Genomic DNA, 55,380 nt, shown 5'->3' with positions numbered 1-55,380 from the left:
TCGGGAACTCGTGTTCAACACGCCGACCGGGAAGGCCGGCTTCTCCGCGGCCCCGCTGCCCGACGTCATCCCGGCCCCCGGAACCATCTCGCTGGGAACCATGCGCTCGCACGACCAGTGGAACACCACCATCTATTCGGACAACGACCGCTACCGCGGCATCAAGAACCTGCGCACCCTGGTGTTCATGAACAATCAGGACATGGCGGACCGGGGCATCAAGGAGCTCGACCCGGTGGACATCGTCAGCACGGCCCGGGATGGGTCAACGCGCTCGCTGCACGGATACCTCGCGATCCCGTACGACATTCCCCGCAGCTGCGCCGCCGGGTACATGCCGGAGATGAACGTCCTGTGCGCCATCGGCGACTACAGCACGCAAAGCGACCAGCCGATCATGAAGAACCTGAAAGTCACCATCGCGCGCAGCGCCGGTTGACGCTTGGGGCCCGACGGCGGCACCCTGCCTTCCCGTGAAAGTGCGGTGCCGCCGTCGGCTGCTTTTCCCGGGCTGTTTTCCGCGTCGTTAGCCCGGGCCGCTAAGCCGCGGGCCGGCTGACGAGCTGGATGAGGTTTCCGCAGGTGTCGTCGAGGACGGCCGTGACGACGGGACCCATGGGGGTGGGCGGCTGGGTGAAGGCGACGCCGGCGGCTTCGAGCTCCTGGTGGGCGGCCTCGACGTCGTCCACCGCGAAGGACGCCGCCGGGATGCCGTCCGCCACGAGCGCCTGCTTGTAGGCCCTGGCTGCGGGGTGCTGGTCCGGCTCGAGCAGGAGCTGGACGCCGTCGGGTTCGCCCGCGCCGACTACAGTGAGCCAGCGGTAGTCCCCGACGGGCACGTCTTCCTTAGGAACGAATCCCAGTTTTCCGGTATAGAACTCCAGGGCCTTGGCCTGGTCGTCGACAAACACGCTGGTCACGTGGATCCTGGCCTGCATGGGCATCTCCTTGCTGGGTTTGCTTGGTTCCGGCTGTGTGTGCCGATCCTACCGGGAGGGTGCGACGGGGAACTTACGGTGCCGCGAGCACCCGCTCCAGCATGGCGACGCCGAAATCCCGGAAGGCGTAATCGCCGATCCCGTGCGCCCACACCACGGTCCCGATGGCCTGGTTCAGGTTCTCGAGCCGCCAGATACTGTTTTCGGCGGGGCCGACGCGCCGCCCGAGGCCCTCATGAAAGGCATCCGCCAGGTCTGGGCTGCCAACAAACTGCTTATGGGACAAGCGGACAAGATCGTGTACCCAGGCGCGGGCATCCGCGCGACCGAAGTCGATGACCTTGATGCGGCCCTCCTCCTGCAGCCAGTTCCTTGGCTGGTAGTCGCCGTGGGTGGTTACCAGCTGGACAGGAACGGCGGGGAGGGCCGCCAGTTCCTTGGCCGCCCGGGCAAGGGTTCCGGCCTCGAGCAGTCCACGGCCCTTCTTCAGCAGCAATTCAGTGGTGTAGCTGAGCTTCTTCGCGTATTCCGTGGAGCTCCCGACGGGCAGGTGCAAGGCGGCAAGCAGCGCCCCGGCCTGGCGGTACGTCTCCGGGGCATGCTCGGCGGACGTTCCCTCGACCGGCACCCCGGGTAGGAACTCCGTGACCAGGATTCCGGCATCGGCCGATGCGTGCCGGAGCACGGGAAAGCTGCCCGCCGGCCCGGGCATCCCGTGGCTGTAGGCCGCGATCTCGCGCCGGATGTGGTGGCTGGTGGTGCCGGCCTTGACGATGAACTGCCCGCCGGCCGAGGCAACCCGGAGCACAGTGGTGTCCTGCAGCGGCCACGAGTGGTCCTTGAGGACGGAGTAGGGCCCGAGCCATTCGCGCAGCAGTGCGCGCTGCTTCTCCGTGATCCCCTGCGGCATGCTCCCAGCATGCCAGAGGCGCCCGCGCCCGGGGCAATGGATCAAAAAGCCCGACGCCGGCCTCCACCGAAAGGCGGGGACCGGCGTCGGGCGTTAGAACAGTAAGCGAAAAACCTACGCCGTCACCGCGAGGGCGTCGATCTCGACGAGCATGACCTCGTGCGGCAGGTCGACGAACACAGTGGTGCGGCTGGGGAGCTGGCCGCTGGGGACGTTCTCGTTGATGAACTCGCCGTAGACCTCGTTCATGGCGGCGAAGTCGTCGCGGGTGGTGAGGTAGACGCGGAACATGATGACGTCCTCCACCGAGGAGCCGCCGGCCTCGAGGATGGCCTTGACGTTCTCCAGGGTGCGGCGGGTCTGGACGCGGACGTCGCCGTCGTCGATGTACTGGTTGGTGGCCGGGTCCATGGGGCCCTGGCCGGACACCTGGAAGATGCCGCCCTTCTTCACGCCCTGGGAGAAGGTGTGGGCCGGGGCGGGGGCGTTGTCGGTGCGGACGATGGTCTTGGCGCTCATACTGCGTTCCTTTCGGTGGGGGTCCAGCCCAGATCTTGTGAAATGGCTGCGGTGGTTTCTGTCAGTTCGGGGAGCAAGCCCATGAGGCCTTCGTAGTCGAGCATGACGATCGGCACGGAGCAGGACGCCGCGGCCACGACGGCGCCGCTCGCGTCACGGATGGGGGCCGCGATGCAGTGCACGAACGCCTCATGCTCGGCGTTGTCGTGGGCCCAGCCCTGCTTCCTGACCACGTCCAGCTCGGCCAGCAGGGCCTCGGGGGAGGTCAGGGTGTTCTCGGTGACCTTGACGTAGTCCAGTCCGGCGGCGATTTTCTCCTGCCGGGCACGCGGCATGTCCGCCAGCAGGACCTTCGCGACGGCGGCCGAGTGCAGCGACGCCGTGAGGCCGATCCGCGAGTACATCCGCACGGGGTGGTGGGATTCGAACTTGTCGATGTACACCACGTCCTTGCCCTCGAAGGCCGCCAGGTGCACGGTGTGCCCGGTGCGGGCATTCAGTTCGGCCAGGTGCGGGCGCGCCACCTCGCGGATGTCGCGCTGCTCCAGGGCAAGGGAGGACAGCTCGAACAGTTTCGAGCCGAGGCGGAAGCGCTGCTCGTCGTCGCGCACCACCATCCGCTTCTCCTCCATGGCGTGCAGCAGGCGCATCACGGTGGTCTTGTGCACGGAGGAACTGCGGGCGAGCTCGTCCAGGGTGGCCGGCTTCGCGGCCAGCTCGTTCAGCAGGTCGATCGCGCGCATCAGGCTCTGGCTCACGGGGCCACGCTCCCTTCGGCCGGGGTTGCTTCCGGCACCTCGAAATGCCCGGGGCTGACCCGGATTCCGGCCCACTGCTCGTCGCTGCATTCCAGGATCGCGGCCAGTGCGGCGGCTTCGGGGAGCGGTCCGCGGTCCCCGTGCACGGTCAGCGTGCAGGCCGCGGCGGCGTGCCCGCGGCGCAGGCTGGCTTTCTGGCTCAGCCCGAACAGCACGCCGCTGAGGTACCCGGCGGCGAAGGAATCGCCCGCGCCCACCGGTTCCACGATCTCCACGGAAAGCGCCGGCACTTCGTCGCGGGTGCCGTCGCGGTGCAGGGCAATGGCGCTGATCGCTTCGTTCTTGATGACGACGACGGCGGGATCCGGCATGAGCGCGCGGAGCTCGCTTTCGTCTGTGGTGCCGAAGGCGTGTTCGGCTTCGTCCTTGCCCACCAGCACGATGTCCGCGAGGTTGGCCAGCTGTCGCAGCACCGACTTGTCCTGCCCGGCCCAGAGGGCGGGGCGCCAGTTGACGTCGAAGGTGATGAGCCGGCCGTCGCGCGGGGCCTTGAGGAGGAGCTCGAGGAGGGCCCGGCAGTCGGCGGACAGGGCGGCGGTGATGCCGCTGAGGTGGATGAGTCCGGCCTTGCCGAGCAGCTCCGCCACCGCCGGATTCGCCAGGGTGGCCGGGGCCATGGCGGAAGCGGCGGAACCCTGCCGGTAGTACAGAACCGAGCTGCCGGCGTCGGGATCTGAATACTGGGCGGGAACCTTCACGTACAGGCCGGTGGGCAGGCTGGCATCCACTTCGACGCCGGTGACGCCCACGCCGTGGTCCTTGAGGTCTTCGATGATCCGGGTGCCGAAGCCGTCGTGGCCCACGCGGCCCACCCAGTGCGCTTCGAGGCCCATCGCTGCCAGGCCCATGGCGACGTTCGACTCGGCTCCGCCGATGCTGCAGTGCAGTTCCTCGGCCCGGTGCAGGGGGAGCCCGTTCACGGGGGTGAGCATGGCCATGGTCTCGCCGATGCAGACAGCTGTTGGCATAAAGCTCCCCTTCTTTAGGTATACCGGGGCCTTGACGCCCAATCCGGGACCATGTTAGACATATCTGCAACAGCTTTGCAACCAGCGTTGCAAAATACGCAACGCAGATCCTTGGTGTGCCGGACAACGATCGTCCGGCCCCGTGAAGGGAAAACATGTCCACCTCCGAAGCCGGATCAACAGCCCCCGCCATCGCCGCCGACGCCGTCGCGCGGCTTTCTTCGGTTCCGCTGAGCTGGCGGCACAAGGCCGTGCCCGCCGCCGCGAACGGAACCACGGCCGGCGACTTCATCCAGGAGCGCCACACGCTGGCGGACCTGCAGACGCCGCTGCTGACGCTTGACGGCCGCGCGCTGGAGGCCAACGCCGACCGGATGGCCGCCTGGTGTGCCGAAAAGGGCGTCCGCCTCGCGCCGCATGGCAAGACCACCATGGCCCCGCAGCTCTGGGCCGAACAGCTCGAGCGCGGCGCCTGGGGCATCACCCTGGCCAATTTCGCCCAGCTTCGGGTGGCCCGTGAGTTCGGCGTCCGCCGCCTGCAACTGGCCAACAGCCTCACCGATCCGCACGCCATTGAGTGGGTGGCCTCGGTGGTGGGACCCGAACAGACCATCCTGTCCTGGGTGGACTCCGTGGCCACCGTGGAACTGATCGGCCGCACCCTGGACGCGGCCGGCAGCAGCGCCGTGCTGGACGTCCTGGTGGAACTCGGCGCCCACGGAGGGCGCACCGGCGCCCGCGGCATCGACGCCGCGCTCGAGGTGGCCCGCGCCGCCGCGGCCTCCCCGCACGTGCGCCTGGTGGGCGTCAGCGGTTACGAAGGCTCACTGGCCCACACCGCGGACGCCGACGCCCTCGGCGCCGTCCGCGGCTACCTCGGCCAGCTGCTTGAACTGCACCGACAGCTGCTGGCGGACGGCCTGTACGGCTCCGACGAGCTGATCGTCACCGCGGGCGGCAGCGCCTACTTTGACGACGTCGTCGACGTCCTCTCGCCGGCCATCAGCACCGGCGACGGCGGCAAGACGGTCGAGCTGCTGATCCGCAGCGGCGCCTACATCATCCACGACGACGGCTTCTACCGCGTGATCTCGCCGTTCTCCCGGCACGGCGGGCAGCCCTTCAGCTCCGCGATGCACGGCTGGGCCCGCGTGGTATCCCAGCCGGAGCCCGGCCTCGCCCTGCTCGACGCCGGCAAGCGGGACCTTCCGGTGGACGAGGGCCTGCCGGTCCCGCAGCTGATCGGCCCCGCGCTCGGCGGCCCCATGAGCCCGCTGGAAGGGGCCGAGATCACCGCCGTTAACGACCAGCACTCCTTCCTGAGCTTCGACCCCGCCACCACCACTGTCAGTCCCGGCGACGTGGTGCGGCTGGGCCTCTCCCACCCGTGCACGGCCTTCGACAAGTGGACGCTGATCCCGGTGCTGGCTGACACGGACGGTGACCAGACCGTCGTCGACCTCATCCACACTTTCTTCTAGGAGCACCGGATGAAGACCCTCATCAGCAACGCCGTCCTCATCGACGGCACGGGCGACGCCCGGCGGAGCGCGGACGTCCTGCTGGACGGCACCGACATCGCACGGATCGCCGACGCCGGCAGCCTCACCGCCGCCGGAACCGGCGCCGGGCGCACCATCGACGCCACGGGACTGGTCCTCAGCCCCGGGTTCATCGACATGCATGCCCACTCGGACCTGCAGCTGCTGGTCACCCCGGAGCACTACGCCAAGCTCAGCCAGGGCGTCACCACCGAGCTCCTCGGCCAGGACGGCCTGTCCTACGCACCGGTGGATGACGCCACCCTGGCCGGGATCCGCCAGAAGATCGCCGGCTGGAACGACAACCCGGAGGACTTCGACTGGGACTGGCGGACCGTGGGGGAGTACCTCGACCGCCTGGATACCGGGAACGACGGCGGCCGGATCGCCACGAACGCGGCCTACCTCGTGCCGCAGGGCACCGTGCGGGCGCTCGTCATGGGCTTCGACGAAGGCGAAGCCAGCCCGGAGCAACTGGAGCAGATGCGCGAGGTGGTCCGGACCGCGATGGCGGAGGGCGCCGTCGGGATGTCCTCCGGGCTGACCTACACGCCCGGCATGTACGCCACCACCGAGGAACTCGGGGCGCTGTGCAGCACGGTGGGCGAACTGGACGGCTTCTACGCCCCGCACCACCGCTCCTACGGCAAGGGCGCCCTGGGCGCCTACGCCGAGATGATCGGCCTGAGCCGGGACACCGGCTGCGCCCTGCACTTGTCCCACGCCACCATGAACTTCGCCGAGAACAAGGGCCGCGCCGGCGAACTGCTGGGCCTGATCGACGAAGCCCTCGACGCCGGCGTGGACATCACCCTGGACACCTACCCGTACCTGCCCGGCGCCACCACCCTCTCGGCGATCCTGCCCAGCTGGGCCTCCGCCGGCGGCACGGACGCCACCCTGGACCGCCTCCGGGACCCGGACACGAAGGCCCGGATCCGCGAAGCCGTGGAAATCTACGGTTCGGACGGCTGCCACGGGGTCGTTGCCGAATGGGACACCCTGGAAATCAGCGGCGTCCAGAACCAGTCGCTCGCCGGCTATGTGGGCCGCACCATTGAGCAGATCGCGCAGGACGAGGGCCGCGAACCATTCGAGGTCTTCACGGGCATCCTGCTCGATGACCGCCTCGGCACCGGCATCCTGCAGCACGTGGGCCACGAGGAAAACGTCCGCGCCATCATGGTGCACCGCACCCACACCGGCGGCAGCGACGGACTGCTGGTGGGTGGCAAGCCGCATCCCCGGGCCTGGGGCACCTTCCCGCGCTACCTCGGCCACTACAGCCGGGAGCTGGGCCTGATGAGCCTGGAGGAAACCGTCCACCACCTCAGCGGCCGGCCCGCCGCGCGGCTCAAGCTGGACCGCCGCGGCCTGGTCCGCGAAGGCTACGCCGCGGACCTGGTCCTCTTCGACCCGGAGACCGTCCGCGACAACGCCACCTTTGAAAACCCCCGCCAGGCAGCAGCCGGCATCCACTACGTGTTCGTCAACGGCACGGCTGCGATCGACGGCGGCCGGCCCACCGGCGCGCGTGCCGGCCGTGCCCTGCGCCGCAGCCCCGACGGCCGCACCCGAGCAACCCGAGAAGAAGGTACCCACGCATGACCCCCGAAGAATTCATTCTGCAGCTCGAGGCGGACCGCACCCTCGCAGTCGTCCGCGCTCCCGGCATCCCCGACGCCGCCGAGCTCTGCCACGCCCTGGCCGCCGGCGGCATCCGCTCGGTGGAGCTGACCTTCACGACGCCGGACGCCCTCGCCCATGTGCGCCGCGCCGCGGACACCGCCGCTGAGCACGGCGCCGCGGTCGGCATCGGCACCGTCCTCACCGCGGACCAGGCCAAGGCCGCGATCGACGCCGGCGCGAAGTTCCTCGTCACCCCGGGCCTGCGTCCCGAGGTGGCCGAAGTGGCCGTCAAGGCAGGGATCCCGTTCAGCCTCGGCGCCATGACCCCCACCGAGGTGGCCCAGGCCGTGGACCTCGGCTCCGCCGCGGTGAAGATCTTCCCCGCCCGCCAGCTCGGACCTGTGTACCTGAAGGATCTGCAGGGCCCCTACCCGGGCATCAAGCTCCTGCCCTCCGGCGGCATCGACGCCTCCAACGCCAAGGGCTACCTCGACGCCGGAGCCGCCGCGGTCTGCTGCGGAACCAGCGTGGTGCCCCCCGCCGCCGTCGCCGCTGGCGACTGGACCGACATTTCAGCCCGGGCCGCCGCCTTCACCGGCGCCCTCAAGTAGGAACCCCGGAAAGGAACATTCAATGACTGAATTCCTCGACTGGCTGCGGCACGACACCGCAGGCCTGCTCCTCCTCGCAGGCGCGGGCATCGCGCTCCTGCTCTTCCTGATCATCAAGGTCAAGGTCGAACCGTTCATCGCCCTCGTGGCCACCAGCGTCCTCGTCGCCCTGGTGGGCGGCGTGACCATTGAAGCCCTCGTGGGCACCCCGGTCAAGAGCGGCGACGCCCTCATTGAAAAAGGCTTCGCCGGCATCCTCGGCCACATCACCCTGATCATCGGCCTCGGCACCGTGCTGGGCGCCATCCTCGAACGGTCCGGCGGCGCGGAAGTGCTGCTGGGCAAACTAGTGAAGGTCTTCGGCGAAAAGGGCACCCCGCTCGCCATGGGCGTCACCGGCTTTGTGCTCGGCATCCCGGTCTTCTTCGACATCGGCATCTTCGTGCTGGCCCCGCTGGTCTACGTCGCGGCCGTGCGCGGCGGCCGGTCGCTGGCCCTCTACGCCCTGCCGCTGCTGGCAGGCCTCTCCGTCACCCACGCCTTCCTGCCCCCGCACCCCGGCCCCGTGGCCGCGGCCGGCCTGTTCCACGTGGAACTCGGCTGGATCATCCTCATGGGCCTGGCCTGCGGCATCCCGGCCTGGTTCGCCTCCGGTATCCTCTGGGGCACGTGGATCGGCAAGCGCGTCAACATCGCCGTCCCCGAAGACCGCGTGATCCCTGAGGCCGAGGAAGCCAAGGGGCACGAGCCGTCCATCGGCCTGGTGGCCCTCGCCATCGGCCTGCCCATGGTGCTGATCCTGGGCGCCACCTTCGGCAACGTGTTCCTGCCCGAGGGCACCCTGCGCGACGTCCTGGTCTTCTTCGGCAACCCTGCCATCGCCCTGACGGTGGCCGTGGCGCTGTCCATGTGGCTGCTCGGCATCCGCCGCGGCATGACCGCCCAGGACCTTTCCGAACTCAGCTCCGCCTCCCTGAAGCCGGTGGGCATGATCCTGCTGGTGGTCGGCGCCGGCGCCTTCTTCGGTGCCGTGCTGTCGGCCACGGGCGTGGGCAAGGCCGTTGCCGATACGCTCTCCGCGGCGGGCCTGCCGATCATCCTCGCCGCCTACGTGATCGCTTGCGGCATGCGCATTGCGCAGGGCTCCGCCACCGTGGCCATCGTGACCACCGGCGGCATCCTGGCCCCCGAGCTGACCTCCGGCGACTACTCCCAGCCCGAGCTCGCGCTGATCGCCATCGCCATTTCCTCCGGCTCGATCATCGCCAGCCACGTCAACGACGGCGGCTTCTGGATCATCTCCAAGTACTTCAACATGTCCGTCAAGGACACCCTGAAGACCTGGACGGTGCTGGAGACCGTGCTCTCCGTGGTCGGTTTCGGCATGGCGGTGCTGCTGTACCAGTTCGTCTAGCTTTCCAGCCCCCGACGGCGGGTGGCTGCCCCGGCGCGATTGCCGCCCGGGCTGCCGCCCGCCGTCGTGCGTTAACGGCGGCGAAGGCTGGCCGCAAGATCGTCGATTGCCCGCAGATGTTCCGGCGTTGTTGCCGCCAAAACGGGGCTTAAAGCAAAGAGCTCCGGAGTGCGTTATTGGGGGATACGCACTCCGGAGCGGCCTTTGGACAGGTTCCTTACGGTTCCTGCTGACAATCAGCTTACGTGCCGATTTACCGCGCCGCCACCACCTCGAATAAGTACTTTTGCTTTAGTTTCAACCGACCTGTTTTGGCTTCCAGGCGGCACTCCCGGCCCGCTCCGGACGCGTCACGACGCGGCGGAACCGTCCGCGCCGTCCTCGTCCATCTCGTCCCCGGCCCGGTGCGCATGGCGGGCCTGGACCGCCTTGGCCAGCGGCACGATCAGCACCGGGCGGCTCTGGTGGTGGCTCAGCCAGGAGGCCACCGAACCGTTCAACGCCTCGGAAATCCGGTGCCCGATCCCGGGCTCAGGGCTGCCAACCACGATCATGGAGGCGTCGATTTCCGCGGCGAGCCGGCCGATCGCCCGCGCCGGATCCCCGGCCAGGAGCCGCAGCGTCCACTCGACTCCGCTGCCCTGCGCGAGCTCGGTGATGCGCCCCTTCAGTCCCTGGCGCACGGCGGCGATATCGGCGTCGTCCTTTTCCGGGTGCAGGGACAAGCGGTGGGTGTCCCTGGCGGGGTCCCATTCGACGAGGTAGCTGGCCTCGTCCACGTACGCGCACACCAACGGCGCGTCGAGGCGCTGGGCGAAGGCGGCCGCCGTCTGGAACACCTCGGGATGCTGCTCCGGCAGGATGCCGAGAAGCAATGGGGACCGTCCACTGAAGCCGTCAGACATACTCAAATTGTCGCGCGATGCCAGGGCAATGAACAGGCTTCCAGCCAGCGGAGGTGGGCCTTCGGAGTCAGCTCTCCAGGCCCTTCGTCCACTTCATGGTGACGTTGAAGTTGGATTTGGCGCTCGCGGCCGCGATGAACGCGCCGGCCTCGGCGTGGAGGTCGATTCCGAATTCCACGCTCACCTCGTCCGGCCGGTGATCAATGCGCAGCAACTCGTCGATCACGCCTTGGACAGCTGGGCGGACGTTGCTCAGGGCGCGCTCGAAGGTCTGCTGTGCCCGCGCAAAGACGCCGGGGTCGTTGGCCGAATGGTTGCCGCCCCGGGTCAGCACGCCGGAGCCGGACACTTCGATCAGGACGGTTCCGTCGCCGTCGGTGGTGTACTGGATCAGCTGGGTCATGGCGTTCTCCTTACTTCGGGGTGCCCCGGCGGGCGGCAACCCGTCCGGCAAGGACGAGGAACAATATTCCCGCCACCAGGACCGCCAGGCTGTGCGCCAGGAGGAACGGGGGGCTGGGAATCCAGACGAGAACCACCGTGCAGGCAGCGAGCATGAGTGCCCAGGCCCCCAGGGACGGGACGGAAGGGTTCCGCAATGCCCGGCTCCCAGCCCACACGCCTGCGCCTGCCTGCACGAGGCTGGCCGCGACTGTGGCGGCGGCCACCTTGTCATCGAAACCGAACCATGCGAACGCGGCGTTCCCCACGGCGATCAACGCCATGGCCTGGCGTCCCCTGCGGGTTGTGTCGGGCAGGCCGGCGGCAAGGAGCAGGAGGAGTCCTGCCGGGCCCACCAGGCCCATGGCCAGCCTCACCTGGTTGATCGAAGAGCCGGACCAGTACCACCAATTCGCGTCGTCGGTCACCAGGAAATAGACCAGGAAAGCGAGGCCAAGCGGGCCGGCAGCGAGCAGCAGGATGCCGGCCCACCGGAGCATGGCGGGATTCAGCGGCGCGGACGGGGTTTCCGGCTGGGCTTGTGCTGGCCTCACTGGCGCCGGACGTTCGTGTCCCGGCGGGTTCTGTGCAGGCCGGGCCTGCCACGGCTGCGATGCCCAGGCCGCCGTCACCCCGGCAATTGTCACGGGAATGAAGTAGCTGAGCTGGAAGGCCAGGGGATTGCTCCGGTTCCACACGAGGACCACCGCGGCCAACGAGAGGCCCAGGATCCATCCGGCAAGCCTGCGCGCCATCGGCTCGCGCAGGCACACGAGTACCAGCAAAACGGCGCAAACGCACTGTGCCCCGGTCAGGAAAACGGCCGTGGCCTCCGGGAGTCTCGCCAGGCCGCCCCAGCCCAGGAGCGCCGAGAACACAGCAGCCGCGGACATCAGGATCCGGCCGGGAACAGCCCGGGTGGGAACCCCGGCTGCTGCCATTGCCACCAGCGCCGCGGGAATCAGCAGTCCCAGCGCCAGGGCAAGGGGGATCGCGCCGGAATCCATCTTGTAGACGTACCAGTAGTACTCGGTCACCGCCGACGCACCCGTGATCCCCGCCATCGCGAGCAGGAGCCCGCCTGCGAAGCCGAGCCAGGCCTCCCACGGCCGAGCCGACGGCCCTGCCGCCGGAACTCGCGGCACTGTCGGAGCGGGTTCCGGCGCCGGGGGCTCCTGAACAGGAGGCCTCTGGACTGCAGGCTTCTGGACTGCAGGCTTCTGAATCGTGGGCGGCGCTTCGGGCACCGGCCTTTCCCGCGCCTCTGCGCGCTCCTTGGCGGCGCGCTCGTCCCGGGCGGCGCGTTCCTTTTGCAGTTCGGCGAGTTTTCGCAGCTCGGAGCGGGCCGCCGTCGTGAGTCCCTGAGGGTCCGCGGCCTGATGATCCAGCGCTTCAAGCTCGACGGCGACATCCACCACCGCCTGCCAGCTCCCGCCGTGGAAGTGGTACCGGAGTTCGCTCTGCAGGTCCGCGACGCGCTGCCGGTGCTCGCACTCGCGCCGCCGGGCACCGGCGTCGGGATAATCCTCTTCGCCGTCCAGCAGCGCGAAGGCTTCGGCGGCGGCTCCCCACTCCTGGGCGTCCTCCGCCTCACGGGCCAGCCTGTACTGTTCGGCGAGCTGTTGGCGGTGCACCGCGGAGTCCCGCAGGGATTCGGCGTCCCGGTATCCCGGTTCCAGGGTCAGGAGATCCTCGAACAGTTCCGCGGCCACACCGAAGTTCTTGACCCGGAGTTCGGCCCCTGCCTGGACGTAGAGGGCACGCAGCTGTGCCTGGCGCGTCCGTTCGTTCTGCAGCGCGGCTTCGGGCGGCGGTGGCGGGGCCGGCGTCGGAGCTGGTGCGGGGCCGGGCGGGGCGTGTTTCGCGAGGGGCGCCAGCGTGAACAGCTGGGTGGAGCCGCCCCGAACGTAGAGGGCCGGAGTCACCCACTCCAGGGTGCCGTCCGGGCTGGCCATGACCGAGATCCGGCCTACGCGGGCGGCTTCGTCGACGGCCCGCCCGTTGGCAACTGCCGCGTAGAAGCCGTGCGCGAAGGCAATCGCGGCCGAATCACTGATAGCGAACTGCATGGCCGCCACGGCGTTGATGCCGCTCCGGACCAACGACGCTGCCGTACCCGAAAAGAGATCCGCCCGGCTCATTTCGCCGGAAGCGCAGGAATTGAGGACCACCAGGCGCGGGCGCGGTGCCGCGACGCTCAGCAGGGCCATGAATCGGACGGCCCGGACCATCGCCGAACGTCCGTCCGGATCCTCCATTGCGATCCGGCCCTCGTCGCTGCGGTAGTCGTAGTCGCCATGGCCGATGAAATGCACGGCATGCCACGGTCCCGCCAGCAGCGAGGACTGCACGGCGTCCCATGTTCCGGAGGGGGCCCACACCAGCTCCACCCGGCCTTCGGCGACAGGACCGGCCAGGGCGTTCGCAAGGTTCCTCTTCTCGGCCTCCGCATCCAGGGCAGGGAGGTCTCGAGGGGCCGCCGCGATGCCGAGGATCCGCAGGGGAGGGGTGATGTCCAAAGGGTTGGGGTGATAGTCGGCGGCAGGTATGTGGCGAAGCAGGGGCTCCGTCTGGCACAGGTAGCTTTCAGTCTCGGGGTCGAACAGCATTTCCCAAGGCAGCGCCGCGAGTTCCGGGGCCGCGAGCCGGAGGACCAGGCGCACCTGCTGACCTGCGTGCTGGGCTGCTCCTAGGCTCGCCCGGTAAGTGCCGTACACCTCGCGGGTGAAGAGGGACTGGAAGAGTTCCTGCCCCGCGGCCCGCACCGGCAGTTCCATGATCGGCGTGGTACGCCTCGCCGCAACGCTGGAGGCCAGTATGGTCGCCTCCAGTTCGGCCCGCCGGGCGAGGATGGCGCCGACGTCGAGCATGAACGAGCCCGACCCGTGGCCGCCGGCGGGAGCCCGCACCACGTGCACTGTGTATTCGCCCTGCGCTGAGCCGGGGCCGATTTCCAGCTCGATGTCACAGTCCAACCCGGGTCCCCTTAGCCGCGGACCATGTCCCGCCATGATCTATAGCAAAAGGTTGTCGCAACAGGGTTCGCCGCACAAGGGCCTATTGAAGAGCACTGCCGGCACGCTTAGCGTTAAGGCACAGAAAGGGGTGGTCCGCGTGGAGATCTTCATGTGGTGGCTGGATCTGGACCTGGAACACAAGGAATGGCTGCGGGAAAACCTGCGTGCCGCGGAGTTGCCGTTGACGGTGCTCCAGGGGATCGCCGAAGCGGGCGGACCGCATCCGGACGATCCCGCCGGCGGCCTGAGCGCGGCCGACTGGGACTTCATCGAAACCCAGTCGGAGTTCGTGGACTAGGCGTTCCCGACTCAGGCGTTCCCGCTTTCGGCGTACGGGTCGGCGATGCCGATGTACTGCGTCGTCGTGTACTCCGCGATGCCCTCGGCGCCACCCTCCCGCCCCAGGCCTGACTGCTTCACGCCCCCGAACGGTGCCGCGGCATTGGAGATGACGCCCGCGTTGAAGCCGACCATGCTCCGGAGGTCGGAACCGAATTTTCTCAGGCCAACTAATGGGGACCAGTTCAACCAGAGTGTCCGGGCGGGCCGCCGTCGTTGTTTGCGGGCGCCGCTCCGGCGGGTCTGCTGGACCGCGCGGGCTGAAGCCAGGGCCGGGGGACGCCCTGGTGGTGGCCTGAGCGCAGGGCGGGTCGACTGGATGCGGGGCTTCTGAAACCTCACGGACGGCTTGCAGGAGGAACCGTTGTCGGTTGCACTGCGCTCAATTTCGGGACCCCGTTGCAGTCGGGCCCGTAGTCCTCGACTTACCTTCCATAGAGTCGCGCTGCGGCGAGGCCGGCGTCGAGGTCCCGCATGAGCGCATCCCATGCTTCCGGGGTGTTCGCCCGGACCTGCGCCAGCGCCGGCCACTGGGGGAGTGCTGCCTGGAGGCGTATACCCCCGAGCGGCAATGGGGCAGTGAAAGGCTCGGGGCTGCGGCGTTTCATCGTAGTTCGCCACCATTGAAAGCCAGGGCGTCCACACGTTGGCGCGGGGTCGTGCTGGATGCATGCCCAACCCTCGGCTCCCGGGCGTGGAACCCATCGCTTGGGCCGAGTCCTTCGCGGGCCAGGTCGTAGAGCAACTGGTGGTAGCTCGACAGGGCCAGGGGAGGTACCTGATGGAGGGAAGGGATGGTCGCATAGGGGTGGTCAACCCGGAACAGGGCGAGGAGTGCCCTGTCCTCTTGCGCGTCGTTCAGTGCGCGGTAGGCGCCGACCGGACAGGTCGCTGTGAGTGCCTGCGCATAGAGGCTGAGGCGGTCGACGGGTGTGGTGTTTCCTGCTTGACGCCATATGTGGACGACATCCGTGCTGTCCAGCATGACCGTGACTCCTTGCTGATGATCGAGGTGATACGGGCCCCCGCCCCCGCCTTCTGATACACTTAACCTTAGACCTCTAATGTTAGATGTCAATAGACATCCAAGGTTAGATGTCAAAGGTTTAAAGCGCCGACTGCATTGATTCAAGAGGGGTGGCCATGTCCAGTTGGAGAGAGCGACTCGCGTTCGCGCCGTTGGAGACCGCCGAGCGTGGTGAGGAGATTGCGCTTCGGCTCCGTCATTCGATCGAACTGGGCGTACTCGAAGACGGCGCCCAGCTTCCCAGCGAAAGCGAACTCGCCGCAAGGATGCGGGTCTCCACTATGACCCTGCGAACCGCCCTTGCCGAACTCCGCCACTTGGGACTTGTGGAAACGCGGCGCGGCAAGGGCGGCGGAAGCTTCGTGCGGGCGAACACCGGAGACATCGCCAAAGCCCAGCGGGACACTCTCGCTGCATACTCCCTCGAGGATCTACGCGACATCCGCGAATACCGGGCCGTCCTTGCAGGCTCTGCCGCGGCGGTGGCGGCCGGTCGATCCCAGCAGGTTCCTATCGGGCGGCTAGCTTCAATGGCGGCGATGATCGAAACGGCGCAGACGCCCGCTGAAATGATGCGGGCGGACAGCCAGTTCCACGTAGAGCTTGCGGCCACATCAGGATCGGTCCTGTTCACCCGTCAGGAGATGACGATGCAGGCCGAGGTCGGGGCGCTGGTATGGTCCGGGGCTTCTGACCGCCGACGCGCTGCGGCCAAAGAGCATGCGATGATCGTGGACGCCATACGAGCCGCGGACGCCGCGCGCGCCCGGCTCCTCGCCGAGGAGCATGTTCGCCGGGACATGAACCGCCTCATCGACCTGCGGTTGTCCCTGGACTCTCCGCCGCCAGGCTCGCTGGCTGCCAATGAAGGCATCGACAACGCCATTTCCGCCGTGGAATCGTACGCGTTGCGGCTCGAAGAGGCAGCTGCTGCATCGATCACGAGCGTCGAAGGCGCTGCCCAGGAGGGCCTCGACCACGCAAAGAAGGGCAGGCTGGATGAGCTGGAGAACGTCTACGACGTAGCCCGCGAGAATCTGAAAACCATGCCGGCGCTGTACGGGACTGGATTCATAGCCGATCAGTCCTACTTCGGCGAACCGGGCTCCATCTGGTGCTACCTTCCGTCGGGCCCGGAGTCACCGCAGCGGTTCGAAATGGATCCGGAGTTCTACGACTACTCGACTGCGCCGTGGTGGCCGGCGTCCGACGCTGATGACACCGTCCACGCCAGCTACGCCTACATCGACGCCCTCGGAACCAACCAGCACGTCATCACCTTCACCAAACGTGTCACGAGGGCGGGCAAGATGGCAGGCGTCGCGGCCGTAGACGTCCTCGTCAGCCGCCTCCAGACCGAGTTCGACCCACTCCTTCGGCCTCTGCCACCAAACACGTGCATCGTCGAGCAAAACGGGGTAGTTATCGCCACCAACACCGCCAGCCTTGTTGGTGGAATTCTCTCCTCCTACCATCAGGCTGAACGGAGGATCGCTCTCCCCTCGGTTCCCTGGAGCCTGTGCCTTGGCGTAATCGCCGGCGAGAATGCGGCTGCTTCGGCCCTTTGAACCACCAGCGGTTTCTTCGTGGGGCCTGTTCGTCGGCCCTCCAGGCTCCAGGCCCCCCGGCCTCCGCCGACCGCCACGGGCCAAGCCACCTGCCAAAGAATAACCGTTGCCACCCGCAGGAGCGGGTGGTTGCATGGGGACCATGGCTAACGCAGAGAGCTACATCTTGGCGATCGGGACCAAAAAGGGCTTGTGGCTGGCTCACAGCACAGACCGCAAGGAATGGTCCCTCACCGGCCCGCACTTCCTCATGAGCGAGATCCCCAGCATCGGGATCGATACCCGTGGGGATTCCCCGCGCATCATGGTCGGCGTGCGGTCCGAACATTGGGGGCCCACCGTGGCCCACTCCGATGACCTTGGCGCCACCTGGACCGAACCGGAACAGGGCGCCATTTCCTTTCCCGAAGGCACCGAAGCCGCGCTGGAACGCATCTGGCAGATCTACCCCGACGCCGAGTCCCGGCCTGGCGTCGTCTGGGCCGGCTGCGAGCCGATTTCCGTCTGGAAATCCACCGACGGCGGCGAGCACTTCGAACTGAACCGCGGGCTCTGGGACCACCCGCACCGCAGCGAATGGGGCGCCGGCTACGGCGGCGCGGCCGCCCACTCAATCGTCGTGGACCCGTCCGGGGAGAAAGTGCACATCGCCATGAGCACCGGCGGCGTGTACAGATCGCTCGACGGCGGAGCCTCCTGGGAGGCCCGGAACAAGGGGATTTCGGCGTACTTCATGCCGGACCCCAACCCGGAGTTCGGCCAGTGCGTGCACAAGATCGCGGCGGATGCCGCCGTCGACGGCCGCCTCTATGCGCAGAACCACCACGGCGTCTACCGCACGGATGACGACGGCGAGAACTGGGAATCGATCGCGGAGGGCCTGCCCGCCGATTTCGGCTTCGTGATGCTCACGCATCCGCGCCGTTCCGGGACCGCCTGGGTGGTGCCGCTGAAGGCCGACGGAGAGCGGATCCCGCCGGACGGCCGGCTGGCCGTGCACCGGACGGACGACGCCGGCGGAACCTGGAAGCGGCTCGAGACCGGCCTGCCCGACCATGAGTACAACTCGGTGCTGCGCGACGCCGCCTCGGTGGATACTGCCGAGCCGGTGGGCGTGTACTTCGGAACGCGGGGCGGGGAGGTCTACGCCAGCGCGGATGAGGGCGAGAGCTTCACCGAGGTGGTGTCGCACCTGCCGGATGTGCTCTGTGTCCGGGCCGCAGTGGTGTCGGGTGCGGCCATGCCCGCGTTTTCCGCGTAGGAGTCCCGGTGCCTGACATCACGGTGGTGCTGCCGAGTGTCCTGCAGCCGCTCGCCGGCGGGCAGTCCTTGCTGACTGCGCCCGCCGACGGGGCTGTGACCGTGGCCGCGCTGCTTGACGCGGTGACCGGGGGTTACCCGGTGCTTGCCCGGAGGATCCGGGACGAGACCGGAACCCTGCGCCGCTACGTGAATATTTACGTCAACGGCGAGGAAGTCCGGCGCCTGAAAGGCTTGGAAACTGAAGTATCTGCCGGCCAGGAGGTGTTGATCATCCAGTCCGTGGCCGGCGGTTGAGACGCGAGGGCGGGCTGGCTCAGGCCACTCGCCAGAGGGTGCATTCGTCCGTGTTGATGGCCTTGCGGAGGCCGCTCAGCTGGTCCATGATCCATACGACGCCGATGCCCGGCGCGGTCTCCTGGACGCTTCCCCTGCGGATGACGACGTCATCGTAGGCGGGGCCGACGGAGAGGCGGGCCTCGATGTGGTCGCCGCGGTGCAGCTGGTCGAGGGTGCGGATGCGGGTGGTTCGGGCTGGTGCTTCCTTCAACATGGTGGCCTCCTTGGCTGGAGCTGCCAGCGTTTGCCGGCACTTCCAGTGTGGCGGGCGAATGTTGCAGGGTGGTTTCGGCGCCGTTTAACCCGCGCGAACGTACAGTTGAGGCCCCGAATCCGCGGATTTCGGGGCCTCAACTGTACGTTCGCGCTGTTGGAAAGCGGGTGGTGACGGGCTACCTCGAGCCGAGCTCCGCCGTCGGGGTCTTGAATGATTCGCGGGCGGTGAGTGCGGAACCCGCGGCGATCAGGCAGATGGCGCCGGTGAAGAGGCTGATCTGCACCCAGCCGCCGGCTTTGGTGCCGCCCATGGCGGTGACGATTGCCGGGGCGAAGCCGGCCATCAGGAAGCCGAGCTGCGTGCCGATGGCCAGGCCGGAGAAGCGCACCCGGGTGCTGAACATTTCACCGTAGAAGGAGGGCCACACGGCGTTCGCGGCGGCGTAGCCGCAGGCGAAGTAGGCCACGGACACCACGAACATCAGCGGAACCATGCCCGATTCCAGAGTCAGCAGGAACAAGGGGGTCATGACGGCGCTGGCCAGGGCGCCGTATATGAACACGGGCTTGCGGCCGATCCGGTCGGCGAGGGTGCCGAACAGGGGCTGGGTGCCCAGGGCCACGATGTTCGCCACCACCACGAGCCAGAGGGTGACGGTGCCGTCCACCTGGGCCACGTCCTTGGCGTACTTGATGGCCAGGGTGCCGAAGACGGTGCTGACTGCGGCGATGAAGGCGCAGCAGACTACGCGGAGCACGTCGCGCCAGTGCAGCTTGAGGAGGTCGGCCACCGGCAGCTTGGCGATCTGGTGGTGCTTCTTTGCCTCGGCGAACGCCGGCGGCTCGTGCAGGGTACGGCGGATGAAGAACGCCACCAGGACCACCACGGCACTGAGCCAGAACGGGATGCGCCAGCCAATGCCGTACTTGATCTCATCCGGCAGGGCGACGACGGGAATGAAAACGAGGGCTGCGAGGATCTGGCCGCCCTGGGTGCCGGTGAGGGTCCAGGAGGTGAAGAAGGAGCGGCGGTTGTCCGGGGCGTGCTCCAGGGTCATGGAGGAGGCGCCGGCCTGCTCGCCGGCGGCGGAGAGGCCCTGGCAGAGGCGGGCGAATACCAGCAGGGCAGGTGCCCACCAGCCGATGGTCTTGAAGTCAGGGAGGCAGCCGATGATGAAGGTGGCCGCGCCCATGAGGATGAGCGTGAACATGAGGACCCGCTGCCGGCCGATCCGGTCGCCGAAGTGTCCCAGGATCACGGCGCCCACCGGCCGGGCCACATAGGCGAAACCGAAGGTGGCGAAGGACATGATGGCCGCGTTGGCGTCCGCGCTGGGAAAGAAGACGTGCGGGAAGATCAGGGCCGCGGCGGAGCCGAAGATGAAGAAGTCGTAGTACTCGACGGCGCTGCCCAGGAAGCTGGCGAGGGCAGCCTTCTTCGGGGTCCCCTGGGTTGTTCCTGCGGCGCCGGCCCCCGGCGTCGTAGACGGGATCGTTTGGCTCATGGTGTTCCTTCGGTGTGACGACGTTGTCGCATCTGGTGAAGCGGGTGGTCTGTGGCGCTTTCGCGGCTGCTCTTCGTGAGGCCGGTGGGAGGCCGTCCAGTAGACGTCTCGGCTGAAAGGCCTGACCTTCAGGCTCCAGCAGTAGCTCTCACAATGTGGGAGCTGTTTGTGCAATATAGAAATGATGGCTGTGAGTGCGGTCACCTGTCAAGAAAAATACTCACGATCTAGATATAGCTCTCACGATGTGGCAATCTTTCCTCATGAGCGTCAAAGAGGACAGCAAAACGGACATGATCGGCAAGGCCCTGGGCCTCCTGGTGTTGCTGGGCAACGAGCCCAAGGGGGCCAGTGCGTCCGAGCTTTCCCGGCAGGCCGAGCTGCCGTTCAGCACGACGTACCGCCTCCTCGGCTCCCTGACGCGGGACGGTTTCGTGGATTACGAGCCCGATGGCCGCCGCTACCACCTGGGCCTGCGGGTCTTCCAGCTTGGCCAGCGCGTCTCCAACCACCACGGCTTCGCCGGCACCTCCCGCCCCATCCTGCTGAAGGTGACCGAGGGGACCGGCGAGGCCACCATCCTCGCCGTGCGCGACGGCCACCACCACCTCACGGTGAACAAGGTGGACGGACCCCAGATGTTCCGCGTCACGAGCGATCCCGGGTACCTGGGCAAGCTGCACACGACGGCGGTGGGCAAGGCTTTGGTGGCGTTCGCCCCCGACGACGAACGCGCCGCGCTGCTCGAGGAGCTGGACCTGGAGCCGCTCACCGAGCACTCCATCACCGACCGGGAGGCCTTCCGGGCCGAAATCGAGAAGGTCCGCCGCCAGGGCTTCGCGCTCATGGACGAGGAAAACGAGGTGGGCATGCGGGCGATCGCGGTACCGGTCCTCAACAGCCAGGGCGTGGCCTTCGCTTCCCTGGCGACGGCCGCGCCGGTGTTCCGGATGTCCGTGGAGCAGCTCCGGGCCGTGGTTCCGCTGCTGCGGGACGCCGCCGCCGAGCTCGCCGCGCGCCTCCCGCAGCGGTGAGCGATGCGCGAACGTACAGTTGCGGCCCCGAATCCGCGGATTTCGGGGCCCCAAGTGTACGTTCGCGCTCGGATCCGGAAGGGCTGGCCTGGGAATCATTGGGTGTTCGCGATAAGAACACTAGTGCAATATGTGAACACCTTGTGTAAGCTGGTTCATACCGCAGGGCGCCGGGCTTCCTACAGCCGCCGCCGTCCGGAGTTGTCAAAGGAGCAATAAAGCATGAGCACTCGAGCCGAGTCCTATCTGGTGGGCCTGATTGGTGAAGGCGTCACGCCTTCCCTCTCGCCGGCCATGCACGAGCGCGAGGCGGACCGCCAGGGCCTGCGCTGCCTCTACCGCCCCATCGACCTGCTCGAACTCGCCCTGCCCGGTGCCGCCGTCGGCGATCTCCTCACCGCCGCGTACCGCCTGGGCTTCAACGGCCTGAACATCACGCACCCCTGCAAGCAGCTGGTGCTCGAGCACCTGGACGAGGTGTCCGACGACGCCCGCCGCCTCGGCGCAGTGAACACGGTCCTGATCCAGAACGGCCGCTTCGTCGGCCACAACACCGACTTTTCCGGCTTCGCCGCCGCACTCGCGGACGGCCTCCCGGGCGCCTCGCTGGGCCGGGTGGTCCAGCTGGGCGCCGGCGGCGCCGGGTCCGCCGTCGCCTACGCCCTGCTCTCCGCGGGCGTCCGCACCCTGGACCTGGTGGATATGGATCCCGCCCGCTGCGCCGAACGCGCCGCCGAACTGTCCGGCTTCTTCCCGGAGGCCACCGTGACGGCCCGCTCGACGGCGGAGCTGCCGCGGCTCATGCCGCTGGCCGACGGGCTGGTGCACTGCACCCCGGTGGGCATGGCCGCGCATCCGGGCACCCCGCTGGACATGTCCCTCGTGGAGCCGCGGCACTGGGTGGCCGACATCGTCTACCGGCCCATCGAAACGCAGCTGGTGCGCGAAGCCCGCGCCAAGGGCTGCCGGGTGCTCGACGGCGGACGCATGGCCGTGGGCCAGGCCGCCGACGCCTTCCGCATCTTCACCGGCCGCGACGCCGACGCAGCCCGCATGCGCGAACACTTCCTCGAGCTGATCGCCGCCGAAGAGACTGTGGCCGCCTGATGCGCACCGGGATCGCCACGGTGTGCCTCTCCGGCACCCTGAAGGAGAAGATGCAGGCCTGCGCCATCGCGGGATTCGACGGCATCGAGATCTTCGAACAGGACCTGGTCACCTCCGCGCTCAGCCCCGAAGCTGTCCGCACCATGGCCTCCGACCTCGGCCTTGGACTGGACCTCTACCAGCCCTTCCGCGACTTCGACAGCGTCCCCGAGGAACTGCTCCACGAAAACCTGCGCCGCGCCGGGGCCAAGTTCGAGCTCATGTCCCGCCTGGGCATGGACACCATCCTGGTGTGCAGCAACGTGGCCACCGCGGAAATCGACGACGACGGCCTGCGGGCCGAGCAGCTCGGCCGCCTTGCGCAGCTGGCCGGGGAACACGGCGTGAAGGTGGCGTACGAGGCGCTGGCCTGGGGCAAGTACGTCAACGACTACGAGCACGCCCACCGCCTGGTGGAGATGGTAGACCACCCCAACCTCGGCACCTGCCTGGACTCCTTCCACATCCTCTCCCGCGACTGGAACACGGCGCCGATCGAGAAATTCAACGCAGAGAAGATCTTCTTCGTGCAGGTGGCCGACGCCCCGAAGCTCTCCATGGACGTGCTCTCCTGGAGCCGCCACTACCGGGTCTTCCCCGGGGAGGGACAGTTCGAGCTCGCCAAGTTCATGGGCCACGTGGTGCGCGCCGGCTACACCGGACCGGTGTCTCTGGAGGTCTTCAACGACGTCTTCCGCCAGTCGGACGTGGAACGCACCGCCGTGGATGCGATGCGTTCGCTGATCTGGCTGGAGGAGCAGAGCGCCAAGTGGCTCGACGCGAACTGGCTTGACGCGCACGACGCCGGTGCTGCCGCCGCTTCCCCGGCCGCCGCCCGCGGCGCCGCCGGCTCCGCGAAGGTGACCGGTCGCCGTCGTTATCCCATGGAACTGGCCACGCTGCCCAAGGTGGCCGAACCCGCAGGCTTCAACTTCGCCGAGGTCAAGGCCGACGACACCGCCGGCCTCGAGAAGCTCCTGGGCCAGCTGGGCTTTGAGTTCGAGGGCCGCCACCGCACCAAGGACGTCCAGCTGTGGACCATGGGCCACGCCCGGGTGATCATCAACGAACAGGCGCCCTCGCACACCGAGCCCGCCATCGCGGCGCTGGGCTTCGACGTCGACTCCCCGGTGATCGCCTCCGCCCGCGCCCAGCAGCTCAAGGCGCCGGTGGTTCCGCGCAAGGTGCAGGCGGACGAAGAGGTCTTCCAGGGCATCGCGGCCCCGGACTCCACCGAGATCTTCCTCTGCCAGGGCAGCCCGGACGGCACGGCAGCGTGGACTGCTGAATTCGGACAGGCAGGCGAGTTCGGCGACGGCATCTCGGCGCCCGTGGGCGCAGGCGCCGTGATCGACCACGTCAACCTGGCCCAGCCGTGGCAGCATTTCGACGAGGCCGTCCTCTTCTACACGAGCGCGCTCGCCCTGGAACCGGCACCGTTCGCCGAGGTGCCCAGCCCCACCGGCCTGGTGCGCTCGCAGGTCATGCAGACCAGCGACCGGGCCGTGCGCCTGGTCCTGAACCTGGCGCCGCTTCTTCAGCACGACGGCGGCCACAAGAGCTACCAGGAACACATCGCCTTCGCGGTGGACGACTTGGTGGGCCTGGCCCGCGCCGCGAGGGACCGTGGCCTGGAGTTCCTGCAGATCCCGGCGAACTACTACGAGGACCTGGCCGCCCGCTTCAGCCTGGAGCCGGGCTTCCTCGCCACGCTCAAGGAACTCAACCTGCTCTACGACCGCGACGCCAGCGGCGAATTCCTGCACTTCTACACCGCCACCGTGGGCAGCGTGTTCTTCGAAATGGTCGAACGCCGCGGCGGCTACGACGGCTACGGAGCCCCCAACGCCCCGGTGCGGCACGCCGTCCAGTACGACCACGCCCGCCGCATACCCAACTAGCTCGCATTTGTTGTCGTTTTGAGCCCTCATAACGACAACAACTGCCAGCTAGTTGGGAAAACCGACCCCACAAACGCAACCACCGAGTACGCAACCGAAAGGAGCCGGCCATGACCATCGACGCACATGGCACGCACCGCGCCCACAGCGCAGCCGAGCAGAATGCCGCCGTGCAGGACAGCGCTGTGCAGGACGACGCCTGGCAGGACGCCGCCTGGCAGGACGAAAACGACGAGCTCGTTGCGCACGCCGAAGCGCACGCAGCCCACGTCCTGGACGCCGCCGCCGAGTCGCAGGCGGACATCAGCGCCGAAATCGCCGCGCTCGGCGAGGCCTACCACCGCGAGCTCAAAGACGGCGCCGCCCCCGAGACCCAACCCCGGCTGGACTTCGCCCCGTACCGCAGCTCCCTCCTGCGCCACCCCACCAAGAGCCTGCACCACGCGGACCCGGAGACCATCGAGCTGTACTCCCCGGCCTTCGGCCACCAGGACGTGCACGCCCTGGAGTCCGACCTCACCATCCAGCACAACGGCGAACCGCTCGGCGAGCGGATCATCGTGGCGGGTAAGGTGCTCGACGGCGACGGACGCCCGGTTGCCGGCCAGTTGGTGGAGATCTGGCAGGCCAACGCCGCCGGCCGCTACGTCCACAAGCGCGACCAGCACCCCGCCCCGCTGGACCCCAATTTCACCGGCGTGGGCCGCTGCATCACCGGCCCGGACGGTTCCTACCGCTTCACCACCATCAAGCCCGGCGCCTACCCGTGGAAGAACCACCTCAACGCCTGGCGCCCGGCCCACATCCACTTCTCCCTGTTCGGGCAGGAGTTCACGCAGCGGATCGTCACCCAGATGTACTTCCCGGGCGACCAGTTGTTCCCGCTGGACCCGATCTACCAGTCGATCGTGGACCAGGACGCCCGCGACCGGCTCGTGGCCAACTACGACCACGAACTCACCCAGCCAGAGTGGGCCCTGGGCTACACCTGGGACATCATCCTCACCGGGTCCAAGCGGACCTGGACCGAGAACGAAGCATTCGGCGACGCTGGCGACGACGAGGAGTAGGCAGCAATGAGCAAACTGACCCCCACGCCCGGCCAGACGGTCGGCCCCTTCTACGGCTACGCCCTGCCCTTCACCAAGGACAACGAGCTCCTGGCCCCCGGCTCGCCCGGCAGCATCCGCCTCCAGGGCACCGTGTATGACGGCGCCGGCCACACCATCCCGGACGCCATCCTGGAAATCTGGCAGCCCGACGCCGAAGGCAACGTCGTCCAGCACACCGGCTCCCTGGTCCGCGACGGCTACACCTTCACCGGCTGGGGCCGCAGTGCGGTCGGGAACACCGGCATCTTCACCTTCACCACGGTCAACCCCGGGCCCACTTCGGAGGGCCCTACTGGAAAGGGGTCAGCTCCGTTCATTTCCGTGGCGGTCTTCGCGCGCGGCCTCATGAACCGGCTCTTCACCCGCATCTACCTGCCGGAGAACGAAGAAGCACTGGCCAACGACCCCCTGCTGAGCTCGCTTCCGGAAGAACGCCGCAAGACCGTCATCGCGCGCCGCGACCCCGACGGCGGCCTCACCTGGGACCTGCGCCTCCAGGGTCCTGACGAGACCGTCTTCCTCGACTTCCAGGGCAGCTCCACCGAAACGGGCGCATACCGATGAGCGATTTCGGCCTGCTGAGCCCCGTCACGGCGTCGCCCGCGGTGGCCGCGCTGACCGGCGATCGGGCGGTGCTCGCGGCCATCCTCGACGTCGAAGCCGCCTGGGCAGCCGTCCTCGAAGAGGCGGGCCTGGCACCGGAGGGTGCGGCCGCCGTCGTCGCGCAGGCCGCAGACCCGGAACTGTACGACGCCGAGGCCATCGCCGAACGCTCCCAGGGCGGCGGCAACCCGGTGATCCCGCTGCTCGGTGACCTCCGCGCGCGGGTCCGCTCGGCGGATCCCGGGGCCCTGCCCGCCGTACACACCTCGCTGACCAGCCAGGACGTACTGGATTCGGCGCTCATGCTGCTCGCCGACCGTGTCCGGGCCGCGGTGCTCGCCGAGGTGAAGGGGACGACGACGGCGCTCGCCGCCCTGGCCGAACAGCATGCGGACACGCTGTGCGTGGGCAGGAGCCTGACGCAGCACGCGCTGCCCTACACCTTCGGGCTGAAGGCCGCGCAGTGGTTTCAGGGCGTGGCCGCCGCGGCCCGCCGCCTGGCCGAACTGGAGCTGCCGCTGCAGTTCGGCGGTGCCGGCGGGACCCTGGCCTCGGCCACAGTGCTGACCGCGGGAACCGCTTCAGGCCCCTTCGGCCTGGCCGATGCCCTCGCCGCGAAGCTCGGCCTCGCCGCCGCCCCCGCGCCCTGGCACACGAACCGCCTTCCGGTGACCGGCCTCGGCGACGCGCTGGCGGCGCTCACGGATTCCTTCGGGAAGGTCGCCGCCGACGTCGTGTTCCTCAGCCGCCCCGAGGTGGCCGAACTCGGCGAACCGCTGGCTGCCGGCCGGGGAGTCTCCTCGGCCATGCCGCAGAAGCAGAATCCGGTGTTGTCCGTGCTGGTCCGCAGCGCGGCGCTGCAGGCCCCGGCGCTCGCCGGGCAGCTCCACCTGGCCGCCGCCACCTTCAACGACGAACGCCCGGACGGCGCCTGGCACAGCGAGTGGCCGGCCCTGCGCTCCCTGCTCGCACTCGCGCTCGGCGCCGCCGTGCAGCTGCGCGAACTCATCGAAGGCCTGCGGGTCTTCCCCGAGGCGATGCGCCGCAACCTCGAACTCAGCGGACCCCTGCTGCTCAGCGAAGGCGTGGCGGCCGTCGTCGTCCCCTTGCTGGCTTCAGGGACGACCGGGGCGGACGGCAAGCGTGAGCTGCAGGCCGTCGTCGACGCCGTGCTTAAAACGAACCGGCCGGACCAGGCCGCCACCTACGCGAAGCTGCTGCGCGAGGCCGTCCCCGCCGCGGTGCTCCCGGACGCCCGGCTGGCCGAGTTGCTGGACCCCGCCAACTACCTGGGCGAGGCGGCGGACATCAGCCGCCGCATCCTCGCCGCCTACCCGGACTACGCCGCAACAACCATGAAGGGAGCCACCCGTGCCTGAGACGACCAGCACCGCGAAGCCAAGCATCAAGGCCGTGCTGCTCTCCCCGCAGCGCCCCCTCGGAGACAAGCCCCTCCTGGTGGTGGGCTCCTCGCTCGGCACCTCCACCATCCTGTGGAACGGGACCGCGGAACTGCTGGGCGACGAGTACGACGTGATCGGCTGGGACCTGCCCGGCCACGGTGTCTCGCCCGCCGCCACGGAAACCTTCAGCGTGGCCGGACTGGCCGACGCCGTGGTGGACCTGGTGGACTCGGTTCTTCCCGGCGCACGCTTCCATTACGCCGGGGTTTCCCTGGGTGGCGCCACCGGCCTGCAGCTGGGCATCAAGCACGGCGAACGGCTCCTCAGCCTCTCCGTGCAGTGCTCCGGCGCGAAGCTCGGCACCCCGGAGGGCTGGCTGGAACGCGCCGACACCGTCCGGAACCAGGGCACGCCCGTGATGATCCAGGGCTCGGCGCAGCGCTGGTTCGGTGCCGGCTTCATGGACCGCGAACCCGCGGTGAGCAGTCGGCTCCTGCACGTGCTGCGCGACACCGACCGTTTCAGCTACGCCTACTGCTGCGAGGCCCTCGCGGGCTTCGACGTCCGCGCCGAACTCGGCACGATCTCCGTCCCCACCCAGCTTCTGGCGGGCGTCGAGGACACCGTCGCTCCGCCGTCGACCGCCGAGGAAGTGGCGGACGGGATCACCGCCGGTGGCGGCAGCGCCACCGTGGTGGCCCTCGACGGCGTCGGCCACCTCGCCCCCGCGGAGGCACCCGCCCCCGTCGCGCACCTGATGCGCGGCTTCATGAAGGAGGCTTCGGCATGAGTTCTTTGGATCGTCAGGGCGCCGTCCGCGGCGACGCCACCTCGCAGGAAATCTACGACGCCGGCATGGTAGTCCGGCGCGAAGTGCTCGGCGACGCGCACGTGGACCGGGCCAACGCCGGCAAGGACGCCTTCACCGAGGACTTCCAGGACATGATCACCCGGATCGCCTGGGGCGGGATCTGGACCCGGCCCGGACTGACCCGACAGATGCGCTCCGCCGTCACCATCACCGCGATGGTGGCGCACGGGCATTGGGAAGAACTGGCCATGCACATCCGGGCGGCCCTCCGGAACGGCCTGGACCGGGACGAAATCAAGGAAATCCTGCTCCAGACCGCCATCTACTGCGGGGTCCCCTCCGCCAACACCGCCTTCAAGACCGCCCAGCACGTTTTCGCGGAGATCGATTCCGCCGCCACCCCACCCAACTAGCTCCCCCACCCAACTAGCTCGCATTAGTTGTCGTTTTGAGCCCTCAAAACGACATCAACTGCCAGTCAGTTGGAGAGAAAGGAAACCCCATGAACCAGGCTTACGTGTACGACGCCGTGCGCACGCCTTTCGGCAAGTTCGGCTCCGGGCTCGCCGGTGTCCGCCCGGACGACCTCGCGGCCCACGTGGTCCGCGAGTCCGTCAAGCGCGCGCCGGGGCTCGACGTCGAGCGCATCGACGAAGTGGTGTTCGGCAACGCCAACGGCGCCGGCGAGGAAAACCGCAATGTGGCCCGCATGGCCACCCTGCTGGCCGGGCTGCCGGTCTCCATCCCGGGTACCACGGTCAACCGGCTCTGCGGTTCGTCGCTGGACGCCGCGATCATCGCTTCCCGCCAGATCAACGCCGGCGACGCCGAGCTCATGCTGGTGGGCGGCGCCGAGTCCATGAGCCGCGCCCCCTGGGTGCTGCCCAAGACGGCCAAGCCGTACCCCGCCGGCGACATGACCCTGGCCTCCACCACCCTGGGCTGGCGCCTGGTCAACCCGGCCATGCCCGCCGAGTGGACCGTCTCCCTCGGCGAGGCCACCGAGCGCCTCCGCGAAAAGTACGGCATCACCCGCGAACGCCAGGACGAGTTCGCCGCAGCCTCGCACAACCTCGCCGCCGCTGCCTGGGACGAGGGCTTCTACGACAACCTCGTGACGCCGGTGCCGGGCACCGAGCTCGTGCGGGACGAGGGCATCCGGGCCGGCTCGACGGCGGAGAAGCTCGCCGGGTTGAAGACCGTGTTCCGGCCGGAGTCTTCAGGGCCCGACGGCGGCACTGCGTCCGGCGGCACTGTCACCGCCGGGAACGCCTCGCCGCTGTCCGACGGCGCCTCCGCCGCGTGGATCGGCTCCGAGGCCGCCTCCGGGCTGCTCGGCCTCGAGCCGCTGGCCCGCATCGCCGGGCGCGGAGCGCACGGCAACGATCCCCAGTTCTTCGGTTTCGCCCCCGTGGAGGCGGCGAACAAGGCCATCGCGAAGGCGGGCATCAGCTGGGAGGAGGTGGGCGCCGTCGAACTCAACGAGGCGTTCGCCGCGCAGTCGCTGGCCTGCATCGACGCCTGGGGCATCGATCCCGCGATCGTGAACCGGCACGGCGGCGCGATCGCCATGGGCCACCCGCTGGGCGCCTCCGGCACCCGCATCCTCGGCACCCTGGCCCGCTCGCTCCAGGCCTCCGGGCAGCGCTGGGGCGTCGCGGCGATTTGCATTGGCGTGGGCCAGGGCCTCGCCGTCGTGCTCGAAAACGTCACTGCCGGCGTGAAGGGCTGATCGCGATGCTGCAATTCATTGACACTGTGGGCGAGGCTGTGGCCGGGATCAAGGACGGCTCTACCGTCATGATCGGCGGCTTCGGCAACGCCGGGCAGCCCTTCGAACTGATCGACGCGCTGCTGGATTCGGGCGCCACGGACCTGACCGTGGTGAACAACAACGCCGGCCAGGGCGACCAGGGCCTGGCGCTGCTCATCAAGGAAGGCCGGGTGCGCAAGATGATCTGCTCCTTCCCGCGGCAGTCCGATTCCTGGCACTTCGACGCCAAGTTCAAGGCCGGGGAGATCGAACTCGAACTCGTCCCGCAGGGCAACCTCGCCGAACGCATCCGCGCCGCCGGGGCCGGGATCGGCGGCTTCTTCACGCCCACCGGCTACGGCACCATGCTCGCCGAAGGCAAGGAAACCCGCTTCCTGGACGGCAAGTGGCAGGTCTTCGAGACCCCCATCCACGCCGACGTCGCGCTCATCAAGGCCCTCAAGGCCGACGGCAAGGGCAACCTCGTCTACCGCAAGACCGCCCGGAACTTCGGCCCGATCATGGCCGCCGCGGCGAAGCACAGCATCGTCCAGGTCTCCGAGATCGTGCCGGTCGGTGCACTGGACCCGGAGAACATCGTGACCCCCGGGATTTACGTCAACAGTATTGTGCGCGTTGCTTCTGCCGGCATCGCAGAAAAGGTGGCCTGAGATGAGCACCCTCGAAACGTCGCTCCAAACATCCGCCGAGCCGCTGGGCCGCAACGAGCTCGCTCAGCTGGTGGCCCGGGACATCGCGCCGGGCTCCTTCGTGAACCTGGGCATCGGCCAGCCCACGCTGGTGTCCAACTACCTCACCGAGGAGCAGAACATCACGCTCCACACGGAAAACGGCATGCTCGGCATGGGCCCCGAGGCCGTGGGGGAGCAGATCGACGGCGACCTCATCAACGCCGGCAAGATCCCCGTCACCGAACTCCCGGGGGCGTCCTACTTCCACCACGCCGATTCCTTCGCGATCATGCGCGGCGGGCACCTGGACATCTGCGTGCTGGGCGCCTTCCAGGTCTCCGCCGGCGGCGACCTCGCGAACTGGCACACCGGCGCACCCGACGCGATCCCCGCCGTCGGGGGCGCCATGGACCTGGCCACGGGCGCGAAGGACGTATTCGTGATGATGACCCTGCTGACCCGCGACGGCGTGTCCAAGCTCGTGGAGCAGTGCACGTACCCGCTTACCGGCGTGGGCTGCGTGACCCGCGTGTACACCGACAAGGCCGTGTTCCTCACCGGGCCCGACGGCGTCACCGTGCGCGAGACCTTCGGCTGCACCTTCGAGGAGCTCCAGGCCCTCGTCCCGCTGCCGCTGAAGCCCGCCGTTTCTTAAGCGCGAAACGTACATTTGGGGCCCCGTTTTCCGCGGTTTAGGGGCCTCAACTGTACGTTCGCGGCAGCGGGACGCCAATAGGATAGGTAACCATGAGCAACGCAGCATCCGCGGCCCCGCAGGCCAGCGACCAGTACGTGCAGTCCCTGGCGCGCGGCCTGGCCGTGATCCGGGCCTTCGACGCCGCCAACCCGCTCATGACCCTCAGCGAAGTGGCTGCCCGCACCGGCCTCACCCGCGCCACGGCCCGCCGATTCCTGCACACCCTGGTGGAGCTGGGTTACGTGCGCACCGACGGGAAGACCTTCGCGCTCACAGCCCTTGTGCTGCAGCTGGGGTACTCGTACCTCTCGGCACTGTCCCTGCCGCAGCTCGCCCAGCCCCACCTGGAGGAACTGTCCCACAAACTGGGGGAGTCGACGTCGGCCGCAGTGCTGGACGGTGCCGACATCTTCTACGTCGCCCGGGTGGCGACCCGCCGGATCATGACCGTCGGGATCACCGTGGGCACCCGCTTCCCGGCGTACGCGACGTCGATGGGCCGGGTCCTGCTGGCCGGCCTGCCGGACGCGAAACTGCGCGAGTACCTGGACGCCGTCGAGCTCAAGGCCCTCACCCCGCGCACCATCGGCACCCGGGATGCTTTGCTGGCTGAGCTGGAAAAGGTCCGGGAGCAGGGCTGGTGCCTGCTGGACCAGGAACTGGAACTCGGGCTCATGTCCATCGCCGCCCCCGTCCGCAACGCCGCCGGAAAGGTGGTGGCCGCCGTCAACGTCTCACTGCAGGCCCAGAACGTCGCGGCGCAGGCGGATCCGGAGGCGTACCTCGACTCGGTCCGCAAGGAAATCCTGCGCACCGCGGAGCTGATTTCGGCGGACATCTCGGCGAAGCACTGACTGTTTTTTAGCGCGAACGCACACTTGGGGCCACATTTTCCGCGTTTTCAGGGCCCCAACTGTACGTTCGCGCTCCCGGCTACGCGCCGATTTCCGCCACCCGCAGCTCAAGGATGCGGCGGACCAGTTCGTCGGGCACGGGGTTGTCCGGGCTGAACCTCAGCGTCCCGGGTGACCAGGAAAAGCCGACCAGGTCATCCTCGATACGGGGCAGGATCTGGCCGCTGAACGGGTACAAGGCCAGGTGCTTCTTGGTCTCGAGGACGCTGACGAATCCCTTGCCGTCCAGGAGCAGTGCGGGCATGCCGTACCTGGTGCCCTCTTCGACGCCGGGTGCCATTTCACGCGCGATTGCGACGACTCGCTCCAGGACCTCCCTGTTCGGTGTTGTGATACCTGCGAGATAGTCGGTGACGGTTCCCATAGAGAGATGATGCGCCGTGCGGGCTCCCCGCGTCGATGCGCGAACGTACAGTTGGGGCCCCGAAATCGGCGATTCCAGGGCCCCAACTGTACGTTCGCGCTCCCAAACGCAGCTGAGGGTCAGCGGGTCAGCTTGGCCTCGTCCGGGTGCTCGTCGCCGATGTGGCCGGGGGCGTTGGCTGCCAGGACGCGCTGGACGAAGGCGCTGTACTCCTCCATGTAGTGGCTCAGCAACTCCGCGGTGTGGGGTTCGGAGACCGTGCCGTCCTCGGCGAACACGTCCTTGTTGAACTTGATGTAGGCCTCGGGGGCGTTCAGCTGCGGGGCGTCCAGGAAGCTGAGGACGCTGCGCATGGAGGACTGCATGACGGCGGTACCGATGCTTCCGGGCGAGGTTCCGATGATGCCCGTGGGTTTGCGGGCGAAGGAGTTGGTGCCCCACGGCCGGGAACCCCAGTCGATGGCGTTCTTGAGCGCGCCGGGGATGGAGCGGTTGTATTCGGGGGACACGAACAGGATGCCGTCCGAGGTGGCCACGGCGTCCTTGAAGGCGCGGCCGGCGGGCGGGAAGTCGGCGTCGTAGTCCGGGCTGTAGAGCGGGAGGTCCTTGATGGGGATTTCGGTGAACTCGAGTTCCTCCGGCGCCAGCTTGATGAGGGCCTTGGAGAGGATCCGGTTGATGGAATTGCTGGCGAGGCTGCCCACGAGGTAGCCGATCTTGAACGTTGCCATGGCTGCATTCCTTTCCGACGGCGCGGCCGGAACCGGCTCGTCGACGGTCGTGGTGGGGCTGGAGGCCCAGCCCACAACGACCCTAACGGCGGAGGCCCCGGAAGGGAACGGCCGCCGCGGTTGCGCGAACGAACAGTTGCGGCCCCAAAATCCGCGGAAACGGGACCTCAAGTGTACGTTCGCGCTTCAGCCGCCCCAGGCCCCGGAAGGGAACGCCCCCTCCCGTCCGCGCCCGCCGGGGGCTAGGCTCATGCCAACGACTGCACGGGCTTGTGTTACCGCGGACCAAGGGAGGTTCCGGGAAGGGAGCGCGATGAAACTGGGCATTGCACGCGAACGCCGGAAGGGCGAACGGCGGGTGGCCGCCACGCCGGACACCGTCAAGCAGTTGGCGGCCCTCGGCCTCGAGGTCCTCGTCGAGAGCGGGGCGGGGCTCGAGTCCGGCCACCCGGACGAGGCCTACCAGGACGCCGGCGCCTGGATCGTGGACACCCTGGATCCCGGCAACCTCGACCTCCTCCTCCACGTCCGCCCGCTCGACCCGGACTCGGTCCGCTCCCTCAAACAGGGTGCGGTGACAGTGGGGCTGGCCTCGCCGTCGTCGGAACTTCCCACGGTGCAGGCGCTCGCCGACGCGGGCGTCACGTCCTTCGCGCTGGAACTGGTGCCGCGCATCTCCCGGGCCCAGTCTATGGACGCGCTCACCTCGCAGGCGCTCGTGGCCGGGTACCGCTGCGTGCTCGAAGCGGCGACGCGGCTGCCCCGCTTCTTCCCGCTCTACATGACCGCCGCCGGCACCATCCCGCCGGCCCGGGTGCTTGTGCTGGGCGCTGGCGTCGCGGGCCTGCAGGCCATCGGCACCGCCAAGCGGCTGGGTGCCCGCGTGTCCGCCAACGACATCCGGCCGGCTTCCGCGGACGAGGTCGCCTCGATGGGCGGCACGTTCATCAGGCTCGACGTCGAAACGGCTGAGGCGTCCGGCGGTTACGCCCGCGAACTCAGCGCGGACCGCGGCGCCCTCCAGCGCGAACTGCTCGCCCCGCACGTGGCCGCCGCCGACGTCCTCATCACGACGGCGGCCGTCCCCGGGCGCCGTGCCCCGCTGCTGGTGACGCTCGCGATGGTCCAGGCCATGCGGCCGGGTTCCGTGGTGGTGGACCTCGCCGCCGAATCCGGGGGCAACGTGGAAGGCGTGGTGGCCGGCGAGGACACGGTGATCCCGACGGCGGACGGCCGGGGCACGGTGACGCTGGTGGGCATGAAGGACGCCGCCTCCGCCTTGCCCGCCGACGCCTCCCGCCTGTACGCCAAGAACGTCGCCAGCCTGCTCGAGCTGCTGGTCAGGGACGGCGCCTTCGCCCCGGACTGGGAGGACGAGGTGGTGGCCGGGAGCTGTTTGACGCACGACGGCGCGGTGCGGCACGGGCCCACGGCCGAGGCTTTGGCGGCGCTCACCACCGCCGAATCAGCGACGGAAGGGGCGAACTGATGGACGGCATCAGCCTGCTGACGATCACCGTACTGGCGGTGTTTGTGGGCTTCGAGGTGGTTTCGAAGGTCTCCAGCACCCTGCACACCCCGCTGATGTCCGGGGCCAACGCGATCCACGGCATCATCCTGGTGGGCGCCATCATCGTGGCCGGGCAGGCGCATGAGCCGCTGGTGCTCGCGGTGGCGCTGCTGGCCGTCGTGCTGGCCACCGCCAACCTGGTGGGCGGCTTCGTGGTGACCGACCGCATGCTCGAGATGTTCCGCGGGCGGAAACGGACGGAGTCAGCGGACAAACAGAAGGAGGACGCACGATGACCCTCCTCAGCCCGGTGTGGACCGCCCTGCTCTACCTGGCCGCCGCCGTCTGCTTCATCCTGGCGCTCAAGGGCCTGAACTCCCCGCGCACCGCCCGGCAGGGCAACCTGGTGGGCGCCTTCGGCGCGGTGATCGCCGTCGTCGTGGTCTTCCTCTCGGTGAGGCTGGACAATATTCCCTGGATCGTCGGCGCGATCGCCGTGGGTTCGGTGGTGGCGGCGCCCGTGGCCCGGCGGGTAAAGATGACCCAGATGCCGCAGCTGGTGGCGCTGTTCAACGGCGTGGGTGGCGGGGCGGCGGCGCTGGTGGCGCTGCTGGAACTGGCGCACAGCAGCGACGGCTGGATGCGGGTGGCCGTGGTGTTCACGCTGCTGGTGGGCGCCGTGTCCTTCGCGGGTTCGGCCATCACCTTCGCGAAGCTGCAGGAGCTCATGACCACCCGGCCGGTGGTGTTCCCGGGGCTGCCCGTGGTCATGGCATTGGTGCTTCTCGCGGCGGTGGGGGCCGGCGCCGGCGTCGTGTTCAGCGGTTCCCAGGCGCTCGCCGTCGGCCTGATGCTGCTGGGCCTGGTGGCCGGCGTGTTGCTGGTGCTGCCGGTGGGCGGCGCGGACGTGCCGATTGTCATCTCGCTGCTGAACGCCTTCACCGGCCTGGCCGTGGCCGCGTCCGGGCTGGTGCTGGGCAATGTGCTGCTGGTGGTGGCGGGCACGCTGGTGGGGGCCTCGGGCACCATCCTCACCCGCGCCATGGCGGCGGCGATGGGCCGAAGCGTGGCCGGCATCCTGTTCGGCGCCTTCAAGGGAGGCTCGACGGCGGGATCCACCGCCGTGAGCGAACGCCCCGTGCGCTCGTCCAGCGCCGAGGACGTGGCGGTGCTGCTGGGCTATGCGCAGCGGGTGATCATCGTTCCGGGCTACGGGCTGGCCGTGGCGCAGGGCCAGCACACCGCCGCCGAACTCGCGGAGGCCCTCGAAGAACGCGGCGTGGACGTCGATTTCGCCATCCACCCGGTGGCAGGCCGCATGCCCGGGCACATGAACGTCCTCCTGGCCGAGGCCAATGTCCCCTATGAATCGCTCAAGGAAATGGGCGAGATCAACTCCGAATTCAAGACCGCGGACGTGGCCCTCGTGGTGGGCGCGAACGATGTGGTGAACCCGGCGGCGAAAACCACCGCCGGCTCGCCGATCTACGGCATGCCCATCCTGGAAGTCTCCCAGGCCCGGCAGGTGGTGTTCCTCAAGCGGTCCATGCGGCCCGGCTTCGCGGGGATCGAGAACGACCTTATGTATGAACCGCAGACCACCCTGCTGTTCGGCGATGCCAAGGAGTCGCTGACCAAGGTGCTGGGGGCGGTCAAGGGGTTGTAGGGAGAAGTACGAAGGGGTTCTGCCATGACAGTGAAACTCAACAAGAAAGCCTTTGACCACGCGAAGCGCCTGATCCGCGACGGGAAAACAGTCAAGGACGTCCGCGACGACTGGAGCGAGCACGCCCCTACCGCGGACGAAGAGAACGCGTTCCTGGAAAAGCACGGCTACGGCGACTATTCCGCCTGGTATCTGGGGGTGGACGACGACCATCCGGATGACCAGAAAGGGCACTACAAGTTCCCGTTCGGTGACTTCAAGAAGATCCACCGCTGCGCCGTGATCTCCGCAGAAAGCCGGGCCGCACAGTACGACCACAATGACATCCGCGAAGCGCTGGGCCAGTTGCTTGACCGCCTTGACGAGGACTGAGCCGGGGACACCCCCGCCTATGCTGGACCAATGAGCACCAGCACCGCAGCCCCCGGAATCCAGCAGGAACAGGCCTACTACGGCGACACCTACCTCTTCGAAGCCGCCGCCACCGTGGTGGCCGCCGGCACCGATGGCGACGGTGCCTGGGCCGCAGTGAGCCCCAACATCTTCCACCCGAAGGGCGGCGGCCAGCCTTCCGACGAGGGCACGCTGAACGGCGCGCCGGTGGTTCCCTCGCGCAGCGACAACGGCCTGGTCGTCCTGACCGGCGGCCCGGAACTGGAGCCCGGAACCGCCGTCGACTGCGCCATCAACGCGGAACTCCGCAAGCGGCACGCGGCGCTGCACACCGCCGGCCATGTGCTCGGCCACCTGGGCGAGTCACGCGGCTGGATCAGCACCGGGCACAGCCATTACCCCGGCCAGGCACGCTTGGACTTCTTGCCCGAAGGACTCGAGGCTGGGCTCGCCACCCCCGAGCAGCGCGAGCAGGTCCGCGCGGAACTGCAGGAAGCCCTCGACGCCGTCCTGGCCCGCGGCGGCTCGGTCAGCACCGCGATGGACGGGGCCGGGCACCGCGTGGTCACCATCGAAGGCGTCAACAGCGAACCCTGCGGCGGCACGCACGTGGCTCGGCTCGAAGACCTGGCCGGCGTCACGGTGTTGGAACTGAAGATCAAGCGCGGCGCGCTCAAGGTCCGCTACGAAGCCGAGCACGTCTAGCAGGCAGATTTGGATTCCCCCGAAGGGTAGGGTCAGAGGCATGGCACCGGAAACCGCACACGACTGGCAACCCCTGTGGCTCCTCCTCAACGACGGCGACGCGGCCCCGCCCGCGGGTGTCCTCATGACCGCCCCGCCAGGCGAGGTCAATGGCGCACCGCCGCTGGAGTCCGAGTTCGGCGTGTTCGAGGCGCCGTTGGACGAGTACGACGTCGTGGAGCTGGTCCGCTTCGACCGCCCCGTGGCGCGTGGCCGGGTGGCGTTCGGCGAAGGTTTCGCGGTCTTCGGCCCGGTCCGCGCAGTGGAGGGCGACGAGGTGGCCGCCGACCACGAGGCCGTGGTGCTGGCCCGGCTGGCGGAGGAAGCCTTCGTCGAGGGCGCCGCCGTTGTCTACGCGCCCGTGGACGCCGCAGCAGCGGCGCGCTACGAGGCCCTGGGCTGGACCCGGGCCGGCGAGCTGGCTCCCTAGCATGCGGGCCGCCGTCGTCATCAACCCGTCCAAACCCGCCGCGCAGGACATCCGCGGGGTCATCGCCCGGCTCGCGAGCGAATTCGGCTGGGACGAGCCGCTGTGGCAGGAAACGACGGCGGAGGATCCGGGCGTCGGGCAGGCGCGGGACGCGCTTGAGGCGGGGGTCGACGTCGTGATTGCCGCCGGCGGCGACGGCACCGTGCGCTGCGTGGGCGAAGTGCTGGCCGGGACCGAAACGCCGCTGGGACTCGTCCCGCTGGGCACCGGCAACCTGCTCGCACGGAACCTCGGCGTGGACGTCACGGACATCGAAGGGGCGGCGAAGGCGGCGCTGCTGGGCGAGGCGCGGCGGATCGACGTGGTCCGTTCCGTGCGCGACGGCGGCAGCGAACAGGTCTTCCTGGTGATGGCCGGGCTCGGCTTCGACGCGAGCATCATGGCCGACACCGACTCGGACCTCAAGGACAAGGTGGGCTGGCTGGCCTACGTGGACGCCGCGATGCGGAACCTGCAGGGCAAGCCGGTCAAGGCGAAGGTCAGCGTGGACGGCAAACCGGTGGCGAGCCGGCGCGTGCGCAGCGTGATGGTGGGCAACTGCGGCAGGATCCAGGGCGGCGTGGAGATCTTCCCGGGTGCCGCCGTGGACGACGGCATCCTGGACCTGATGGTGGTGGCGCCGGGGAAGCTGGGCTGGCTCGGCGTTCTCGCGGGAGTGATCGGCAGGGGCCGCAGCAAAGATCCCTCGGTGGAGTACTTCCGGGGCACGTCCGTGGACGTCATCCTGGAACGCGCCGACGATTTCCAGCTCGACGGCGACCACGAAGGCAAGGCCTCGACGTTCACCGCCCGCGTGGATCCAGGGGCGTTGCTGGTCCGGGTGTAGGGCCTGCTCAGTCCTTCTTGGTTGCCGCGAACAGGCTGCGGAGCGTGAAGAAACAGCCGAGCGCGCCGAACAACAGGGCCATCAGGAAGTCGCCGGCATAGCCCTTGACGAAGTCCGGGTTGGTGGCGAGGTTGTACGCCATGAGGTCCCACGGCTCCGGGTCCAGGATCTTCGCCAACGGTGAGCCGCCGAGGTAGGACACGGCGTCCAGCCACACTCCGCCCACGAAGGCCAGGACTGCGGTGACGGCGGTGACGGACACGATGACCCAGACGCCTTTGCGGCTGAGTGTTCCTCCCGTGCCGAGGGCGAAGATGGTTCCGCGGCCCACGTCTTCACCCTGGGTGGCCTGCTGGGGCCGGGGGAGTGGAGGCTGCGGGCCGGATTCGGAGTGCCAGCAATCTTGTGCGAGGGACGCGCGAACTGGCAGCACCTGCCCCTTGAAAGGCGTTCAGGGGTCATCTGCTGCCAGTTCCCGCCGAACAAGCCAGACAAAAACGGCCCGCCCCGCACTCCGAAGGGCACAGGGGCGGGCCGCCGTTGGTCTTCCCGGATGCCGCGCCCCGCACTCTGCATAGTGCGGGGGCGGGGCAGGTTCAGTCCGGGCGCCGGCTGGACCGATGGGGGATCAGCCAGCCAGCAACCGGCCCCACCTTGGGGCGAGCAAGGGGGCGCCGGCAAGCTTCAGGGTGTGCCACAGGGTCACGGCCACGGAGTCGAGCACGGGGACGTCCGTGCGTGACTCCACCTCCGCCGTGATGTTGGCACCGTAGAGGTTGGTGCAGAGGTAGATCAGGGCGTCGGGCTTCAACGCGGCGAGCTCCAGGGACCCGGGCAGCATCTCGGCGTCGGTGACCCGGGCGAAGGATTCGTTGTCGCTCAGGTCCAGGTGCCGGTGGTCCACGGTCTTGATGCCCTCGCGCTCATAGGACGCCACCACGGCCTCGTTCACGTCCGCCGTGTACGGGGTGAGCATGCCGATCCGCTCGGTCCCGAACTCGGAGAACGCAGCCAGGTACGCGAGCGTGGAGGTGGTGGCGGGGATGCCGGTGGCGTCCGTGATCTCCTGCACCAGCTCGAGGTCGTGGGCGGCACCCAGCCAGGACCCGGAGGTGCCGTTCCAGGCGATGACATCCACGTCGGCCGTGGCGAGCAGTTCCGCGGCGGCGCGCATGCCGGCGGCGTCGAACTGCTTGTCCGAAGAGTCGTCCAGGGCGATCCGGGTGACGTTGATGCGGGTGAAGTGCAGGGTGACGTCCGTGCGCTCACCAAGGATCCGGTAGCTTTGCGGCTCCAGGCAGGTGTTGGAGGACGGCACGATCATGCCGATGCGGACAGGGCGGTTTTCGGAAGGCAAGGGGTAACTCCTAGACAGAAACGGCGGGGGAAGCGGCCAGGGCGTCGCGGTGTGCGGTGAAGCCGTCGCGGGCCACGAAGCGGCCCACGGGGCCGGGATCGTGGAAGCCGTCTTCGTCCAGCACCACGCGTCCGGCGGAGACGACGACGGCGGGCCAGCCGTTCAGTGCCTTCCCCTCGAACGGCGAGAAGTCGGTTCCCATGTGCAGCGCGCCGCCGTCGACCTTGCGTTCCTCGGCGGGATCGAAGATGACGAGGTCGGCGTCGAAGCCTTCGGCGATGGAGCCCTTGCCGGGCACGGCGTTGATCCGGGCGGGTCCGGCGGAGAAGACCTCCACGAAGTCCTCCACGGTGCCGCCGGACTCGGTGACCAGGGCGGTGAACGTCACGGGCATGCGGGTTTCGACGCCGGGCAGGCCGTGCGGCATGAAGCGGATGTCGTCGGTGCGCTCGCGCTTCTGCGAGAGGTCGTAGCAGGAGTGGTCCGAGGACACGGTGTGGATGGCTCCGGCCGCGAGGCGTTCCTTGAGGGCCGCCACGGTTTCCGGGGAGCGCATGGGCGGGCAGCAGGCGTACCACTCGGGAAACTCGGTGCCGTAAACGGTGTCGTCCAGGGTCAGGTAGTGCGGGCAGGTCTCCGAGTAGGCTTCCTGGCCCTCGGCGCGGGCCGCGGTGACCAAGTCCACGGCACCGGGGGTGGACTGGTGCACGAAGTACACGGGCGCCCCGGTGTACTTGGCCAGGGCCAGGGTTTCCTTGACGGAGAGTTCCTCGGCCAGTTCCGGGCGGGTGCGGTGCAGGTGTTCGATGCCGATCAGGCCGTCCGCGGCGTGCTGTTCGGTGCAGTCGGCGATGATGGCGTCGTGCTCGGCGTGGATGTAGGTGAGGCCGTCCAGGCGGACCATTTCCCGCATGACCTTCAGGATGGTGTCCCCGTCGGCCATGGTGGAGCCGCGGTTGGTGGTGTACATCTTCACGGAGCGCACGCCCTCGGCGGCGAGCTGCTCCAGCTGCCACGGCACGGTCTCGTCCCAGCTGATCACGGAGCCGTGGAGGGCCACATCGCAGCGGGATTCGGCGGCCAGGCGCTTCTTGTTGAGCACGGCATCCAGCGGGGTTTCCTGGGCGTCCCGCGGGATGCCGAAGTCGATGATGGTGGTGGTGCCGCCCCACAGCGCGGCGGTGGAGGTGATGGCGAAGTCGTCCAAGGTGCGGAAGCGGCCGGTCACCTGGGCCACGTGGCAGTGCCCGTCGATGCCGCCGGGGATCACGAGCTTGCCTTGGGCGTCGATGGTGCGGGCGGCGGCCGGAACAGGCTGGGCGCCGTCGATCAGCTCCACGATGCGGCCGTCCTGCACCACGATGTGCGCGGCCTGCCGGGCCGGCCCGCCGGACAGGGGGGAGTTCACCACGGTGCCGTTGGCGATGACGAGGTCTGGGATGAGGGACATCGGTGTCCTCCTACTTCTTGGAAACGGACGCGGCCTGGGCGGCAGCCTGCGCGGTGGTGAGGGCGGCGTCGAGGTTTTCCGACAAACCGCTGCGCTTCTTGACCGGCGGCGGCGCGAACGCGCCCTGCCGGTGGAAGCCGGACTGCAGATCCACCACGGCCTCGGTCATCCGGATGCCGGCCGAAATGCCGTCCACCACGGGCACGGGGATCTGTCCCTCAAGGTCGCGGGCAAGCCCCGCGAGCGGCGCACCTGCCAGGATCACGACGTCGGCCCCGTCCTCTTCGACGGCCTGCCGGCTCAGTGCCAGGAGGGTGTCCTTGAAGTCGTGCTGCACGGACCCGATGCCGTGCAGGCCCTGCTTGATGGAGCGGATGGAGGCGAGGCGGCCGCCGAGGCCGAAGTGCTCCACGCAGTCCCGGTACCAGGCGGTGATGCGGTCCGAAATGGCGATGATCGAGAAGCGCTGGCCCTGCAGCGCCGCGGCGCAGAGCGCGGCTTCGGTGATCCCGATGACCGGGACGTCCACGAGTTCCTTCAGCGCCGGCATGCCCGGATCGCCGAAGGCCGCCACTACGACGCCGTCCACGCGGCTGCCGTCGGGACCCACGTACTCGGCAATGAGTTCGGCGACGGCGCCGGCCGCGATGAGCGATTCAAAGCGGGTTTCGATGTACTCGACCCCGTGCGGGGCGGTTCGCACGATCAGCTCGGTGTCCGGTCCGGCAGAACGCAGGGCCTCGGCCTGGATCAGTGCGGTGACGTCTTCGCTGATGTTGGGGTTGATGACCAGTAATTTCATGTTCGTTTCCGTTGCAGGGTGAGTTCGGTAGCGGGGGAGTCTTCGGGGAACTGCTCGCGGTACTTGCCGATGTGCGACGCCGACTGGGCGGCTGCGCGCTCCGGGTCGCCGCTGGCGATTGCCGCGTAGAGCTCACGGTGTTCCTGGATCAGTTCGGGCAGGTCGCTGACGTGGCGGAAGAGCCAGTGCATGCGGCCCTGGAGGGGTTCCAATGCCGAACGGAGGAAGTTGTTGTTGGCGATGGCCGTGATGGCGTCGTGGAATTCGCTGTTGGCCCGGTGCGCTTCGAGGATGGAGCCCTTGGCGAGGAAGCGTTCGGCGTCGTCCAGCAGTCCGGAGAGGCGCTTGAGGTCCTCCTCGGTGGCGCGGCTCGCGGCCAGCCGGCAGGCGAGCACCTCGAGTGATTCGCGGACGTCGAACAGGTCTTCAACGTCCTTGGCGCTCAGGCCTGCCACCTCGGAGCCGCGGGAGGCACGGTCCCGGATGAGGCCCTCCTGGCGCAGCATGCGCAGGGCTTCCCGGATGGGCAGGCGCGATACGTTGAATTCGGCCGCCAGGTCACGCTCCACCAGGCGGGTGCCGGGGGCGTAGTGGCCTTCGAAGATCCGTGAACGGAGGGTGTCCCGCACGGCCTCGCGCAGGGGGCGGTCGGAGGCGGGGGTTTCTTCTGCTGCCAGCATCATTGCTCCATTCGTGGGGTTTTTAGCGACTTTACGTCCTCGGCGGCATTCATCACGCGTCAGTCCCGCCCCGTGCTGCTGGATGACACTGCGGAAGCGGAGGAGCTGTATGCCGGAGGCGTGAGCCGGCCGAACGCCTTTTCCAGGGCGACGGCCACGGCCAGCACTTCGCGGTCGCGGTAGGGCCGGCCCACCACCTGGATGCCCACGGGCAGGCCGTCGTCGGACAAGCCGCACGGAACCACGGCCACGGGGAAGCCCAGGATGCTGATGGCCCGGCAGCAGGAGCCCAGCTCGGTCCACGGGATGTCCTTGCCTTCCACGGTGAAACTCGGCTCCCGCGGATCCGACGCCGGAACGGAGGCCACGGGGAGCAGCAGGATGTTGTGCTCCTCCATGGCGGCCAGCACCTCGGCCCGGATGGCGTCCCGTTCCGCCGCGGCCTTGCGGTATTCGACGACGGAGGCCGGCTCACCGAGCAAGCCATGCAGGTGGGCGCCGAGTCCGTCCTCGCGGCCGGCGGCGAGCTCGGCCACCTCGGGCATTCCCTCGGCGGTGCGCAGCGCCACGAAGGCAGCCGCGGCCCGTTCCAGTCCCGGCGGGCGGCCGTGCGTCACCGGAACGCCCAGGCCCGCGAGGGTCTCGGCGGCCGAACGCAGCACGGACACCAGGTCCGCCCGCACCGGGTGGGTGCCTTCGTCTTCGAACCAGGCGGCGCTGAAGCCGTCCAGGCTCTCGAGCGGGGCACCGAGCGGCACCGGCACCGTGGAGGGGTCCACGCCGTCGGGCCCGGCCAGGATCCCGAGCAGCACGCCCAGGTCCTCGGCGCTGCGGGCCAGCCACGCCACGCTGCCCAGGCGGTGCAGGGCGGACATCGAGTTCGGGGCGGGCAGGCTGCCGTCCGCCGGCGGGACGTACGGGAGCAGGCCCGTTTCGGGGATGAGGCCCACGGTGGGGCGCAGGCTGGTGATGCCGGTGCAGTGCGCGGGCCAGCGGATGGACCCGCCGAAGTCCGTGCCCAGTCCGAAGGCGCTCATCCCGGAGGCGACGGCGGCGCTGTCGCCTCCGGTGGAACCGCCCGAGGTGAGCGTGGTGTCCCAAGGGTTCCAGGTTTCGCCGAAAAGCGGGTTGCGGCTGTGGGTCTCCACCGCGAACTCCGAGCAGTTGGTCTTGCCGAGCAACACCGCACCTGCCTCCTGCAGGCGCCGGACCGCCGTCGCCGATTCCGCCGGGATGTAGTCCCCCAGGAGGGGACTCCCCGCCGTCGAGCGCAATCCCTTGACCGCCAGGGTGTCCTTCACGGTGAAGGGGACCCCGTGCAGGGGGCCGAGGAAGCGGCCCTCCGCTGCGGCGGCGTCGGCGGCCTCTGCCTCTTCGCGTGCCCGCGGGTTCGGGGTGACGATGGCGTTCAGTCCGGGATTCGCCTCGGCGATCCGCGCCTGGTGCAGTTCCAGGCACTCGACGGCGGTCAGCCGGCGCTCGCGGAGGGCGGCGGCCCACTCCACCATGGAGAGTCCGGTCAGCCGGCTGCTGTCCACGGAAGGCAGGACGGTGTTGTTCATTGTCAGGACTTTCTATCGGATGGCCGCGGGGGCCTTGGCACCGGCGTCGGTCATGGCGATCTTGGACGTCTCCTTGGCGATGAAGACGCAGTAGACCATGAGCAGCAGGGTCGCGGAGAGGTAGCCGGCCACGGAGAACCCGGACGTGGTGAGGGTGATCAGCCCGAGCGCGATCATCGGGGCGAAGCCGCCGCCGAACACGCCTGCCAGCTGGAAGCCCACGGCCGCACCGGTGTAACGGACCTTGGTGGGGAACAGTTCCGGGATGAAGGACGCCACCGGGGCGTACATCGCGGCCACGATCACCAGGCCGATGGCCGGGGCGATCAGCACCAGGAACGGTTCCTTGGAGTTGAGCATGGCGATGAAAATGAAGCTGTAGATGATGCCGGCAACCGCGCCGCCGATCATCACCGGGCGGCGGCCCACCTTGTCACACAGCGCACCGAAGAGCGGGATGGCGATCATTTGCGCGACGGCGGAAATGGTGGAGGCTGCCAGTGCCAGGCTCTTGGGCATGCCCAGGTGTTCGGTGCCGTAGACCAGGATGAACAGGGCGAAGATGTAGAACGCGATGTCGCTTCCGATGCGGGCGCCGACGGCCAGGGCCAGGGCCTTCTTGTAGTGCGCGAAGACGTAGAGGAGGGGAGCCTTGACCTCTTCCTGCTTCTTCGCTTCGGCCTTCTTTTCGGCTTCCTCGAAGACGGGGGATTCGGCGAGCTTCATGCGGATGTAGAGGCCGATGGCCACCAGCAGGAAGCTGATGAGGAACGGGATGCGCCAGCCCCAGGCCATGAAGGCGTCCTTGGCGAGGGTGGCCGTGAGGAGCGTGAAGATGCCGGTGGCAAGGAGCAGGCCGGTGGGGGCCGCGCTCTGGACGAGGCTGCCGAAGAAGCCGCGGCGGCCGCTCTTGTCCGATTCGGTGACCATGAGGGCGGCGCCGCCCCATTCGCCGCCGATGCCGATGCCCTGCAGGAAGCGGAGGGCCACCAGCAGGATGGGAGCCCAGATCCCGATGTTTTCATACGTGGGCAGGAGGCCGACGGCGGCACTGGCCAGGCCCATGAGCAGCAGGGTGGTGACCAGGACGTTCTTGCGGCCGATCTTGTCGCCGAAGTGGCCGAAGACGGCGGCACCGAGCGGGCGGACCACATAGCCCACGGCATAGGTGGACAGGGCCAGGATCAGGCCGATGGCGGGGTCCGAGCCGGGGAAGAACAGGACGGGGAAGACGATGGATGCTGCGGTGCTGTAGGCGAAGAAATCGTAGTACTCGAGCGTGGTGCCTACGAAGCTTGCTGCGACGACCCTCTTCATTGAGTTTCCGCCGCCCTTCTTCGTGGCTGGCGCGGAACCGGCTGATGCGGAACCGGCTGATGCGGAACCGGGGGTCTGCTTGCCTTGGGTTTGGGAGTTGATCGACACGGGCCCTCCTGGGCGTTGCGACTGGCTCATCGGATGAGCGTTTTACTTGCAAAAGGCGGTGGGCGAGGCGGTGGCTCTCGATGCCCTTACATGTGCTTCCGGATGAACGGGCCGGAGGCGTTCGCGGTGAGGAGTTCGTCCTCGAGGTGTCTGTTTGGGATCCCAAATATGACGGTAAGTTCTTGCGACCTTGCTGTCAATGGTTTGGGATCCCAAACGGGTACTGCTTTGGTGTTGTTGCGGTGAAACAGCCGGGGTTAGACCGGGAGGCGCTTGCTGTAGTCGAGCGTCAGGACCGAGATGCCCATGATCACGGCGGATGCCACGAAGTAGAGCAGGGCCCAGGTGTAACCGCCGGTGGCGCCCACGATGAAGCCGACGGCGATAGGCGTGACCATGCCGGCGATGTTGCCGCTGAGGTTCATGGCGCCGCCCAGGACGCCCGCATTGGTGCGGCCGCCCAGCGTTGCCGGAACGGCCCAGAACAGGCCCACCCAGCGGAGGAAGAACAGCACCACGGACAGCAGGACGACGGCGGTGATCGGGTCCGGAACGATGGTGACGCCCACCAGGCCGCCGACGACGACCGCGGCGGAGATGCCCAGCAGCGTCCGCATGACCTTGTTGGCGGAAGCGCCGGATTCGCGCCACTTGTCCGCGATGGTGCCGCCGAGGATTTCACCGACGAAGCCGGCGCCGAAGATCACGAAGGTGGACCAGCCGATGGTCTTCAGGTCGAAGCCCTTGGCCTGGGACAGGTAGAGCGGGCCCCAGGTCAGGAGGCCGTAGAACACGCCGTTGAAGCCGAGCCAGCCGAAGCACATGGCCCAGAAGGAGCGGAACTTCATGTACGGGACCAGACCGCGGCGGGTGGTTGCACCCTGGGCGGCGGCTGCCTCGTCCTCGGCGCGGTGCGAGGCTTCGATGTAGTCGGCTTCGGCCTCGTTGACGGCCTTGTGCTCGCGGGGGTTGTCCCGGACGTACCACCAGATGACAGCACCCAGCACAACGGTTGCGATGCCGGCGATGATGAAGGCCATCCGCCAGCCGCCGGCGGCCGCGATCAGCCAGGCGATGAGGATGCCGCCCACGCCCGCGCCGAGCGGAGCGCCGGCGTCGAGGATGGTGGCGCCGCGGCCGCGTTCCTTGGAGTGCATCCAGAGTGCGTTGAGCTTGCCGCCGGCCGGCATGACACCGGCCTCCGTGACGCCGATGGCCATGCGGGCGATGAACATGCTCAGGAAGCCGCCTGCCATGCCGGACGCCGCCGTGGCAGCGCCCCAGCCGACGCAGGACGCGGTGACCATCTTGCGCGGGCCGAACTTGTCGATCAGCCAGCCAACGGGAACCTGCATCAGGGCATAGGTCCAGAAGAATGCGGAAAGCAACAGGCCGACCATCTCGGGGCCGAGGTTGAATTCCTTCTGGATGATGGGCAGGGCCACCGAGATGGAGCCGCGGTCGATGTAGTTGACCGCCACCAGCACCAGCAGGAGGAGGAACAGCTTCCATCGGACGTTGCTGCGGCGCTTGCCGGCAACACTGCCTGCTTGCGGACGTTCGGCTTCCGTGGTGGTGGACGGGGAATTCTGGAGAGACACGCTTCTCCTTAGTTTTGGGGGGACTGGAATGCGGAGGAGTTGGGGGATTCGCGTTCACGAACCGGCAGGCGCCCGTTGCCGGAGGTTCGGCGGCAAGGCGGCGGTTCTGCCGGACAGGGATCGATAAACAGTTGGGTCTTTTGGGATCCCGTCTTGGGATCCCAAAACAAAACTAGGTGTGAGCTGTCCCACTGTCAAGGGTTTTCTGTGCGCCGGCTCACCCAACCAAATGTGACCGAAGTGGCCGTTCCGCCTTCACGCCGTGCCGCTGTGTCCGTGGGCCAGGATCTCGGCGAGCTCGGCCAGCCGATGGGCCCGGGCGGACTCGGCCGGGGTGAATGGCTCGCCCGGGCGGGAAAACACGAGCGGCCCGTGCCATGCGGTGGGGACCTTCAGCAGCGTGCCGGGATCCGGGGCTGTGCCGGACTGCCCGACGGCGGCATCTGCCTCGGGTGCCTGCGCTTCGCTTCCGGCGGGAACCACCTGCGCGGACAGCAGTTCCGCGACCGCGAGGGCCAGTTCGCCCGGGTTGCCGGCCACGCGGGCGGCGATGCTCAGCGCCTTGGTCTGGCCGTCGGCCATGGCCAGCGCGGTGGTGGGCCAGACGTGGGAGTCCAGGCCGCCGCCGTCGGACAGTGCTTTCAGCAGTTCCTGTTCGCCGAGGTGGCCGGGCGCGGAGAGCACGAACTCGTCCAGCACCTGGCCGTCCATCGGATGGACGTGGATGCTCAGGATGTTGGTGTCCAGGCGGGCTAGTTCCTGGGTGAGTTTCTGGAGGGCGCCGGGCTGGTCGTGCACCAGGGTGCGGGCCCGCCAGAGCGCCGGGGCGGAGTGCAGCCTGCGGCGGTGCCGGAGCGCGGGGGCGTGAAGCCAGCCGCGCAGCATCCGGGCGGCGGACGGCTCGGCCACCCAGATCACCAGGGCCGTGGCCGTGACTGTCAGGAGCAGCACCTTGGCCACGTAGGGCAGATGCGTTTCCACGACGAGCGCGTGGACCAGCAGTTCGATGGGGAGCATCGCGGCGATCTGGGCAACTGTAACCCTGGCCTTGGGAGGTTCGGGCATTCGGCCGCAGACCTCACAGCTGAGTTCTGCGGAGGCGGACGTCTGCTGCTTGGCTCTCATGCCCCCATGGTGCACGGGCGGTGTTTCGCGCCCGTTGCCGCCCGGCTACGAATGTGGAGCTTAAACGAAGGGGCCGGCAGCGCCCCTTGCGGGGGCTGCCGGCCTTTGTCCTGGCGCCTGCGTCGGCGGCGCGTGATCCGCTTAGCGGGTGAGGTCCGAATCGCGGGATGCGCGGTTGGCCGCGGCCAGCTCGCCGAGGAAGTCGCGGATTTCGACCAGCAGTTCGGTGTCGGTGGGCTCGGGGATGGCTTCCTCTTCGCTGCCGCGGCGGTTCTTGACCATCGCGTTGAACTTGTTCATGGGCGCCACGAAGATGAAGTACACCACGCCGGCGGTGATCAGGAACGTCACGAAGGCCGTGATGACTGCCCCGAAGTCAACGAACGTGGCGGGGTTTTCCGGCCAGATCCGGAAGCCCAGGCCGCCCGCGTCCACGCCGCCGGCCGCGGCGATGACCGGGTTGACGATGTTCTTGGTGAACGCCGAGACGAGCGCGGTGAACGCGGTGCCGACCACCACGGCGATGGCCAGTTCGATCACGTTGCCGCGAAGAATGAAGTCCTTGAATCCCTTGAGCATGAAGAGTCCTCCGGTGTTGTTGGGGGTGATTCCGCGCCGGCACTGCGTTCGGCTGGACGAGGGCACTTCGGCGTGCCGGGGCGCGGACGGCGGCCTCCAGGACGCCCCGCGCAACAGATACCAAAATATCATTTCCGGTGGGGTGTCGGCGGGGCTTCCGCCGGGCTGTCGCCAGCTCTCCGCCGGGCCTCAGGCCGACCTGGCTCCGATGAATTGCCGGATCCAGGCCACGGTTTCCGGGTGGTCCAGGTGCAGTCCGTGCCGGGCTCCCGGAACCTTCACGAGCGTGGAGCGGCGGATGCCCCGGTGCAGGAGCACGGCGTCACCAAGGGGAGCGAGCGCGTCCTCGGTGCCGTGCAGGATCAGGGTGGGTGCCCGGATCGCGCCGAGTGAATCCCAGGCGTCGTGCTCGCGGCTCGCCTGGAAATGCCGCGCCTTGGACCAGGCCGACGCCCTGGTCCCGAAGAAGCCGCGCACGGCCGCGGGATGTTCCTGCGCCCACGCCGGATCGAAGAACAAGGGCGCCATCAATTCCGGGTCGCCGCTCAGCAGGGTCTTCAGGGCCGCTTCGAAAGCAAGCGCGTCCACCTCGGCATCCGTCCGCCGTCCGCCGCTGGTCGCCGCCAACACCAGGGCACGGACCCTGCCCGGGTGGTCGATCGCAAGCCACTGCGCGATCCTGCCGCCCATCGAATGCCCGTACACATGGGCCGAGCCGACTCCGGCGGCGTCAAGCACGGCGGCCGCGTCCTCGGCCAGCAGCCGGGTGGTGTACCGCGCCGGATCGCCCTTGGCACTGCCGCCCACGCCGCGGTGGTCGTAGCGGATGACGCGGAAATGGCGGGCAAGCGCGTCCGCCGTCGGCCCCCAGCCGGCCATGCCCGTTGCCTGGCCGGCGAGCAGGAGGAGGGGGTCGCCGTCGCCCGCTTCGTCCCACAGCAGTCCGGCGCCATCCGGGGCCGCGGCAATCTTCACCCGGTCACTGTAGCTGCCGGGGCTGCGGGTGCGCCGTGGCGCAGCACACGCCTTGATTCGGTCCGGGCACGATCCTAGGGTCGGGGCATGCTGATTGTCGGTTCCATCGTCATCCGCGTGGAGGACCTCGCGGCCCAGATCGGTTTCTGGACCCGTGCCCTGGACTACGTCCTGCGGGAGCCGCCGGAGGACGACTTCGCGCTGCTGCAGCCGCGCACCGGGCAGGGGCCGAACGTCTCGCTCGACGCCGTTCCCTCCCTCCGCGTGCTGCCGCCGCGCATCCACCTGGACCTGTATGCCGAGGACCAGGCCGCCGAAGTGCGGCGCCTGGCGGACCTCGGGGCGCGCGAAGTCGAGTGGAGCCGCAGGCCCGCGGACGCGGACTACGTGATCATGGAGGACCCCGAAGGCAACCGCTTCTGCGTGGTGGATGCCGCGGGCTGGTCGGGTTGGGCGAGGATCTCCACCCAAACCAGTTAATCAAACTGGCTATGTTTTTCAAGGCCACTTTCGGCCTACCGTGGATGCTGAACCCGGTCACGCACAGGAGGAACAGCACCATGGCCAACTACGAATTCACCCAGGTCGACGTTTTCGCGCCCGGCCCCAAGGCTGGCAATCCGGTGGCGGTGGTCCACGGCGCCGATGGCCTCAGCAGCGAACAGATGCAGGCCTTCGCCAACTGGACGAACCTGTCCGAAACAACGTTCCTGCTCGCGCCCGAGCACCCCGAAGCCGACTACCGGCTACGGATCTTCACCCCGCGCAGGGAGCTCCCCTTCGCCGGGCATCCCACCCTCGGTTCGGCGCACGCCTGGCTGGAAAACGGCGGCACAGCCCGCGGCAGCGACATGGTGGTCCAGGAATGCGGAGCCGGCCTGGTGCCGCTGCGCCGCTCGGGGGAGGACCTCTCCTTCGAGGCGCCGCCGCTGGTGCGGTCCGGGGAGCTCGAGCCGGAGGTCTTGGCCGAGGCGGTGGCGGCCCTGCGCATCGATCCGGACCAGGTCCTCGGCAGCAACTGGATCGACAACGGGCCCGGGTGGCTTGGCATCCGCCTGCGGTCCGCCCAGGAAGTGCTGGACGTGCGGCCGGACTACGCCGGGATGGGCGAGCTCGCCGTGGCCGTCATCGGGGCGCATGACGTTGACGGGGCCGACGGCGGCGGTATTCCGGGCGGATCGGCCGACGGCGGCCCGGTTCCGGGCGGTGCTGCTGCCGGCGGCGCGCCGGCCGACTTCGAGGTCCGGGCCTTTGTGCCGGGCCTGGACGTAAACGAGGACCCTGTGACCGGCAGCGCCAACGCCGGCCTCGCTCAGTGGCTCCTCGCCGAGGGCGTCACCGACGGGAACTACACGGCACGGCAGGGAACGGTCCTCGGCCGCGGCGGCATCATCGAAGTCAGGAACAAGTCGGGAGCCATCTGGGTGGGCGGACGCAGCCGCAGCGTCATCAAGGGCAGCGTCAGCCTGTAGCTTCCGGCTCGCGGGCATCGGACCGCCTCGGCGGGAGACAGGAACCATGACGCTGTTCACAGCTCCGGGGGATACCGCGTACGCGGTGGGTTCCACGCGGTAGCTTTGAAGCGGGAACCCAACACCATGAAGGAGAAAGCACATGCCGGAAATCGTTGTCGTCGGAGTTGATGGAAGCGAAACCGCAGTCAAGGCGGCGCAGACGGCCAGGAACCTTGCCGCGGCCCTCGGCGCCAAGCTGCACGTGGTCACGGCGTTCGAAGGCGACCGGGTGTCGCTGCATGGCGCAGGCAGCGAGCGGGCCATCGTGTTCGGTGACCCGGGCCGCGAAGCCAAGGCAACGGCGAGCAAGGTGGCGGCACTCCTGGACCAGGAAGGCGTGGAGATCGAGGCGTTTTCCGCCGTCGGGAACCCTGCGCAGGCCCTGATCGCCCACGCGGAAAACCACAACGCCACCGTGATCGTGGTGGGCAACCGCCGGATGAAGGGCCTGGCCCGCGTCCTGGGCAGCGTCGCCAACACCGTGGCCCACAAGGCCCCCTGCGACGTGTACATCGCCGACACCGTCGAGTAAATACCCCAGCGCGAACGTACAGTTGAGGCCCCGAATCCGCGGATTTTGGGGCCTCAACTGTACGTTCGCGCTCTGCTTTTAGGCCGTGAACGCCAACTCTTCCGCCTTCACCTCGAAGCGCAGTGCCTCGCCACGGGCAGCCCGGTAAGCCTCGTCGATGGCGCTTGCCGCGAGGCGTTCGAGCTCGGTGCCGAGGGAGCCGGCCAGGTGCGGGGTGAGGAGCACGTTCGGGTTCGTGTAGAAGCCGGAGTCGGCGGGGAGCACCCAAGGGGTGGTCACATCGAGCACCGCGTAGATGTCGCCTTGCTCGAGGCGGCGCAGCAGCGCCTCCTGGTCCACGAGTTCGCCGCGGGAGGTGTTGATGAAGGTGGTGCCGGACCGCAGCCGGGCGATCAGCCCGGCGTCGAACATGTGCCGGGTGGCGGGCAGCGACGGCGCGTGCAGGGACACGACGTCGGACGTCGAAACGAGCTCCTCCAGCGCCACGAGTTCGACGCCGAGCGCGGCGGCCTGCTCCGGGGTCACGAACGGATCGGCCAGGACCACCTCGAGTTCGTACGCCGCCAGCAGCCGGATCACGTGCCGGCCGATCTTCGACGCGCCGATGATCCCCACCCGCTTGCCGTAATTGCCCATGTCCGGGAACAGCCCTTCGGGGTCGACGGCGGCCCGCGCCCCGCGCAGTTCCCGCGCGATCTGCAGCACGCGCTTGTTCGCCAGCAGGATCATGGCCATGGTGTATTCGGCCACGGGGATCGCGTTGGCGTCCGCTGCCGTGCTGACCTGGATCCCGCGGTCCCAGCATTCGGGACCCACGTGGTGCTTCACGGAACCCCCGGCGTGCAGCACGTACCGCAGCCGCGGCGCGGCATCCAGCACGGCACCGTCGATCATCGGGCAGCCCCAGCCGGTCAACAGCACGTCGGTCTCGGCTAGGAGCCGCTTCGCCTCGGGGGCGGAAAAGTCGGTGATCGGCTCCGGGCTGAGCAGGTGCAGCGGCCCGGTCACCGTGGCGAGGCGCTGCGGCGGGAACACTTTACGCCCGACGTCGGCGGCCATCGCGAGTGCGACGTTCAGCGGGCGGGCGGCCGGCTTAGCTGTGCTCACTTGACGCTCCCTGCGGTCAGCCCGGACTTCCAGAAGCGCTGCAGCAGGATGAACGCGAGCAGCAGCGGGATCACCGAAAGCAGGGACGCCGTGATGACCATGGGCGTGAACTCCGGCTGCGGGATGGAGTAGCCCTGCCAGATGGAGATGCCGACGCTGACCGGAAGCAGTTGCTGGTCCTGCAGCATCACCAGCGGGAGCATGAAGTTGTTCCACACTCCGACGAACTGGAAGAGGGCGATCGTGATGAAACCAGGCATCATCATCGGCAGGCCCAGCGAGAAGAAGGACCGGATCGGTCCCGCCCCGTCCACGCGGGCCGCTTCCAGCGTTTCATCCGGAACATAGGACGAACTGTAGACCCGTGCCAGGTACACACCGAAGGGGTTGCAGAGTACCGGGATGAGGATGGCCCAGACGGTGTTGCTGATCCCGAAGACCGAGGCCAGCAGGTACATCGGCAGCACGGTGGCGGTATTCGGGATCAGCACGCCCAGGAGCACGAAGCCGAACCAGGTCTTCTTGCCACGGAACTGGAACTTGTCGAACGCGTAGCCGGCCATCACCGAAATCAGCCCGCCAAGCACGGCCCCGAACGCCGCATACAGCACGGAGTTGGCCATCCAGCGGAAGAAGATCCCGCCGTCCTGGCCGATCACCGCCGAAATGTTCTCGAGGAACGCGAAACGGCCCAGCGAATACGCGGGGGTGCCGTAGAGATCGGCGGTGTCCTTGGTGGCGGCGAAGAAGAGCCACAGCACCGGGAGCACCATGTAGGCGCAGCCCAGGACCAGCAGGGCATTGACGGTGAAGGCGCTGGCGAAGCCGCCCTCGCGGGAGAGTCGGTTGCGGCCGGGACGCAAGGGCCGCTTGCCGCCGTCTGGGTTCCTGCTCTGCCGGGAACTGTTCGCTCCGGTGCCGCCGGCGCGCGGGCGGGGCGGGACGCTGAGGGTCTCGGTGCTCATGCTTTGTTCATCCTGGAACTGAATCGGGTGACGGCCAGGGAGAGCCCGGCGGCCAGGAGGGCGATGATGATGGACGCGGCAGCGGCCTGGTTGAGGTTGTGCCGGTTGAAGGCGGCGTCGTACGCCCACAGGTTGGGAACCCAGGTGCTGGTGACCGAGGCGGTGGCCTTGGAAATGATGGAGGGCTCGGTGAAGAGCTGCAGCGTGCCGATCACCGTGAACAGGATGATGACGCTGAGCGCGGGCAGGATGAGCGGGAACTTGATGCTCAGGGCTGCCCGGATTTCCCCGGCGCCGTCCACGCGGGCGGCTTCGAGGATTTCGCGGGGGACGGCCTGCAGGGCGGTGAAGAGGATGATGACGTTGTAGCCGGTCCATTCCCAGACGGCGATGTTCACGATCGAGGGCAGGACAAGGTGGGCGTCGAGGAAGTTGAGCTGGATGCCGCCGCCCTGGAGCGCCTGGACGAGCGGGCTGACGCCCGGAGTGTAGAGGTACGCCCAGATGAGGGCGGCGATCACTCCGGGGACGGCGTGGGGCAGGAAGACCAGGAGCTGGAAGAGTTTGCGGGCCCGCGCAACGGTGGCGTCCAGGAGCAGGGCGAAGACGACGGCGCCGCCCACCATGCAAGGAATGTAGATGAGGCAGTAGAGGGCAAGGCGGCCCAGGCCGCCCGTGAAGGTTTCGGACTGGAAGACCTGGACGTAGTTTTCCAGGCCGACGAAGGACGTCTTGGTTCCGCCGAATCCCAGGCCCGACTTTTGCTGGGCATAGAAGCTCAGCACCAGCGAGTACACCACGGGGGCGATCATCGCCACGGCGAAGACTCCGAAGAACGGGATGAGGAACAGGGCGGCGGTGCGGCCGCCGGTGCCGGACGTGGAGCGTGTCTTTGGGGCCATGGGGTTCTCCTGTGGGGGTGGCGGCGCCGCGGGATGTTTGCCGCGGCGC

58 protein-coding genes and 1 pseudogene (1 of these 59 only partly in view) are annotated in these 55,380 nt (G+C 68.5%); 31 read left to right on the top strand and 28 right to left on the bottom strand.

Annotated elements, in window-relative coordinates; genetic code table 11:
* Positions 1-439, top strand: the 3' portion of a protein-coding gene (locus tag D3654_RS17710) for an FdhF/YdeP family oxidoreductase (protein WP_245413314.1). It extends 1,898 nt beyond the left edge of the window; only the last 439 of its 2,337 coding nucleotides appear in the window; the start codon falls outside the window, past its left edge; it ends in the stop codon at positions 437-439.
* A gap of 100 nt (positions 440-539) precedes the next feature.
* Here D3654_RS17710 and D3654_RS17705 read toward each other — a convergent pair whose 3' ends face one another.
* The 5 genes from D3654_RS17705 to D3654_RS17685 all read right to left on the bottom strand — a co-directional run bounded on the left by D3654_RS17705 (position 540) and on the right by D3654_RS17685 (position 4,153).
* Complete coding sequence (locus D3654_RS17705; RefSeq protein WP_120522770.1) at positions 540-938, bottom strand: VOC family protein; 399 nt, start codon at positions 936-938, stop codon at positions 540-542.
* 73 nt (positions 939-1,011) lie between these two features.
* Positions 1,012-1,848, bottom strand: a complete 837-nt coding sequence (locus D3654_RS17700; protein ID WP_120522769.1) for a phosphotransferase — start codon at positions 1,846-1,848, stop codon at positions 1,012-1,014.
* A 114-nt stretch (positions 1,849-1,962) separates the two neighbouring features.
* Complete coding sequence (locus tag D3654_RS17695; RefSeq protein ID WP_120522768.1) at positions 1,963-2,367, bottom strand: RidA family protein; 405 nt, start codon at positions 2,365-2,367, stop codon at positions 1,963-1,965.
* A complete protein-coding gene (locus D3654_RS17690) occupies positions 2,364-3,125 on the bottom strand; it encodes an IclR family transcriptional regulator (protein WP_245413313.1) in 762 nt (253 codons plus the stop codon). Before D3654_RS17690 ends, D3654_RS17695 begins: the two co-directional genes overlap by 4 nt.
* Complete coding sequence (locus D3654_RS17685) at positions 3,122-4,153, bottom strand: sugar kinase (RefSeq protein ID WP_120522767.1); 1,032 nt, start codon at positions 4,151-4,153, stop codon at positions 3,122-3,124. Before D3654_RS17685 ends, D3654_RS17690 begins: the two co-directional genes overlap by 4 nt.
* Positions 4,154-4,308: 155 nt before the next feature.
* On the opposite strand from D3654_RS17685, the gene D3654_RS17680 reads away from it, so the two are divergent.
* The 4 genes from D3654_RS17680 to D3654_RS17665 are packed head-to-tail and all read left to right on the top strand — an operon-like array spanning position 4,309 to position 9,348.
* Positions 4,309-5,634 (top strand): type III PLP-dependent enzyme domain-containing protein, encoded by a 1,326-nt coding sequence (locus tag D3654_RS17680; protein ID WP_120522766.1) that lies wholly within the window; start codon positions 4,309-4,311, stop codon positions 5,632-5,634.
* A gap of 9 nt (positions 5,635-5,643) precedes the next feature.
* Positions 5,644-7,302 (top strand): N-acyl-D-amino-acid deacylase family protein, encoded by a 1,659-nt coding sequence (locus tag D3654_RS17675; RefSeq protein WP_120522765.1) that lies wholly within the window; start codon positions 5,644-5,646, stop codon positions 7,300-7,302.
* Complete coding sequence (locus D3654_RS17670; RefSeq protein ID WP_120522764.1) at positions 7,299-7,934, top strand: bifunctional 4-hydroxy-2-oxoglutarate aldolase/2-dehydro-3-deoxy-phosphogluconate aldolase; 636 nt, start codon at positions 7,299-7,301, stop codon at positions 7,932-7,934. Before D3654_RS17675 ends, D3654_RS17670 begins: the two co-directional genes overlap by 4 nt.
* A 22-nt stretch (positions 7,935-7,956) precedes the next feature.
* Positions 7,957-9,348, top strand: a complete 1,392-nt coding sequence (locus D3654_RS17665; protein ID WP_120522763.1) for a GntP family permease — start codon at positions 7,957-7,959, stop codon at positions 9,346-9,348.
* 350 nt (positions 9,349-9,698) lie between these two features.
* Here D3654_RS17665 and D3654_RS17660 read toward each other — a convergent pair whose 3' ends face one another.
* From D3654_RS17660 to D3654_RS17650, 3 genes are all read right to left on the bottom strand, one after another.
* Positions 9,699-10,253: a universal stress protein gene (locus tag D3654_RS17660; RefSeq protein WP_120522762.1), complete on the bottom strand. Its 555-nt coding sequence runs from the start codon at positions 10,251-10,253 to the stop codon at positions 9,699-9,701.
* Between the two features lie 67 nt (positions 10,254-10,320).
* Positions 10,321-10,656, bottom strand: coding sequence for a CU044_2847 family protein (locus D3654_RS17655; protein ID WP_120522761.1), 336 nt, complete (start codon positions 10,654-10,656; stop codon positions 10,321-10,323).
* 10 nt (positions 10,657-10,666) lie between these two features.
* Complete coding sequence (locus D3654_RS17650) at positions 10,667-13,669, bottom strand: CHAT domain-containing protein (protein ID WP_162943783.1); 3,003 nt, start codon at positions 13,667-13,669, stop codon at positions 10,667-10,669.
* A 139-nt stretch (positions 13,670-13,808) separates the two neighbouring features.
* On the opposite strand from D3654_RS17650, the gene D3654_RS17645 reads away from it, so the two are divergent.
* Positions 13,809-14,009, top strand: coding sequence for a hypothetical protein (locus D3654_RS17645; RefSeq protein ID WP_120522791.1), 201 nt, complete (start codon positions 13,809-13,811; stop codon positions 14,007-14,009).
* A gap of 11 nt (positions 14,010-14,020) precedes the next feature.
* On the opposite strand, the pseudogene D3654_RS17640 reads toward D3654_RS17645, so the two are convergent.
* Together D3654_RS17640 and D3654_RS20565 are read right to left on the bottom strand one after the other, a co-directional pair.
* Positions 14,021-14,185, bottom strand: a pseudogene (locus D3654_RS17640) (aldehyde dehydrogenase family protein); the annotation flags it as partial.
* A gap of 469 nt (positions 14,186-14,654) precedes the next feature.
* On the bottom strand, positions 14,655-15,035 hold the full coding sequence (locus D3654_RS20565; protein ID WP_162943782.1) for a hypothetical protein: 381 nt from the start codon (positions 15,033-15,035) through the stop codon (positions 14,655-14,657).
* A gap of 158 nt (positions 15,036-15,193) precedes the next feature.
* Here D3654_RS20565 and D3654_RS17630 point away from each other — a divergent pair, with 158 nt between their 5' ends.
* From D3654_RS17630 to D3654_RS17620, 3 genes are all read left to right on the top strand, one after another.
* Positions 15,194-16,645 (top strand): GntR family transcriptional regulator, encoded by a 1,452-nt coding sequence (locus D3654_RS17630; RefSeq protein ID WP_162943781.1) that lies wholly within the window; start codon positions 15,194-15,196, stop codon positions 16,643-16,645.
* 133 nt (positions 16,646-16,778) lie between these two features.
* Complete coding sequence (locus tag D3654_RS17625; protein ID WP_120522757.1) at positions 16,779-17,906, top strand: WD40/YVTN/BNR-like repeat-containing protein; 1,128 nt, start codon at positions 16,779-16,781, stop codon at positions 17,904-17,906.
* Positions 17,907-17,914: 8 nt separating this feature from the next.
* Positions 17,915-18,202 carry a MoaD/ThiS family protein gene (locus D3654_RS17620; RefSeq protein ID WP_120522756.1) on the top strand — a complete coding sequence of 96 codons (288 nt, stop codon included), beginning with the start codon at positions 17,915-17,917 and terminating at the stop codon, positions 18,200-18,202.
* A gap of 19 nt (positions 18,203-18,221) precedes the next feature.
* Here the strand turns inward: D3654_RS17620 and D3654_RS17615 are convergent, their stop codons facing one another.
* Positions 18,222-18,458, bottom strand: coding sequence for a hypothetical protein (locus D3654_RS17615; protein WP_120522755.1), 237 nt, complete (start codon positions 18,456-18,458; stop codon positions 18,222-18,224).
* Positions 18,459-18,636: 178 nt separating this feature from the next.
* Positions 18,637-19,965: an MFS transporter gene (locus D3654_RS17610; protein WP_120522754.1), complete on the bottom strand. Its 1,329-nt coding sequence runs from the start codon at positions 19,963-19,965 to the stop codon at positions 18,637-18,639.
* 263 nt (positions 19,966-20,228) lie between these two features.
* Between D3654_RS17610 and D3654_RS17605 the strand changes: the two genes are divergently transcribed.
* From D3654_RS17605 to D3654_RS17550, 12 genes are all read left to right on the top strand, one after another.
* On the top strand, positions 20,229-20,999 hold the full coding sequence (locus D3654_RS17605) for an IclR family transcriptional regulator (RefSeq protein ID WP_120522790.1): 771 nt from the start codon (positions 20,229-20,231) through the stop codon (positions 20,997-20,999).
* Between the two features lie 222 nt (positions 21,000-21,221).
* Positions 21,222-22,106 carry a shikimate dehydrogenase gene (locus D3654_RS17600; RefSeq protein ID WP_120522753.1) on the top strand — a complete coding sequence of 295 codons (885 nt, stop codon included), beginning with the start codon at positions 21,222-21,224 and terminating at the stop codon, positions 22,104-22,106.
* On the top strand, positions 22,106-24,046 hold the full coding sequence (locus tag D3654_RS17595; protein WP_120522752.1) for a bifunctional sugar phosphate isomerase/epimerase/4-hydroxyphenylpyruvate dioxygenase family protein: 1,941 nt from the start codon (positions 22,106-22,108) through the stop codon (positions 24,044-24,046). Before D3654_RS17600 ends, D3654_RS17595 begins: the two co-directional genes overlap by 1 nt.
* Before the next feature lie 110 nt (positions 24,047-24,156).
* Positions 24,157-25,116 carry a protocatechuate 3,4-dioxygenase subunit beta gene (gene pcaH / locus D3654_RS17590; RefSeq protein WP_245413312.1) on the top strand — a complete coding sequence of 320 codons (960 nt, stop codon included), beginning with the start codon at positions 24,157-24,159 and terminating at the stop codon, positions 25,114-25,116.
* Positions 25,117-25,122: 6 nt separating this feature from the next.
* Positions 25,123-25,722: a protocatechuate 3,4-dioxygenase subunit alpha gene (gene pcaG / locus D3654_RS17585; RefSeq protein ID WP_120522751.1), complete on the top strand. Its 600-nt coding sequence runs from the start codon at positions 25,123-25,125 to the stop codon at positions 25,720-25,722.
* Positions 25,719-27,140 (top strand): lyase family protein, encoded by a 1,422-nt coding sequence (locus tag D3654_RS17580; RefSeq protein WP_205571850.1) that lies wholly within the window; start codon positions 25,719-25,721, stop codon positions 27,138-27,140. Before pcaG ends, D3654_RS17580 begins: the two co-directional genes overlap by 4 nt.
* On the top strand, positions 27,133-27,954 hold the full coding sequence (locus D3654_RS17575; RefSeq protein WP_245413311.1) for an alpha/beta fold hydrolase: 822 nt from the start codon (positions 27,133-27,135) through the stop codon (positions 27,952-27,954). The genes D3654_RS17580 and D3654_RS17575 overlap by 8 nt, the downstream gene beginning before the upstream one ends.
* Positions 27,951-28,388 carry a 4-carboxymuconolactone decarboxylase gene (pcaC, locus tag D3654_RS17570; protein WP_120522749.1) on the top strand — a complete coding sequence of 146 codons (438 nt, stop codon included), beginning with the start codon at positions 27,951-27,953 and terminating at the stop codon, positions 28,386-28,388. Before D3654_RS17575 ends, pcaC begins: the two co-directional genes overlap by 4 nt.
* Positions 28,389-28,477: 89 nt before the next feature.
* A complete protein-coding gene (locus D3654_RS17565) occupies positions 28,478-29,707 on the top strand; it encodes a thiolase family protein (RefSeq protein WP_120522748.1) in 1,230 nt (409 codons plus the stop codon).
* Positions 29,708-29,712: 5 nt separating this feature from the next.
* Complete coding sequence (locus tag D3654_RS17560; protein ID WP_120522747.1) at positions 29,713-30,399, top strand: 3-oxoacid CoA-transferase subunit A; 687 nt, start codon at positions 29,713-29,715, stop codon at positions 30,397-30,399.
* 1 nt (position 30,400) lies between these two features.
* Positions 30,401-31,075 (top strand): 3-oxoacid CoA-transferase subunit B, encoded by a 675-nt coding sequence (locus D3654_RS17555; protein WP_120522746.1) that lies wholly within the window; start codon positions 30,401-30,403, stop codon positions 31,073-31,075.
* 92 nt (positions 31,076-31,167) lie between these two features.
* Entirely contained in the window at positions 31,168-31,971 is an 804-nt protein-coding gene (locus D3654_RS17550; RefSeq protein WP_120522745.1) for an IclR family transcriptional regulator domain-containing protein, read from the top strand.
* Between the two features lie 79 nt (positions 31,972-32,050).
* On the opposite strand, the gene D3654_RS17545 is transcribed toward D3654_RS17550, so the two are convergent.
* Complete coding sequence (locus D3654_RS17545; RefSeq protein WP_120522744.1) at positions 32,051-32,395, bottom strand: iron chaperone; 345 nt, start codon at positions 32,393-32,395, stop codon at positions 32,051-32,053.
* Between the two features lie 119 nt (positions 32,396-32,514).
* Positions 32,515-33,126, bottom strand: coding sequence for an NADPH-dependent FMN reductase (locus D3654_RS17540; RefSeq protein WP_120522743.1), 612 nt, complete (start codon positions 33,124-33,126; stop codon positions 32,515-32,517).
* Positions 33,127-33,439: 313 nt separating this feature from the next.
* Between D3654_RS17540 and D3654_RS17535 the strand changes: the two genes are divergently transcribed.
* Genes D3654_RS17535 through D3654_RS17505 form a run of 7 tightly spaced genes read left to right on the top strand, consistent with a single transcriptional unit; the run spans position 33,440 to position 38,755 of the window.
* On the top strand, positions 33,440-34,615 hold the full coding sequence (locus tag D3654_RS17535; RefSeq protein ID WP_120522742.1) for a Re/Si-specific NAD(P)(+) transhydrogenase subunit alpha: 1,176 nt from the start codon (positions 33,440-33,442) through the stop codon (positions 34,613-34,615).
* Positions 34,615-34,932 carry an NAD(P) transhydrogenase subunit alpha part 2 gene (locus D3654_RS17530; protein ID WP_120522741.1) on the top strand — a complete coding sequence of 106 codons (318 nt, stop codon included), beginning with the start codon at positions 34,615-34,617 and terminating at the stop codon, positions 34,930-34,932. The genes D3654_RS17535 and D3654_RS17530 overlap by 1 nt, the downstream gene beginning before the upstream one ends.
* Positions 34,929-36,302, top strand: coding sequence for an NAD(P)(+) transhydrogenase (Re/Si-specific) subunit beta (locus D3654_RS17525; protein ID WP_120522740.1), 1,374 nt, complete (start codon positions 34,929-34,931; stop codon positions 36,300-36,302). The genes D3654_RS17530 and D3654_RS17525 overlap by 4 nt, the downstream gene beginning before the upstream one ends.
* A gap of 24 nt (positions 36,303-36,326) precedes the next feature.
* Positions 36,327-36,674: a hypothetical protein gene (locus D3654_RS17520; RefSeq protein ID WP_120522739.1), complete on the top strand. Its 348-nt coding sequence runs from the start codon at positions 36,327-36,329 to the stop codon at positions 36,672-36,674.
* A 30-nt stretch (positions 36,675-36,704) separates the two neighbouring features.
* Positions 36,705-37,400, top strand: a complete 696-nt coding sequence (locus D3654_RS17515; RefSeq protein WP_120522738.1) for an alanyl-tRNA editing protein — start codon at positions 36,705-36,707, stop codon at positions 37,398-37,400.
* Between the two features lie 40 nt (positions 37,401-37,440).
* Entirely contained in the window at positions 37,441-37,869 is a 429-nt protein-coding gene (locus D3654_RS17510; RefSeq protein WP_120522737.1) for a hypothetical protein, read from the top strand.
* A gap of 1 nt (position 37,870) precedes the next feature.
* On the top strand, positions 37,871-38,755 hold the full coding sequence (locus D3654_RS17505) for a diacylglycerol/lipid kinase family protein (protein WP_120522736.1): 885 nt from the start codon (positions 37,871-37,873) through the stop codon (positions 38,753-38,755).
* A 7-nt stretch (positions 38,756-38,762) separates the two neighbouring features.
* On the opposite strand, the gene D3654_RS17500 is transcribed toward D3654_RS17505, so the two are convergent.
* The 11 genes from D3654_RS17500 to D3654_RS17450 form a co-directional block, all read right to left on the bottom strand.
* Positions 38,763-39,086, bottom strand: a complete 324-nt coding sequence (locus D3654_RS17500; protein WP_120522735.1) for a hypothetical protein — start codon at positions 39,084-39,086, stop codon at positions 38,763-38,765.
* Between the two features lie 297 nt (positions 39,087-39,383).
* Entirely contained in the window at positions 39,384-40,112 is a 729-nt protein-coding gene (locus tag D3654_RS17495; RefSeq protein WP_120522734.1) for a maleate cis-trans isomerase family protein, read from the bottom strand.
* Positions 40,113-40,122: 10 nt separating this feature from the next.
* Complete coding sequence (locus D3654_RS17490; protein WP_120522733.1) at positions 40,123-41,562, bottom strand: amidohydrolase family protein; 1,440 nt, start codon at positions 41,560-41,562, stop codon at positions 40,123-40,125.
* 10 nt (positions 41,563-41,572) lie between these two features.
* A complete protein-coding gene (locus D3654_RS17485; RefSeq protein WP_120522732.1) occupies positions 41,573-42,364 on the bottom strand; it encodes an aspartate/glutamate racemase family protein in 792 nt (263 codons plus the stop codon).
* Complete coding sequence (locus tag D3654_RS17480; protein ID WP_245413310.1) at positions 42,361-43,047, bottom strand: GntR family transcriptional regulator; 687 nt, start codon at positions 43,045-43,047, stop codon at positions 42,361-42,363. Before D3654_RS17480 ends, D3654_RS17485 begins: the two co-directional genes overlap by 4 nt.
* Positions 43,048-43,103: 56 nt before the next feature.
* Positions 43,104-44,606 (bottom strand): amidase, encoded by a 1,503-nt coding sequence (locus D3654_RS17475; protein ID WP_120522731.1) that lies wholly within the window; start codon positions 44,604-44,606, stop codon positions 43,104-43,106.
* 12 nt (positions 44,607-44,618) lie between these two features.
* Entirely contained in the window at positions 44,619-45,923 is a 1,305-nt protein-coding gene (locus tag D3654_RS17470) for an MFS transporter (protein WP_120522786.1), read from the bottom strand.
* 365 nt (positions 45,924-46,288) lie between these two features.
* Positions 46,289-47,632, bottom strand: coding sequence for an MFS transporter (locus tag D3654_RS17465; RefSeq protein WP_120522730.1), 1,344 nt, complete (start codon positions 47,630-47,632; stop codon positions 46,289-46,291).
* Positions 47,633-47,887: 255 nt separating this feature from the next.
* Positions 47,888-48,757 (bottom strand): ACT domain-containing protein, encoded by an 870-nt coding sequence (locus D3654_RS17460; protein WP_120522729.1) that lies wholly within the window; start codon positions 48,755-48,757, stop codon positions 47,888-47,890.
* Positions 48,758-48,898: 141 nt separating this feature from the next.
* Complete coding sequence (gene mscL, locus D3654_RS17455) at positions 48,899-49,336, bottom strand: large conductance mechanosensitive channel protein MscL (RefSeq protein WP_120522728.1); 438 nt, start codon at positions 49,334-49,336, stop codon at positions 48,899-48,901.
* Between the two features lie 189 nt (positions 49,337-49,525).
* Positions 49,526-50,311, bottom strand: coding sequence for an alpha/beta fold hydrolase (locus tag D3654_RS17450; protein ID WP_120522727.1), 786 nt, complete (start codon positions 50,309-50,311; stop codon positions 49,526-49,528).
* An 87-nt stretch (positions 50,312-50,398) separates the two neighbouring features.
* Here D3654_RS17450 and D3654_RS17445 point away from each other — a divergent pair, with 87 nt between their 5' ends.
* The 3 genes from D3654_RS17445 (at position 50,399) to D3654_RS17435 (ending at position 52,357) form a co-directional block, all read left to right on the top strand.
* A complete protein-coding gene (locus D3654_RS17445) occupies positions 50,399-50,791 on the top strand; it encodes a VOC family protein (RefSeq protein WP_120522726.1) in 393 nt (130 codons plus the stop codon).
* Positions 50,792-50,871: 80 nt separating this feature from the next.
* Positions 50,872-51,783, top strand: coding sequence for a PhzF family phenazine biosynthesis protein (locus D3654_RS17440; RefSeq protein ID WP_120522785.1), 912 nt, complete (start codon positions 50,872-50,874; stop codon positions 51,781-51,783).
* Between the two features lie 142 nt (positions 51,784-51,925).
* Positions 51,926-52,357: a universal stress protein gene (locus D3654_RS17435; RefSeq protein WP_120522725.1), complete on the top strand. Its 432-nt coding sequence runs from the start codon at positions 51,926-51,928 to the stop codon at positions 52,355-52,357.
* A gap of 78 nt (positions 52,358-52,435) precedes the next feature.
* Here the strand turns inward: D3654_RS17435 and D3654_RS17430 are convergent, their stop codons facing one another.
* Genes D3654_RS17430 through D3654_RS17420 form a run of 3 tightly spaced genes read right to left on the bottom strand, consistent with a single transcriptional unit; the run spans position 52,436 to position 55,331 of the window.
* On the bottom strand, positions 52,436-53,464 hold the full coding sequence (locus D3654_RS17430; protein ID WP_245413309.1) for a hydroxyacid dehydrogenase: 1,029 nt from the start codon (positions 53,462-53,464) through the stop codon (positions 52,436-52,438).
* Positions 53,461-54,429 carry a carbohydrate ABC transporter permease gene (locus tag D3654_RS17425; protein WP_120522724.1) on the bottom strand — a complete coding sequence of 323 codons (969 nt, stop codon included), beginning with the start codon at positions 54,427-54,429 and terminating at the stop codon, positions 53,461-53,463. Before D3654_RS17425 ends, D3654_RS17430 begins: the two co-directional genes overlap by 4 nt.
* A complete protein-coding gene (locus D3654_RS17420) occupies positions 54,426-55,331 on the bottom strand; it encodes a carbohydrate ABC transporter permease (protein WP_120522723.1) in 906 nt (301 codons plus the stop codon). Before D3654_RS17420 ends, D3654_RS17425 begins: the two co-directional genes overlap by 4 nt.
* Positions 55,332-55,380 lie beyond the last annotated feature (49 nt).

It is taken from the genome of Arthrobacter celericrescens, assembly GCF_003614925.1.
GTDB lineage: Bacteria > Actinomycetota > Actinomycetes > Actinomycetales > Micrococcaceae > Arthrobacter > Arthrobacter celericrescens.
This window is presented reverse-complemented; position numbering and strand designations above follow the sequence as displayed.

Bases quoted from the DNA above. Each gene is read 5' to 3' on its own strand.
- D3654_RS17525 (WP_120522740.1), top strand. From the start codon at position 34,929: ATGACCCTCCTCAGCCCGGTGTGGACCGCCCTGCTCTACCTGGCCGCC.
- D3654_RS17435 (WP_120522725.1), top strand. From the start codon at position 51,926: ATGCCGGAAATCGTTGTCGTCGGAGTTGATGGAAGCGAAACCGCAGTC.
- D3654_RS17425 (WP_120522724.1), bottom strand. From the start codon at position 54,429: ATGAGCACCGAGACCCTCAGCGTCCCGCCCCGCCCGCGCGCCGGCGGC.
- D3654_RS17700 (WP_120522769.1), bottom strand. From the start codon at position 1,848: ATGCCGCAGGGGATCACGGAGAAGCAGCGCGCACTGCTGCGCGAATGG.
- pcaC (WP_120522749.1), top strand. From the start codon at position 27,951: ATGAGTTCTTTGGATCGTCAGGGCGCCGTCCGCGGCGACGCCACCTCG.
- D3654_RS17625 (WP_120522757.1), top strand. From the start codon at position 16,779: ATGGGGACCATGGCTAACGCAGAGAGCTACATCTTGGCGATCGGGACC.
- D3654_RS17610 (WP_120522754.1), bottom strand. From the start codon at position 19,965: ATGAGCCAAACGATCCCGTCTACGACGCCGGGGGCCGGCGCCGCAGGA.
- D3654_RS17660 (WP_120522762.1), bottom strand. From the start codon at position 10,253: ATGTCTGACGGCTTCAGTGGACGGTCCCCATTGCTTCTCGGCATCCTG.
- mscL (WP_120522728.1), bottom strand. From the start codon at position 49,336: ATGCTCAAGGGATTCAAGGACTTCATTCTTCGCGGCAACGTGATCGAA.
- D3654_RS17510 (WP_120522737.1), top strand. From the start codon at position 37,441: ATGGCACCGGAAACCGCACACGACTGGCAACCCCTGTGGCTCCTCCTC.
- D3654_RS17545 (WP_120522744.1), bottom strand. From the start codon at position 32,395: ATGGGAACCGTCACCGACTATCTCGCAGGTATCACAACACCGAACAGG.
- D3654_RS17615 (WP_120522755.1), bottom strand. From the start codon at position 18,458: ATGTTGAAGGAAGCACCAGCCCGAACCACCCGCATCCGCACCCTCGAC.
- D3654_RS17420 (WP_120522723.1), bottom strand. From the start codon at position 55,331: ATGGCCCCAAAGACACGCTCCACGTCCGGCACCGGCGGCCGCACCGCC.
- D3654_RS17445 (WP_120522726.1), top strand. From the start codon at position 50,399: ATGCTGATTGTCGGTTCCATCGTCATCCGCGTGGAGGACCTCGCGGCC.
- D3654_RS20565 (WP_162943782.1), bottom strand. From the start codon at position 15,035: ATGCTGGACAGCACGGATGTCGTCCACATATGGCGTCAAGCAGGAAAC.
- D3654_RS17440 (WP_120522785.1), top strand. From the start codon at position 50,872: ATGGCCAACTACGAATTCACCCAGGTCGACGTTTTCGCGCCCGGCCCC.
- D3654_RS17515 (WP_120522738.1), top strand. From the start codon at position 36,705: ATGAGCACCAGCACCGCAGCCCCCGGAATCCAGCAGGAACAGGCCTAC.
- D3654_RS17600 (WP_120522753.1), top strand. From the start codon at position 21,222: ATGAGCACTCGAGCCGAGTCCTATCTGGTGGGCCTGATTGGTGAAGGC.
- D3654_RS17580 (WP_205571850.1), top strand. From the start codon at position 25,719: ATGAGCGATTTCGGCCTGCTGAGCCCCGTCACGGCGTCGCCCGCGGTG.
- D3654_RS17565 (WP_120522748.1), top strand. From the start codon at position 28,478: ATGAACCAGGCTTACGTGTACGACGCCGTGCGCACGCCTTTCGGCAAG.
- D3654_RS17480 (WP_245413310.1), bottom strand. From the start codon at position 43,047: ATGATGCTGGCAGCAGAAGAAACCCCCGCCTCCGACCGCCCCCTGCGC.
- D3654_RS17680 (WP_120522766.1), top strand. From the start codon at position 4,309: ATGTCCACCTCCGAAGCCGGATCAACAGCCCCCGCCATCGCCGCCGAC.
- D3654_RS17595 (WP_120522752.1), top strand. From the start codon at position 22,106: ATGCGCACCGGGATCGCCACGGTGTGCCTCTCCGGCACCCTGAAGGAG.
- D3654_RS17685 (WP_120522767.1), bottom strand. From the start codon at position 4,153: ATGCCAACAGCTGTCTGCATCGGCGAGACCATGGCCATGCTCACCCCC.
- pcaH (WP_245413312.1), top strand. From the start codon at position 24,157: ATGACCATCGACGCACATGGCACGCACCGCGCCCACAGCGCAGCCGAG.
- D3654_RS17605 (WP_120522790.1), top strand. From the start codon at position 20,229: ATGAGCGTCAAAGAGGACAGCAAAACGGACATGATCGGCAAGGCCCTG.
- pcaG (WP_120522751.1), top strand. From the start codon at position 25,123: ATGAGCAAACTGACCCCCACGCCCGGCCAGACGGTCGGCCCCTTCTAC.
- D3654_RS17530 (WP_120522741.1), top strand. From the start codon at position 34,615: ATGGACGGCATCAGCCTGCTGACGATCACCGTACTGGCGGTGTTTGTG.
- D3654_RS17540 (WP_120522743.1), bottom strand. From the start codon at position 33,126: ATGGCAACGTTCAAGATCGGCTACCTCGTGGGCAGCCTCGCCAGCAAT.
- D3654_RS17560 (WP_120522747.1), top strand. From the start codon at position 29,713: ATGCTGCAATTCATTGACACTGTGGGCGAGGCTGTGGCCGGGATCAAG.
- D3654_RS17520 (WP_120522739.1), top strand. From the start codon at position 36,327: ATGACAGTGAAACTCAACAAGAAAGCCTTTGACCACGCGAAGCGCCTG.
- D3654_RS17630 (WP_162943781.1), top strand. From the start codon at position 15,194: ATGTCCAGTTGGAGAGAGCGACTCGCGTTCGCGCCGTTGGAGACCGCC.
- D3654_RS17470 (WP_120522786.1), bottom strand. From the start codon at position 45,923: ATGAAGAGGGTCGTCGCAGCAAGCTTCGTAGGCACCACGCTCGAGTAC.
- D3654_RS17535 (WP_120522742.1), top strand. From the start codon at position 33,440: ATGAAACTGGGCATTGCACGCGAACGCCGGAAGGGCGAACGGCGGGTG.
- D3654_RS17705 (WP_120522770.1), bottom strand. From the start codon at position 938: ATGCAGGCCAGGATCCACGTGACCAGCGTGTTTGTCGACGACCAGGCC.
- D3654_RS17505 (WP_120522736.1), top strand. From the start codon at position 37,871: ATGCGGGCCGCCGTCGTCATCAACCCGTCCAAACCCGCCGCGCAGGAC.
- D3654_RS17675 (WP_120522765.1), top strand. From the start codon at position 5,644: ATGAAGACCCTCATCAGCAACGCCGTCCTCATCGACGGCACGGGCGAC.
- D3654_RS17550 (WP_120522745.1), top strand. From the start codon at position 31,168: ATGAGCAACGCAGCATCCGCGGCCCCGCAGGCCAGCGACCAGTACGTG.
- D3654_RS17460 (WP_120522729.1), bottom strand. From the start codon at position 48,757: ATGAGAGCCAAGCAGCAGACGTCCGCCTCCGCAGAACTCAGCTGTGAG.
- D3654_RS17555 (WP_120522746.1), top strand. From the start codon at position 30,401: ATGAGCACCCTCGAAACGTCGCTCCAAACATCCGCCGAGCCGCTGGGC.
- D3654_RS17655 (WP_120522761.1), bottom strand. From the start codon at position 10,656: ATGACCCAGCTGATCCAGTACACCACCGACGGCGACGGAACCGTCCTG.
- D3654_RS17490 (WP_120522733.1), bottom strand. From the start codon at position 41,562: ATGTCCCTCATCCCAGACCTCGTCATCGCCAACGGCACCGTGGTGAAC.
- D3654_RS17670 (WP_120522764.1), top strand. From the start codon at position 7,299: ATGACCCCCGAAGAATTCATTCTGCAGCTCGAGGCGGACCGCACCCTC.
- D3654_RS17695 (WP_120522768.1), bottom strand. From the start codon at position 2,367: ATGAGCGCCAAGACCATCGTCCGCACCGACAACGCCCCCGCCCCGGCC.
- D3654_RS17475 (WP_120522731.1), bottom strand. From the start codon at position 44,606: ATGAACAACACCGTCCTGCCTTCCGTGGACAGCAGCCGGCTGACCGGA.
- D3654_RS17485 (WP_120522732.1), bottom strand. From the start codon at position 42,364: ATGAAATTACTGGTCATCAACCCCAACATCAGCGAAGACGTCACCGCA.
- D3654_RS17665 (WP_120522763.1), top strand. From the start codon at position 7,957: ATGACTGAATTCCTCGACTGGCTGCGGCACGACACCGCAGGCCTGCTC.